The sequence below is a fragment of the Rhodococcus sp. KBW08 genome (genome assembly GCF_003852455.1).
Classification (GTDB): Bacteria; Actinomycetota; Actinomycetes; order Mycobacteriales; family Mycobacteriaceae; genus Rhodococcus_F; species Rhodococcus_F baikonurensis.
On sequence record NZ_QAJJ01000017.1, the window covers coordinates 573,266 to 630,936 of the forward strand.

Here is a 57,671-nt window from a genome sequence, read left to right on the forward strand (position 1 = left end):
TCGCGCGCGAACTGGTCGCGAATGACCGCGTATCCGAAATAAGTTGCAACAGAAAGCATATGTGCCATGATCGGGTCTACGTCTGCCGCGAGGTTGCCGTTTTCGTGATCGCGCGTCAAGGTTTTTCTGGTTTCGTCCAGAAGTGGGAATGCCGTGATGTCGTTGCTACCGTCGAGCAAGAGGAGTGCGATCAGGCGTACTGCGTCGTTCCCTCCCAGCGATGCGTCAAAGACGGCTTGTCGACGTTCACTGAATCCGAGGGCGCGCCCTTCGTGGAAGACGGGTTGATCGGCCCATCCGGTTTCGGCGATCGCCGCGCGGAGAACTTCTTGTCGGGATCCGTAGTACTGGTAGATCAGTCCGCGGTTTACTCCGGCTTCGTCGGCGACTTCCCTCAGATTCAGGCCGGCCAAGACGCCGTCGCGTTCGAGTAGCCGGAGGGCTGTGGCCAGAATGTCCCGCTCGGTGCCTTTGCGGTCGCGCGGCTTTCGCTTGGATGTGTGGGCAGATTCCACTGCGGCGGTCTGTTTGGTCACCGGATGTCCCTTCATGCTGCGAGTCGGTGCTGCACCTTGCGATTGGTACTTGCGATTTGGATCACATCATCTTAGCATTCTGTTACTAGCGTTTTGATAGTAACGGTTCGTGGCGTGAACCACGCTCCAAATCTTCTGTGCGGCAAACAGTTGCGAGCCGCTTCCTACACATGACGGAGATCAGTAGTGGACTTATCCCGATCAACCGGTATCACCGCTCCACCTTCAGGGGGACTTGCGATCAAGACTGCCGCTGTGGTCGGTTTCTTGATCTTCGTCGAGTTCACCAGCGGTTTCGTTCAAGGCTTCTACGTCCCGATGTTCTCGGTCATGGCCGAGCATTGGGGCATCTCCGATGCAGATATCACGTGGTTCAACTCCGTTCAGGATCTGGCGGCATGCATCTGTGTCCCGGTCCTGGCGAAGCTCGGAGACATCTTCGGGCACCGGCGAGTCTTGCGGATCGCAATCGTCAGTGTGTTGGTCGGAACATTGATCACCGCGTTGACTTCGTTCTATCCGGCGGTGCTCGTCGGGCGGTTGCTGGTGGGGCCACTTCTGGTGTGGCTACCTCTTGAAATCGCGCTCGTGCACAATCGGTTGACGCGCGACTCGGCACGCAAGGCAATCGGAATGTTGGTCTCGGCGTTGACTATCGGGATCGTCGCCGGAACTCTCTCGGCCGGAGCGTTTTCGAAACTGACCGACAGTGTCACGCTGATGCTCTTGATTCCATGCCTGATCATCGCGTTGTGTGTCGTGGTGGTCTTCACCGTCGTTCCCGAATCGACGACTCGCACCAATCCACATATCGACGGTGTCGGGTTCGCCGGCCTCGGACTGGTCGTGGCCGGAGTCTTCTTCGGACTCAGTCAAGCTCAACGATCGGGTTTCGGTTCGCCTGCCGCGTGGATTCCTCTCGTCAGCGCCGTCCTCACTGCTCTCGTGTGGGCTCGATGGGAACTGACGACGCGAGCCCCTGCGGTAGACCTGCGGGTGATGAGTTCACGATCACTGTGGCCGGTGTACCTCTTCTCGTTCATCTTCGGAATCTGCGTGGCAGGAACGCAAACCATTCGCACCACCTTCCTCGCTGCCCGCCCGGAAGTCAGCGGCTTCGGATTCTCGATGTCTCCTGCTGCAATCGGACTCGTTGCTGCGTCCTACGCCGTCCTCGCCACGATGACGGCAGCGGGATTCGCGTACTTCGCGAAGTCGATCGGACTCAAAGGCGTCCTGATCTCAGGCGTTAGTCTGATCGCTGTCAGCGACATCATCATGGTGTTCTGGAATCACAGTCTGCCACTGTCGATCACGTCCGTGATGCTCGCCGGCGCCGGCGCCGGGTTCGTGATGAGCGCGTTGCCCACGATCGTCGCAGAGGCCGCTCCTGACGATCAGACCGGGATCGCGACCGGACTGTCGAGCACATTGAAGACGCTCGGTGGTGCGGCAGCTGGTGCCGGATTTGCCATGGTCCTCGCCTCGTTCACCGAGTTCGGAGCGAAACGCGCGAGCCTCGGAGGATACGAAACGGTGTGGATCGTCTGCACCCTGCTGCTGTTCCTGTGTCCGATCCTGTTGTGGTTCCTACCCACTCACAAGTGCTCACGCGACGACGCCGACACCACAGATCCCGCAACAGCCACCGAGTCCGAATCAACGGCCACTTCGTGACTGCACCGATCGAAAAACCCACCGAGGAATCCACCATGAATGAACAGTCCACTACCGAACAGGCCTTGTCCGGAGTACGAGTGCTCGACGTGTCAACCGTCCTGGCCGCACCCGTCGCTGCCACCATCCTCGGTGATTTCGGTGCCGAAGTCGTCAAAGTCGAAGAACCCGGCCGGGGCGACTTCACACGAGGCGGCGCAGCACCCGACACCGGCGGACGGTCCTTGCAATGGTCGCAGGAAGGTCGAAACAAAAGCTCTGTCACCATCAACCTGCGTACCGAGCGAGGCCGCGAAATTCTCCGAGCGATGATTCCGCACTTCGACATCGTCATCACGAACTATCGCCCCGCAACTCTCGATGCCTGGGGGATGGATCCCGACACCCTCCAGAACATCAACCCCCGAGCAGTTTTCGTCTATCTCACCGGTTACGGATTGACCGGCCCGTATCGAGACCGAGGAGCGTTCGATCGAATCGCCAGCGCGTACTCCGGCTTGACCTACGTCAGCGGCTACCCCGATCAAGAACCCGTCCGAGCCGGATACTCGGTCATCGACTTCATGAGCGCCTACATGGCCGCCTTCGCCGCCATGACTGCTCTGTACCACCGCGACACCCGCGGCGGTGATGGCCAAGTCATTGATCTCGCACTCTACGAACCAGCCTTCCGAGCAAGCGAGAATGCCCTGTTGAACTACTCCGCGTTCGGAGTCGTCCGCGAAAGAATGGGCAACCACAACCCTTTCATCGTCCCCGCCAGCGACTTCACCACAGCAGATGCGCGCCGCGTATCGGTGCACGCAGGCACAGACCCACTGTTTCGGCGGTTGTGTGACGTGATGGGAAAATCCGAAATGGGCACCGACCCACGCTATTCGACGACAAGCGCACGCATCGAGAATCAGAGTGAACTGTATCCGGTGGTGAGCGACTGGATCGCCACCCACACCGCGGACCACGTCGTCAAGCTCCTCAGTGACGCCGACGTGCCGGCGGCACCCCTGATGAACGTCGCCGACATCTCCGCCGACCCGCACTATCGAGCACGCGGAACAATTGTCGATGTAGAGGACCCCGATTACGGAGCCATTTCCATGGCTGCACCGCTACCCCACATGAGCAGGACACCGGGAACGATCCGAAGTCTCGGACCTCGACTCGGAGCCGACACCGACTCCGTGCTGCGCGGCCTTCTCGGGCTGACAGATTCCGAACTCGAAAACTTACGCCACAACGACGTGATTTGACCACATGCCCGAACGAAAGTGACTGTCCCATGACCGAACTCGCGTACACCAGTGCAGTGGACCTGGCAGCAATGGTCCACTCGCGCACTATCAGCGCCACAGAGCTGATGACGTATACCCTCGCTCGTATCGACCGCGTGAACCCGGGACTGAACGCCATAGTCTCACTCGATCCGGAGCGCGCACTTCGCGATGCATCCGCTATCGACGACCAGTTCGCACGAGGCGATCACCCCGGCCCGCTGGCCGGGCTGCCCATCGTGGTCAAGGATCTCGAGAACGCGGCCGGATTTCCAACCAGCCGCGGAACAAGCGCGTTCCTCGGCGAGGGCCTGAAGAAAGTCGACAGTATCCACGTCGAACGACTGCGGCGCGCCGGCGCACTCGTCATCGGCAAAGCGAACACGCCCCCGATGGGAGCGGCCGTCCATACCGACAACGGCGCCTTCGGAATCACCCGAAACCCCTGGAACACCCGCAACTCACCGGGAGGGTCCAGCGGCGGATCAGCAGCCGCCGTCGCCGCGGGATTGGCAGCCCTGGCCACAGCCGGAGACGGCGGAGGTTCGACACGTATCCCCGGCGGACTGTGCGGAATCGTAGGCCTCAAGCCGACCCGAGGCCGGATTCCCACAGGACCACACCCCACCCCCGACTGGCCCCGACACAGCGTGTCGACTCCGATGGCTCGAACCGTCACGGACACAGCACTCCAACTCGACCTCACCGCCGGCTTCCACCCGAGCGACCCCTACTCACTTCCGCGGCCCGACCGGTCCTACAGCGATGCCATCGACATTTCCCCACCAACACTGCGCATCCGCGTCAATCGGAGTTGGGGCGTTGCGACCCCGACCCCGGAGGTACTTGGAGGGCTCGACACAGTCGTCGACGTGCTGACCGCACTCGGTCACACCATTATCGACGACGAACGCGTCCTCCCCTTCTCCGATTCATTCCCTGAACACATGCAACTTCGGCAACGCATCCTCGGCTATCACCGATTCACCAAGGTGAAAGACGAATTCAACTCCCGGCCGGAAAATTTCGAAGCCTGGTTCGCCGAGATACTCGAACGCGGAAGGGAAGTGACACTCGATCAACTTCAGTCGTACTGGCGCTACCGCGGAACACTTGACCTGTGGGCATCGACACTCTTTGCCGACTGCGACCTGTACCTGACTCCGACGACTCCCACGACAGCCTGGCCCGCCACGGGCCCAGACATCGCCCGCGCAGTCCGCGATCGCACCATTCCCACTGCATTCACCGCCATCTTCAATGACACAGGAAACCCTGCCATCGCGCTACCCGCAGGGCACGACACAGAAGGGCTCCCGATCAGCGCCCAGTTCGTTGGCCCTCACCTGAGGGAAGACATGCTTCTGCAGGTGGCAGCACAATACGAACGCGCAGCGGGCCACCTCTTCACACATCCCGATCTCGCAAATTTCGGATAGACAAGCAAGAGTGAACCGACTCGGCGCCGAGGACGATTCTCTGATGAGGGAGAGCCGTCCTCGCTGGGGAAAGCGAGGAATTCCGCGATGGCCGAAGGACGGAAATCACATGCCCGGGCGCCGCCGATGTTGTTCTTGTTCAACGTGTTGGGAGATGGTGTGGTGGCGCTCGATCGTCGCTTGTTCGTGTTCGACACGTGGTCGCCGAGGTAGAAGTCGAAGTCGGGGGGCACCCAGTGCGGCACAGCCGAGTCGACGGGCTCGCGCGCCGGCGTGGGTGCCGAGTTCGCGGATGCGAAATACTGCTGCGTTCACCTCGGGTCTTCGATTCGTTCGGCGACGGCGATCCCGGCTGCCTTCACGAGGAGTGCGATGCCATGTGAAGGCAGGGACCAGGACCGGGATGATTGCGAGGGCAGCTGCGATGCCCGGTGAGGGGAATGAACCCGAGATCTCCACCACTGGCGCTGAACTTCCGGCTCCTGCGTTGTGTGGGTCAGCTCGTTACGCCGCGTTAAGAACCTGAAAACTCGGTGAGCAAACCTTCCTTTCCCAGGTAAAGCAGCGGATTATCGAATTGTCCGCGCATCTGGTTACCGCGCGGCATGTCGAGCGCGCCTGAAGGCACAACGGGCCGGGAGGTCACATGCTGCTACATCAATCGATCGGGTTGGAGCGCTTCAACGAACTACCGCGACAGAAGGCGGTTCACGCATTGTTCGAGTGCTGCTGCTCTCTGACGTGGGCCGGGTGGGTCAGCGACGGACGTCCGTTCGCCGATCACGCAGAGATCCTCTCGCGAGCCGAGGACGCGATTCTCAACCTCTCGGACGAGGACGTCGAGCGAGCATTGCAGTGCCATCCACCCGTAGGCGTGCGCAAGAACAGCGTGCCGTCCCACCTCGAGCAATGCTCGATCTGGGTTCCCGACGACGCCGTCATGGCTACCATCTATCGCGCCGGCGAGGAGTACGAGCGGAACTTCGGCTTCCGTTATCTGTGGTGTTCGCACGGCCACGATGCCGACGACCTGCTCGCGAACATCGGCCAGCGTATGTCCAACGAGCGGTCCGTCGAGCGCAAGGTCTGCGTCGACGAGCTCGCCAAGATCACGCGGACGAGGATCGAGCGCATGCTGGGACCCGAGGACGGTTATCCCGAGTACTGAAAAGAAAAGCGGGTGCAGCGCTTTCGCGCTGCACCCACTTTCGTGCTCTGAAGATCAGAGATCGAACTCGGCCGGAGAGATTCCGACTGCAAAACACATGTCGCGTACGACGCCGCGCTCGTGCTCGTCGAAGTTGCCGTCTGCGCCGCCGATGATGATGCCGATCTGGATGACCGCCCGGGCCTGATCCTGCTTCGACTTGAGCTTCGCGATGGTTGCCGTCGCCTCGACCTTGCCGAACTCGTAGTCCGAGGACAGCTTGCTGCAGTACCAGTCGAACTGCTCACGAAGCTCGTCCGGTGGGAAGACCGCGAGCGACTCGTTGCTCATGATCAGCGCGGCGGTCTTCTGACGCTCCGACGGATCGATCGAACCGTCTGCGGCGGCGATCAACGCGCACATTGCCATGCTCGCGTTCTTGAATTCCTTGTTCTGGAACTGGCTGGTCTTTGTCTTGAGCTGGCCGTTCATCTCCTGAGCCTTAGCCTTCAACTGATCCCAGAATGCCATGAGTCTCCTCGAGTATTGCCGCCACACACCGCGCGTGGTCGTACCACCACTCTGCCTGTGCGCTCGGCAATCCGCCATCGGCCGCTAGGTGCGGTCGAACACTGCCAGAATTCGCGACTCGGAGATCGGGTCGAGCACGTCCGGGGTGAAGTGCCATTGCGTGCGGGTCCACGGATCGTGAACCTCCGTCTGCCCTGCTGCCGAAAGATGTTGGCACCCCTCCGACAGCGCGGCGACGGACTCTTCCGCGAAGTTCGACTCGTCCTCTCCGACAATCAGTATCGACAAACCGATTGCCGGTCCACGTTCGGCGAGGAACATGACGGTCTGTGCGTCTTCGGCGGAGTATCCGTGCGGGAAATCGCTGAGGATCAACAGTCGTAGGGAACTCGGGCCATCTGCGACGCCACTCATTCGCGCGAGTTCGCCCATGTCGACGGCTTCGGCGAGTGCCCGCAGACGCGCTGAGATCTCGGTGTGAGCGGTGATGACCGGCCCCGCGAGCATCGGTGCCAGTCGGTCGGTCAGTGGCGTGAGCGAGCCGGTCAGGTCGACGACGTCGAGTAGCGGCATCGGGCCTGCGGCCATGACGCGCACGGTGACGGCACTGATCAGACCGAGCGCTGCTTTGCTCGACGTACTGTCCACCCAGATGGGCCGACGCAGTGGGAGCGGGACGCAGTAGGGAACGGTGAGTGTGCCGCGGTCCGGAGCCGACAGCTCGCCCAGACGCATTCCGTCGCTGACGGCCGTGATCTGGGCCGGATCGGTTGTTCCCGCCCACGACACCGACTTCCACGACGCCATCGACCGTGGGAGCACACCGTCGATCACGCCGAGTTCGTGCGCAAGCTGGGCGCTGTCGCGGGCGTGATTGTCCCGTGCGAGTGAGACGAGATCGTCGTGACGCTTCTGTGCAGCATCACGCGCTGCCACTCCGGCTGCCGAGTTCCGCAACGACGGATCTGCGACGGCTGCTGTCAGATCTTCGTCCAGCCGAGCCAGCGCGTACTCACTGCTGGAGACGAAGGAAGCGGCAGATCGTGAGGCGTCCTCGAAGATCATCCATGCACGTTCGAGACCGCGGCCCACCTCCAACGGCTCCACCGCGGAGTCCGACGCGGGCGCAGCTGTCGGGGCTGGTTGGGCCGGCTCGTCGTCCACCTCGACGCCGTGCACCGAGATCAGTTCCGCCAGACCACCCGCGTAGCCCTGCCCTACGGCCCGGATCTTCCACACACCGGACTTTCGGTACAGCTCCCAGCAGATGACCGCTGTCTCGGTACCTGCGGTGGGGATCGCGAATTCGGCCAGGACCGAACCGGATTGATCGCTCAGGGTGGCGGAGAGCCCGGCCGTGCGAAAGGCGCCCGCCGCCGTCGCGGCCGGATCCACGCTCACGATGCACAACACGGCAGCGGCATCGGGATGAAGTCGATCGAGTTCCACCCGGATGCCGCTCTGATCGAGTTGCACTCCAGCGGTGGACGGTTGGTTGTAGAACACGAAGTCCGCGGACGTCAATGCCCTCAGGTTCGCGTCCGCTACCAGCGCCGACACGTCGAACGGCGTCTGGCTCTCGGCTCGAAACGTCACCACGGGCGCCTGCAGCGGCGCGTTCTGTCCGGGAACAAAAGTCATACCCACAGCAGCGAACTATGCCATGACCGGGCACTCTCGGTCAGCCTTGCAGGTCCGCCACGACTAGATCGGCCACCGCGGTCATCCCGGCATCCGTGAAGTGCAAGCGCTGCGCCGTCGACTCCGAGAACAGGCCTTCGAACCAACGCTGATCTGCACTTGCGCACGCGTCGTGCCCGCCGGCGATGCTCGCCGCCGCAATGTCGACAGTGCGCACACCGTGGGCGTGAGCGACCTCGTCGAACTTCGTGTTGTAGCGCGCGAAGTAGTCCATGAACCAGGCCGCGTCGGCGTCGGAGAACGGGATGTTCGGCCAGCAACCCCGAGAGGAGATCATGCCGCCCTCACCGATCAGGTAGATGCGAGCGTTGGGCGCGCGCTGCGTGACCGCGGTCAGGATGCGATCCAATTCTCCGGCAGCCCGGTCGATTCCGGACTGGGCGACGGAATTCGCGAGCGGGTCGTACCGACATCCACGATCAGTTCCTGGTCCCGGAGCGACGCACAGGGGCCCGAGGAAAATGCTGTTGGAGTCGTTGCCGCCGATCGAGATGGTGATCAGGTCGGTGTCCGGGTGCACGGCGTCGAGTTGGACCGGCCAGTAGTTCGGAATCAACTGTGGGGTGTCGATGATGTTCTCGGCGCGGGCCGCGCTGCAAGAGACGTCGGCGAACTCGGCGACCTCGAGTGCCCGAGAGATCTTGCCCGCGAAGTTCTCGTACGAGCGCGAGCAGGCGTCGGGGTACATCGGTTCCAGCCGTGGGCCGGAGGCACGGGAGTCACCGAGGGCGACGTACTTGATCCCGGTCTCGGAAAATCCTGACGGCGGTGCCGACTGGGGCACCGAAGCCTGCGCGATTCCGGTGCTCACGAGCGCCAGCACAACGCCTGCGACAGCCGCCGCACGACCGAGAAGTTTCCCTCGAATGATCATCTACTGTGCCAAGTCCTCTCGCGCACGGCCGCTCGACTGACGGCTCGACATGCCGCATGAGGTTAACGCACGGAGTGGACAACGATGTCCGGTTCGGCGGACGGCGATCGAAACCACCTACCGCCGAACCGGATTCATCTCGACTGTGCAGTCTCGACTCACACAGTGAGGAAACGGCCCAGCTGCGGCGCAGCTTCTCCCGCATGCTTGGCCTGAATACCTTCACCGATGGCCTGCAGCTTCCATTCACCGTTCACGCGATACACCTTTGCCATCACCATTCCGGTGAAGGCCATGCCGCCCTGGAGCGTGTATCGAGCGAGCTCGGAGTTGGTGGTGCTGTCCACGAGGCGGCAGAAAGCGTTGGAGACCTGCTCGAACGTGTGTCCGCGGTACGAGGTCACGGTGAAGATCACGGTGGTCACGTGAGCCGGGACGCGCTGCAGATCGACGAGCATGACCTCGTCGTCACCATCTCCGTCGCCCGTCAGGTTGTCACCCATGTGACGGACCGAGCCGTCCTTGGACGTCAGCTGACCGTAGTAACAGACGTCGACGAGGTTGCCGTCGGCGTACAGGAGAGCCGAAGCGTCGAGGTCGACGTCGGCGGTACGGCTGCCGAACAGGCCGCTCTTCTTGATCGGGTCCCAGCCGAGCCCCATCTGGATCATGGTGAGCGCGACGCCACCTTCCTTGCGGAGGGTGACCTTCTGGCCCTTGGTCAGGCTGACGGGGCGTCCCTTGACCAGGCTGACCTCGGGCTGCTGCGCCGGCGGCTGGTTCTGCACGGGAGGTGCCGGGGGCGCCTGGTTGTACGTCGGCTGCTGGTTGTACGCAGGCTGTTGGTTGTAGGCAGGCTGCTGCGCCGGCGGGTAGGCCGGCGGCGTCGGGCCCTGGTTGTAGGCGGGCGGTTGGTTGTACGCGGGCGGGGCCGGCGGAACCGGCGGAGCGTTGTACGAAGGCTGCTGCTGCGGCGGCTGGTTGTATGCCGGCGGTGTAGGAGCGACAGACGACGGCGGGGTGATCGGAGCCGGAGCCGCGACCGGAGTGGGCGGCGGCGGCGCGGGAGCATCGTCGACGGACACACCGTGATCGGTGACCAGCGCGGCAAATCCACCGGCGTAACCCTGGCCGACGGCGCGCACCTTCCACGCACCCTGGCGTCGGTACACCTCGAGCGCGATGACGATGGACTCGGAGGTGAGGCCGTCGATCACGTACTCGTACAACACGTTCCCGGCCGCGTCGGAGACCCGAGCGGTCGGTGCAGCAGTGCGCCCGAAGTTCGACGACGCGTCGTCGAGCGTGATGACGGCGCGGACTTGCTCGATGTCTGCCGGGACGCCGGCGAGCGAGACTCGGAGTGAGGCAATGCCACCCGGGTTGGGCACCAATTGCACGCCGGGTCCGGTCGGCTGGTTGAAGAAGACGAAGTCGGCGTCGGAACGAACTTTTCCGTTGCTCGTCACGAGGAGTGCAGACAGGTCAGCGGCTGCAGCCAACTGAACCGACACAACCACATCCGAGACGTCCAGCGGGCCGTTCTGCCCTTTGGCAAGCGATACAGACAACTAAATCCCCTTCATAGAGAGCGTGTATTACCCGAGCGCGGAAGAGAACCACCGCAATATCTCCGCGCTCGCTGCGATACCGGACCTTTCTGTCACAGTAACGGTCGGCCGTTGCCAATTCAGTTCTTCCAGCTCACCGTGCCTCGGCCGGATCGCGAAATCGGAGTATTCGAGCATCTCCGCATCCAACGCACCGTCACCAGCCGAGATCACCACGGCGGACTGATCCAGATCACCCGACTCGACCAATCTGCGGCGCACCTCTGCCAGTGCGCGTGACTTCGAGACCGCGTCGGGCATCGTGTAGATCTTCCGGCCTTGACGAGAGACGTTCCAGCCCCGCGCCACACACCAGTGATTCCATTCGGTCTCGAATTCACTCGGCATCACGGCCAGATCGACGACCAGGTACGGAAACAGATCGTCGGCAACACGAATGGAGCTGACCCAACTCGAGTCGATGCGCGATTCCAGTTCCGTCTGAACCTGCGGCAACTCGGCGCCGGCCTTGCGGGTCGAACGGTCGATCTCGTTTCGCCACTCGCGATCGGCTTCGCCGTCCACCAGGATGTTTCCGCCGTTGCTCGTGATCGCGTAATTCCACGGTCCGCCGGGGAGATCGATCCGCTGAAACTGTGCGATGGTCCGGGTCGTTGTCGGAATCACCGGAACCCGCGAGCTGAGCGCAGTCAGCAGTTCGATCGATTCGACGCTCATGTGTGAGAGCGGACCGCCGTTGTAGTACTCGACGCACAAGGGACTCGGTGCCGAATCCAGATCGGAGCCACTGGGATCGCCGCCGATCGCGGCCTGTGAATAAATCATCGTTCGGTCCAGATCCGTGGCGATCAGGACCTGAGACGCAGCGGTGTCCGCACGGCTCACGTGATGTCCTTGATCAGGCCGACACACGAGTAGGCGAGGTCGGGTACTTCCTCGACCGGAACCCCACGGGCCTGCGCCAACAACCGGATATGTGCATGCTCCGGGGCTTCGAGTTCGCGCACCAGAACCTTCCACGGGAGCCGGCGCAGCAGCACCCTGGTTGTTTCTCCGACACCGGGTTTGACGAAGTTGACCGTCGAGATCCCGTACTCGGCTTGCACCTTCTCCACCGACTCCCAGCCGGCCCAGGTCGGCGTCCGATCGGAATCTAGCACTGCAGCAAGAGAATCCGCTGCGTCGCCGCGAACCGAATCGAACTCGGCCGAGACCACGTCGAGCAACCGATTGGAGACGTCGACGTCGGCGAGGTCGGCGTAGAACTTCGCGCCGTGGAAATCGCCGGGCCCGATGAGGGTGTCGTTGAGGACTGTTCGTGAGACCAAGCCGGACACCGTCGAATTGAGGCACGCCGACGCGATCAGGAAGTCGTCGCGGGTTCCGTACGTTCGCACGCAGTGCCCGGGGTCGGCGAGAACAGCCAGATCGGAGTCGAACTTGGCTCCACCCGCCTCGTGGTACTCCGTCAACGCCGCGTCGAGTTCGCGGGCGATCGCACCCTTACCCGTCCAGCCGTCGACGAAGACGACGTTCTCCGAGTCGTGATGGTGCGCAAGATAATCGAGTGCGACGGAATCGATGCCCTTTCCGCGGACGATGGACACCGCGTAGTGCGGCAGCGTCAACCCGCGGGTCTGCTGGGCCCAGCGCCGCATCAGAATCCCGATCGGTGTTCCGGCCCGGGCGAGTGAGACCAGCGTGATGTCACTTCCGCGCTCGGCCAGCACCAGGTCCATGACGGTCCCGACAGCGCGCGCCAACCGTGGGGCGCTCTCGGCGAGCACCGTCTCGAACAGATCCCGATATGCCTGATCGGGTTGGTACTCGATGGGAAGTGACTCGGCATAGTGCGCCTCACCCGACTGAATACGCTTCTCGCGCACGGATACATCCGCTTCGAGATCCACGTGCGAAAGATCCTTGAGCAGCCACTTCACTTCGCCCGGCGCGTACGAACCGAAATCGGGTCCGACCAATGGTTCGTTCATGACGAGCCTCCTGCTCTGGAATCTCGCAGCGCCGACGGATCGGCCCCGCGAACGGTGGCGACCAGGACGTCGGTGCCGGAGTTCCGCAACACCTCGATCACTCCGTCCATCGCCGTCAACCGATCGGTGTCGGCGGGCTCGTCGACGACCAGCAATGCAAGGGCTTCGACCGCCGCATCAGGCCACTGCGCGTTGTACACGTATCGAGGCTCGTTCTCACCCAGTTCCGGTGCCGGAAAGGTGAACCCACGACGCAGCGGGTATCCCGGCAGGTCGACGACGTAGGCGGGTGAGCGAGTTGTGGTCTGGTACCGAACTGCTCGCCCAGCGCTTTCCAAGCCCGCTGCGATCCGCAATGGCAGGTACATCAACTCTTCGTGACCGATCACGATCACAGCACACGACGGGTCGATCGATGTTCCGAGGATGGACACCGCCGCCTCGACGGCGGACTCGAATGCCTCGGTGTCGCCATCGAGAAAACCGTGCCGGCCACCGTCGGGGACGTGTGCGGGCCATGGCAGATCCACTCGAGCCAAGGAGCCGCGACGATCGCCGATCGGATTGAGATCCGGAGCATCCAGGGCCGTGACGCGCTCGGTCAGCCCGTCGGGCAGGACCGTCGAACCCGAAGCGAGAGAGACGTAGTCGATCCGCACGCCCAGCTCTGCCGCCGCGGCTTCGCTGGCGGCTCGGTGTTCCTCGGTCCTCATGTCCACCAGCGAGGCCACGACGTAACGGCTTCGCGGGCATTGCCCGTGCAGCGCCCGGATGGCGTCGATCGCGGTTGCGCCGGTGGAGATCTCGTCGTCGACGAGGACCAGCGGCAGGTCGTTCTCGAACAGTTCGGCGGACGTCGGCTGCATCAGATGACTCGTGGCGTGCGAGTGTCCCTCCTCGAATCCGGCGAGCGTCGTGGCACCGGGTACGTCGCGACGAGTCGAGTGCAGGTAGCAGTGAGCGTGCAGACGAGCCGCGACGCAGTGGCCCAAACCTGTTGCAGTTTCGGCAAACCCGAGCACGACGACGTCGACGCCGTCACCGAGAGCGGTCCGCACCAAGTCACCGAGGTCGTCGGCAGCGCCGATGACAACGGACGGCTCGGTAGGTACGTGCTTTCCCAGCACCGTGGAGACCAGCAGGTGAGCGCGACGCGGATTCCGCCGAAGTCCCGGGATCACCAGATCGGGCACCGAATGCCCGAGTGACGAATCGCCGTGAACGAGGTCCAAGCCGAATTCTGCGGTAGCCCAGGGGACGTCCCTGGACTGGACAACCTCTGTCATCGATCGACCAACGCCGTCAGCAACTCGACGAACGTGATGCCCTTGTTGGTCACACCGAACACGTGAGCGCGGAGCGCAGTCTGATGAGCCCAATTGCGGTGCGGCTTCATCTCGTTCATCTTGTTCCGGTATCCGGACGCCTGCACTCCCCCAGCGTCGGCACCGAGAATGTCGAGGGCATCGTGGTACTCCTCGTGCGTGACCGCGGAGAGAGCATTGACCGCCGCGACGTGCGACGGGTGGATGACCGTCTTGCCTTGGATTCCGTTGGCTCGGTCCAGCGCGATCTCACGGAGCAGGCCGTCGAGGTCGCGGCTGACGAGGTGCTGACGGAACCGGACGGCGTCGTGTTCCTCGAACGGGGTGGCGCGCAGCATCGGCCGGAACATGCGTTCGTGATCGGCGAAGTACTCCCACACCGGCCCGGTGATGACAAAACCCGAACCGTCGGCGCGGCCGAGGTAGTTGACGATGTCGGCGATGACGTCGACCACCACGCGCACGTCGTAGATGGTCAGATCGCGGTCACGACGGATGCCGAAGGTGCTGCACATGTCGGTGGCGCCGATGCGGACGGCAAGAATGCGCTCGCGGTGTTGCGCGAGAATTCCGCTGATGGTGCGCAATTCGAGATCACGTGTATCGCGGTGAACCAGCGCGGGTGATTCGAGTACCGGCATCGCGTAGAGATGCTTACCCAGCAGCTCGGACGCGTCCGCGACGGCGTCGAGAAACACGGGGCCGGACTCGCTGCCGAACTTGGGGATGACGAACCCGGTGAGCGCGGCGCGCCCCTCGGTCAACGACGCGGCGACCTTGTGGATGTCCGCGACCTCACGGACCCTCACGAACAGCAGCATGCCGACGGCGTCGGTCGACGCGATCTTGTCGAGAGCGTCAACCGCGTTAGCCCGCGCCGATTCGACCTCGTGATCAGCGACGGCGTCTTCGAGATCGAGCACCATCGAGCTGACGCCCTCGGACGCTCGCTTGACCACGATGTCGGCCAACCCGGCGCGGGTGGCCGGAACGTAGAGAGTTGCACCCAGAGCAATCGCGAGCAGATCCCTCTCGTCGGAATCCGCGAACGACCGAGGCGCATGCAGGAACAGTTGCTCCCGCACGTCGTCCTCGAGATGTTGAAAGTGCTGCATTTCTCTTCTCTCTGTAACCGCAATCAAGTCCATGAAACGACCCCCTGTGACAACGCGTCGAGCAACTCCGATCCCCCGATCGGCCCGACCATTCAGTTTTTGCCGGCTCGCGCCCGCATCTTCTCGACAACTTCGGCGATGAACGTCGATACCGAGTCCAGCTGTAATACATACGACCAGTAGTCCGGATGAGTTCCCGACAGTGACGCACTCGCTCGCTCGATCCTTGCTAGTTGAGCATCGAGTACGGAGCCCCACTCCGCCACCAACCCTTGGTTAACAGCGAACATCTGGGCGTCTTTCAGCCGGAAACGAACCTCACGTTCCTTTTCGCTCGGATCTGCCCGAACTGCACGCAGAGTAGCGAGACGGTCCGTCACGGCATCGGCGCACGCTTCGGCGTCGGCGAGGTGAACACGTGCTTCGGCCATCAAAGCCAGTGCGTGTTCGGGGTTTCCCGCAGCCAACGACTGCTTCGCTTCCTTGAGATCGATGTCAGCCTGATCGATGTGCGCTCGGCTGCGACTGCTGTTGTCGACGAGGTCAGCGGAACTTGCTGCGTTGAACTCGCGGAGCAATGCGGAGTACGCCGGATCCAGCCGGTCCACTCGTGTGCGCACTGCCGACAACCTGGTCGAGACCGAGGAGATCGTCATCTCTGCACGGTGCTGGGTCGAGGGGGCGTCTGCCAATGCTTCCTCGAGCGCCGATACCGCTTCGCGGACACTCTCGGCCCGCGTGCGGACTGCGTCGGCGCGACCGGAGGATCGCGCGTTGTCGAGCGCTGCAACCGCGTCGTCGAGGTGTTCGGAGGCCGTCACCACCGACGGGTACTCGCGATAGCGCTGATCAGTGGCAGCAAGTTTCTCCCGGGCGGCGTTCGCCAGGGTTCGTGCCTGTTGGCCGAGAACGGGAATGGCGGACATCGTGACCGTCGCCTGCTCGAGATGCGCTCGATGTCCGTTGTAGAAGGCGTCGACGCCCTGCGCTGCCTCGACAAGTGCAGCTACCGACTTCTCGAACGCCGCCCGAGCACCGTTCGGGTTCTGGTGAAGTACCTGATCGTTGCCGTAGCGCTCGGATGTGTCGAGGTAGTCCGACGCAGCCTGGAAGCACCGATCTCGAACGGGTTCCCACGCGGCGCGCAGCCCGCGCTCGGGGTACAGCTCGGCGGAAGCGTCGACTGCCGCCGACGCGATGGTCTGCCGCTTGTCCATGTCGAGGAACGCCGAAACCATGGCCGTCTGCGCCTCCCGCGCACGACTGACCGACTCCCCCACTCTTGCCCCCCGATTGAAGCGCTCCGACCATCTTCCCACCACGATTGAATCCTACGGGTCCAGCACTTCGCTTCTCGGTTCGTAATTCTGCTGTTACGGCGAACACACCGGAACTGCGGTTAGGGTGGTGGAGGTAAACACACTCCCAAGACGACTTCGCGTCGTAGTGGGCCTTGTCTCTCCTCTTGAAAGGACCCCTGAATGGGCGTCAGCTTGACCAAAGGCGGCAATGTCTCTCTCACGAAGGAGGCCCCGAACCTGACTGCAGTGGTCGTCGGCCTGGGCTGGGACGCGCGTTCCACCACCGGAGCTGCTTTCGACCTCGACGCCAGCGCGATCGGCGCAGGCTCGAACAAGAAGGTCCTCTCCGACCAGCACTTCATCTTCTTCAACAACCTCCGTTCGCCCGACGGCTCGATCGAGCACAAGGGTGACAACACGGACGGCGAAGGCGAAGGCGACGACGAGCAGATCGACGTGAACCTCGCAGCGGTTCCCGCCGAGGTCGAGAGCGTTGTCTTCCCCGTCTCGATCTACGACGCAGAAGCTCGCTCGCAGTCCTTCGGCCAGGTCCGCAACGCGTACATCCGCGTCGTCGACAAGTCGAACGGCAACGAGCTCGCTCGTTACGACCTCTCCGAGGACGCTTCCACCGAGACCGCCATGGTCTTCGGTGAGCTGTACCGCAACGGTGCAGAGTGGAAGTTCCGCGCAATCGGCCAGGGCTACGCGTCCGGCCTCGCGGGCATCGCGCGCGATTACGGCGTCAACGTCTGATCTTCGCTCTCGACGAGCTGACTCGGGGAAGGTTCCGCAGTAGTCTGTGGAACCCTCCCCGTTTTCACGTTCGGATGCGGTGAGAGACCGCTTGCAGTAACCACTCTGCATTGACCAACTAGAAAGGGCCACGCTCCGTGGTACTGCGAATATTCGGTTTATCCATCGCAATTTCGATCCTCGCGATGATCGTTGCGTTCATCTACGGCGGACCCGAGGCACTGTTCCTCGTCATCATCCTGTCGATTCTGGAAATCTCGCTTTCCTTCGACAACGCCGTCATCAACGCCACTGTTCTGCAAAGAATGAGTGAATTCTGGCAGAAGATCTTCCTCACCATCGGCGTCATCATCGCCGTCTTCGGTATGCGTCTGGTGTTCCCGCTCGTGATCGTCTGGGCTGCATCCGGTCTCGGACCCGTAGCTGCACTCGACCTCGCACTGAACCCGCCTGCGGACGACGCCGCGTACTTCACCAACGGCGAGCCGAGCTACGAAACCATCCTCACCGACGCTCACCCGCAGATCGCTGCCTTCGGTGGCATGTTCCTGCTGATGCTCTTCCTCGGATTCATCTTCGAAGAGCGTGAGATCACCTGGCTGTCCTGGCTGGAGAAGCCGCTCGCTCGCATCGGCAAGCTCGATCAGCTCTCCGTCGTCGTGGCCGGCATCGTCCTGGTTCTCAGTGGTTCTTTCCTCGCTGCCGACGACAAGGTTTCCACCGTCATGATCTCCGGTGTTCTGGGCATGATCACCTACATCGCGGTCAACGGACTGGGTGAACTGTTCAACCTGCCGGAAGAAGGCGAAGAGGAAGAAACCGCCAAATCCGGCGGCCCCACGCAGCTCGCGAAGGCAACCGGCAAGGCCGGCTTCTTCCTGTTCCTCTACCTCGAGGTCCTCGACGCGTCCTTCTCGTTCGACGGCGTCATCGGCGCATTCGCCATCACGGCAGACCCGATCATCATCGCTCTGGGCCTCGGCTTCGTCGGCGCGATGTTCGTCCGTTCCATCACGGTCTTCCTGGTCCGCAAGGGCACGCTCTCCGATTACGTCTACCTCGAGCACGGTGCCCACTGGGCCATCGGCGCTCTGGCCGTTATCTTGATGGTGTCCATCGGCGTTCACATCAACGAGATCATCACCGGCCTGGTCGGTGTCTTCTTGATCGGCGCTGCTTTCATCAGCAGCCTCATTCGCAACAAGCGAATCGCGAACGACGATCCGAAGTTGGACGAGAACACTCCGGCAACTGTCTGACGTTCTTTTTTCGAAACGCCCGCGACCAATTGGTCGCGGGCGTTTTGTTTGTTATGACCTAATTGAAACTTTCCGAATACACAGCCGCGCGCCAATTGTTCATCCGCGCGCCAAATTTAGCCTGCGGGTGAACAATTGCCCTGCGGGTACGAAGAACCGATTCGTAAGGGAAACCATGGACGAAATAGTCATAGAGGGCGCAACGGACGGGGACGCCGCGGAAATCCTTGTTCTACAACGCTGTTGCTGGGTCTCGGAAGCAATCTCGAACAACAGCATGGACATACCCCCGCTCCACGAGGACCTACCCACGGTCCGAGCCTGGGTTCAGGAGTCGACGGTCTGGACCGCACGACGCGGCGGCCGGCTCGTCGGGGCCGTCCGCGGCACAGCCGACGGAACCGCATGGCAGATAGGTCGCCTCATGGTGGCGCCGGACTTGGCGGGCAATGGCCTCGGCCGACGCCTCTTGCAGCACGTGGAACAGAATGCACCCGAGCACATCACCAGTTTCGAGTTGTTCACCGGCAGCAAGAGCGCGCGGAACATTCGTCTCTACACCCGAGCCGGCTACGTCCCGTTGCCGCCGGATCCCAGCCACATCCCCGGAGTTGTCTACCTGTCCAAGCCGAACGTAACCGCCTCAGCTTGAACGGCAATACTGATGTGTGTGGTGAACATTCGCGTCGCAGCACAGACAGACTTGCCGTTCTTACGTGAGAACGACTCGCACATCGCAGACGAGGAACTCGTGTCGGTGGTCCAACGCGGCCGGATACTCGTCGCCGAGGACAGCGATAATCCAATCGGATGGCTCCGTTGGGGCCTGTTCTGGGACGAGATTCCGTTCATGAACATGCTGACCGTCCAGTCTCTAAACCGCGGCCAAGGCATCGGGAGCGCGTTGGTCAGATATTGGGAAACACAGATGCGCCGTGCGGGATATTCGACGGTCCTCACCTCCACACTCGCCGACGAATCAGCCCAGAACTTCTATCGCGCAATGGGATACGTCGATGCCGGAGTTTTGCTACTTCCCGGCGAGTCCTCCGAAATCTTTCTACGCCGAGAACTCGACACGGCGCCCGAGATGACCGATCCCCACATTACCCGCGAGTAATATATGGTGGTCGTCACACCGCGATCTCAGGGTGGGGCGTGGCACACCAATGTGGAGGACGAGTATGTCGTCAAGGGTCTTATCTCGCACAGTTGTCGGAGTACTCGCTGTCGCACTGACAGGCGTCGGCGCACCGGTAGCGCTCGCACAGCCGGCTCTTGCCCAGTCCCCTGATGACGGTTTCTACAGCTACGACGGCGCGACGCCCCTCTCGTCGTACGCTCCCGGCGCAGTCCTCGAGACTCGCACCGTGCCGTACACGGTGCTCAACGTCCCGACCCCGATACAGGCAGTGCAGGTTCTCTATCGATCAACCGACGCCCTGGGACAACCGTCCGCCAACGTCACCTCGATCCTGCGCCCCGCCAACGCTCAACCGAACAAAGTTGTTTCGTACCAGTCCTTTTACGATTCCCTGAACCCCGACGACAGTCCGTCTCGCGCGATCGCGGGCAACACCCCGATCGGTGACTGGACGCCCAGCGGACGCAACTTCAACATCGGCGGTACCTTCACGTCCATCGAGGCAGCCTTGTTCGGGCCGCTCTTCGCATTGGGCTACACGATCGTCGTCCCGGACACCGAGGGCCCGGATGCAAACTTCGCTGCCGGACCCGAATACGGGATGATGACGCTCGACGCTCTGCGTGCCGCCCGTGATGTCCCGGAAACCGGAATCACCGACGACGCAGAGATCGCGCTGATGGGTTACTCCGGCGGAGCGATCGCCACCAACTGGGCTTCGATACTCGCTCCCGCATATGCACCGGAGATCAACGACAACTTGATCGGTGCCGCGCAGGGAGGCGTGCTGGTCAATCCAGCCAACAACCTTCGCTACGCGAGCGGAAGCATCGGGTGGGGCGGCGTAGTCGGCATGGCAGTTGTCGGCGTTGCGCGTTCGTACGACATCGATTTCGGGAAGTATCTCAGCGACCGTGGACGCGACGTCATGGCTCGACTCGAAGACGCGTCCATCGGCAATGTGCTGGCGCAATATCCCGGTTTGACCTGGCAGGACTTGGTCAAACCCGAGTACGCGGATCCCAATACGGTTCCCGAGTACGTCGATGTCGTGAACAAGATCAACATGGGCACTGCCGCGACACCGACGATTCCGATGTTCATCGCGCAGGCAGCGAACGGAACCATCGAGGGCACCCAACCCGGCGGCCCCGGTGTCGGAGCAGGTGACGGCGTGATGATCACGGGCGACGTCCGCAGCCTCGCACGCAAGTACTGCGACGCCGGTCTGGCGATTCAGTACGACCAGTACGACACCATCAGCCACTTCCTCGGCGCCATGCTCTGGCTCCCCGGTGCGCTCGCTTGGGTCGACGACCGATTGAACGGCAAGCCTGCGCCGTCGAACTGCGCGGACATCGCACCGGGGAACTCTCTTGCGCCGCAGGAACATGCACGCTAGCTGACCGAGACCTCGAATCTACTTCGACGGCTCCACCTCCCACCGAACGTGAGTTACCAACGGTTCCAGGCTAAGCCGGCTGACGGCGGATTCCAGAAGTCCGTCGTCACGCTCCGCCGCAGCCAGTTCGGCCACCACCCGCACGCGGTCGCTGTCCGGGATGTCGAAGGACTGCACTGACCGCAGTTGGAACTCCGGCCTCGAAATGGACTGCACGGTAAGCCCTCTGATGTGGGCTTCGGCGTCACCGTGGCAGGTCACCTCGAAGGTGTAATCAGCCGGCGGTTCCTCGCGCCCGGTGCGGGCAGGCTGGTGATCCATCATCCGGCCCAACGGCCTCAACAATGTGTTCGCCAACATGATCGCACCGGCTCCGAACACCGCCACCCAGTACATTCCGCCGCCTGCCAGCGCGCCGACGGCGGCCGTGGCCCACAAGGTTGCGGCGGTGTTCAGGCCCGTGACCGAGGCTCCCTGCTTCATGATCACCCCGGCACCGAGGAAGCCGATCCCCGAGACGATCTGCGCTGCGACGCGCGTCGGATCAGCGTCCGGCCCCTCGAACCCGTACGCGCCCATGATCACGAAGAGCGTCGCACCCAAGCTCACCAACGCGTTGGTTCGCAGACCCGCCATCCTTGCGCGCCATTGCCTTTCGATCCCGACGGCAGCGCCGAGGACGAGCCCGAGCGCTATCCGCACAAGGATGACGTGGATTTCCACGGTGAACTCCTAGAGCCAGGTCGCGAATCGACGGATGAACATTCCCTTGGCCACCTGCGTGACGACGCAGTATGCCGCGAGAGTGAGGACCAGCCACGGGAAGTAGTTCCACGGCAGTGAAACCAACCCGAGGGAATGGCCCCAGGACGTGAACGGGAACACCAGCGCGAAGACGCAGGCGGCGCCCGTGCTGAGCAGTACCGGCAGCGAAGCGCGCGACTGGATGAACGGGATCTTGCGGGTGCGGATCATGTGAACGATCAGCGTCTGCGAGATCAACGACTCGATGAACCAGCCCGATTGGAACAACGCCGCATGCTCGGGAGAGTTGGCGGCGAACACGAACCACATCAGCGCGAAGGTCGAGATGTCGAAGATCGAACTGATCGGGCCGATGAACACCATGAACCGGCGAAGGCTCTTGGTCTCCCACTTGCGTGGCTTCGCGAGGAAGTCGTCGTCGACACGGTCCCACGGGATCGTGAGCATCGAGAGATCGTAAATCAGGTTCTGCAACAACAGAACTACGGGAATCATGGGGATGAACGGCAGCAACGCACTGGCGACGAGCACCGAGAAGACGTTCCCGAAGTTCGACGACGCAGTCATCTTGATGTACTTCTGGATGTTTCCGAAGGTGCGACGCCCTTCGATGACTCCTTGTTCGAGTACGCCGAGGTCCTTCTCCAGCAAGATGATGTCCGCGGATTCGCGGGCGATGTCCGCCGCTGTGTCGACGGAGATCCCGACGTCCGCGGCCCGAAGTGCGGGTGCGTCGTTGACACCGTCACCGAGGAAACCAACCGTGTGGCCGACCCGGCGCAGCGATTCGACAATGCGTGCCTTCTGCATCGGATCCGTCTTCGCGAAGACGGTTGTCCGTTGCACCAACTCGTCGAGGGCGTCGTCGCTCAACGCTTCGATCTCGGCTCCGGACACGACAGTTCCAACATCGATACCGACTTTGCCGCAAACGGTTTCGGCGACCAGTTCGTTGTCACCCGTCACCACCTTCACGGCGACGCCGTGACTCGCGAGAGCTTCGATCGCCCCGGCCGCAGATTCCTTCGGCGGGTCGAGGAAGGCCAGCAACCCGACCAGGGTCATGCCCTCTTCATCGGCAGTTGAGTACTCGCGTCGCTGTTCGTCGACAACGACCTTGGTCGCCACCGCAAGCACTCGCTTACCCTGACCGTTCAGTTCCGCGACCAGTCGGTCGACTCGGGCCAGCCATCCCGGCGTCAACTGGTGGGTCACCCCGTCCAGTTCAACCGATTCACAGACCGAAAGAAGCTCTTCCACTGCACCTTTGGTGACGATCAGATCGGCGTCACCGTGATCGACCACCACCGAGAGCCGACGACGCTTGAAGTCGAAGGGAATCTCGTCCACCAACCCGTGCCGACGCGAGATCTCCTCGATCACTTCGGGACCGGCGGCCTCGATCACCGCGTCGTCGAGAAGACTGCGCAATCCGGTCTGATTCACGGAATTGACTGCCGCGAGCCGCAACACGTCCTCGGACTTGCGTCCGGCAGTATCGAGATGTTCACCGAGAACGATGCGGTCCTCGGTGAGAGTTCCGGTCTTGTCCGTGCACAGAACGTCCATGGCGCCGAAGTTCTGAATCGCGTTGATCTGCTTGACGATCACCTTCTTGCGCGACATGTGAAGCGCACCCTTGGCCAGGTTCGCAGTCACGATGAGCGGCAACATTTCCGGAGTCAACCCCACTGCGGTTGCGACGCCGAAGAGTAGTGCTTGGCTCCAGTCCTTGGTCAGTCCGTTGATGACGAACACCGCGGGAACCATGATCAGCATGAACTTGATCAGCAGGTAGCTGACGCTGCGCACCCCGACGTCGAAGCTGGTTTCGGGTCGCTTGGAGGCCAATTGTGCTGTCATGGCACCGAAGTAGGTCCGCTTGCCCGTGTGCACCGCGACGGCGGTGCCGCTGCCCGACACGACGGAAGTACCCATGAACCCGATGTTCTCGGCTTCGAGCAGCCGATCGACGTCGATTCCCGACGACGGTTCCGCCGACTTCTCGGCCGGCATCGATTCACCGCTGAGCATGGACTGATTGACCTGTAGATCCTTGGCCCGAATGATGCGGACATCGGCCGGGATCATGTCCCCGGCGGCAAGCTGGACCACGTCACCTGGCAGTAGTTGCTCGATCGGAATCTCCGCCGTGACCACGGTGTTGTTGATCTTGCGGGTGGCCGCGACGGTCGTCGTGACCATCGCCTTGAGCGCCTCGGCGGCGCGACTCGAACGGTATTCCTGCCAGAACCTCAGTGAGACACTGACAAAGATCATCAACCCGAGAGTGATGATGCCCTCGTAGGAGGGACCGTCCTCGGGGTCCGCCCAGACCACGTCGGTCCCCACCATGATCAGGGCGAGGAACACCAGGATCAGGATGAACGGATTCTTGAAGGCTTGCGCGAACTGCACGATCGCCGGTGCCGGGCGGTCGTGGCGGACATCGTTGCGCCCGTGTTGCCGACGAAGATCGTCGATCTGATCGTCGCGAAGGCCGTTGGCCGTCGTGGTCAGATCTGCGAGAACGGTGCGCGTGTCCGAAGCCGAGTAGTCGACCAATTCCTGTGCGCTTTCCTTGGCCAGGACCGTTGAATGTGCTTGTTGTGCGCTGTTTCTCGTGGGCCGTGGCCGCAATGCGAGAACGGAAAATGACATGACGAATCTCCTCGGCTGCCCGAACACGCCTGACCATGCCAGTACATGAGGGCAGCAGAATGCGCTGAGCGACAATGGAAGTCGTCAGCGGACGCGGCGAGCCGCGCAGATGAAACCGAGGATGCACAGAGTCAGTGACTGAAGAGCAAAAGACCGGGGTGAGCATCGTCGGCAAGAACAGAAGGATGGGTCGAATATCGACTCGGCGGGTCGTCCACGATGGTCACCTCCTGAAAGTTAGGGCGTCCGATGACGCCACAATTGTGTGCGCACAGCACACGTCAGGAGAACCGAATATCGACGTACTCTCGCCTTCGCCGGAAGAAACCGGCATCAAGCTGCGAAAACACCTCCACGTCCGAGTTTTGGCACTGCACGACGTGTCCCGATCGAATCCGGGAAGCCACTTTGGATCACCCCTTAAGCCGGGGAGATCTGTCCTAACCTTGGGCGTCTCTCGACGTCGTGAGATCAGTGGCCTGTGTTCGTGCAGAAGCCTCACCTAACGAGGTACTGCACCCAGAGGGTAGTTCTCAAATCTGTTGCCTGTCAACCGAGCAACTCAGACGGCGGGCAATCCTGCCCGTGCGACGGCACCGGCGAAGAGTGCCGTCACGGCGGCACCCATGACGCTCTGATCAACTTCTTCCGGATCCACCGAGTGTTCGAGAACGAGCCCGGATATCAAGGCCATCAACGAGATTGCGGTGGTCCGCACATCGAAGGAATTGTCCACTCCCCATTCACGGGCACGTTCGCCGATCAACTCCACGAGTTGACTGCGCAAGTGGCGACGCTCACGTAAGTACGCCTGAGCGATCTGCGGATCACGCCCGGCGAGCACTCCGAATTCGAGGACGAGCAGTGACCACCCCGGGTCGTCGACCATCCACGTCGCAATGGCCTCGCCACCTTTGCCCGCCGCATCGGCCGGGTTCATCCCGGCGATCTCGGCGAGCACACGGCCGGCCAGTTCCAGAGACCGTTGCGCGAACAGTTCTGCGAACAGATCCTGTTTCGACTCGAAGTTGGAGTAGACAGCCCCCTTGGTGAAGCCCGCTCGGCGAGCAACTTCAGTGAGACGTGCAGCACTGAATCCGCGCTCCGCAAACTCTTCCGCCGCAGCGTCGAGCAGTCTTTGCCGCACCACGTCGCGTCCGGGGCGGGTTACCGGCGTCCAGTCCGGTTGACGAGATTCAGTCACGATACCTAGAGTATTCAATACCTCGGGTATTGACAAGCTCTTTACTTTCGACAAGAGATCAGGACTCTTTCGTGACCACTACGCATCCGGCACACGCCGCACCAGACAACAGCTCCACCCACGACGAACACCACCACGACAATCTGCTCGTGAAGTACGGCGCACCCAAGGTGATGGCCGCGCTGTTCGTCGGCGTGCTCCTGCTGCAGATGGGCTTCATCCTCAGCTACGTCGCCGCCTTCCATCAGCCCACTCCGCGAGACATCGAAATCGCGGTCATCGCCGATCAGGGCACACCCGACGGTATGGACCAGCAGATCGCCGACAAACTCAACGCCATCGACGGCAGCCCGCTCGACGCTCAGGTGGTCGACAGCACGGCGACCGCTCGACGCATGATCAACGACCGCGAGATCCAGGGCGCGTTTGTCATCAATCCGGCCGGACCGGACACCCTGATCACCGCGAGCGCGGGCGGCAGCTCCATCGCGTCGTCACTCGAAGCGGTGTTCACGAAGGTCGAGGCGACGCAGGACCGACAGTTCGTCGTCCGCGACGAGATCCCCGTCGGAGCGCACGACAACCGCGGCCTCTCCGGCTTCTATCTCTCGGTCGGCTGGGTCGTCGGCGGCTATCTCCTCGCGGCAGCCATCGGACTGTTCATCGGTGCGCCGAAGACCCTCCGCCAGGCCAGTGCACACACGGGCGTGATCGCGATCTACTCGATCATCTCGGGAGCCCTCGGCGCCCTCATCACCTCGCACGTGCTCGGAACTTTCGCCGGCCACTGGTTCCCGCTCTGGATCCTGGGAACAGCCGTGGTGTTCGGCACCGCCATGTTCACGCTCGGATTGCGCGCCGCCATCGGCGTTCTGGCAGTCCCGCTGGCCATCGCCGTCTTCGTGATCCTCGGCAATCCCAGTGCGGGAGGCGCATTCGGCTCCAACGTGATTCCGTCGTTCTATGCCGCCATCGGCCGATGGATCACACCCGGCGCCGGTACCGAAGGCGTGCGAAGCATCGTCTACTTCAACAACGTCGGCGTCGGCCAGCCTGCTCTGACGCTCTTCCTGTACGCGCTGATCGGTGCGGTCATGCTGTTCGGCTTCACGATCCGTCGTAACCGAAAGTCCACCGACACGACGCCGACTCCAGCTGTGGCGAACGCCGACTAGTCCTAGTCTGAACTCATGACGAGCCTCCTCCACCCCAACGCCTCGCACGTCGCCGAAACACTGATCTCGCGGGGTCACCACGGCGTCATCGTCACGCAGCCCGAAGCCACGCACACCGCGGCCGAGGCAGCGGCGGCCGTCGGGGTGGAGGTAGGCGCGATCACCAAGTCGCTCGTGTTCCTTCTCGACGACGACCCGGTCCTGCTGCTGGTGTCGGGCGCACATCAGGTCAACCTGAAGGCAACCGGAGAACGCCTCGAAGGCAAGCTCACGCGGGCGCCGCTGGAAATGGCGAAGTCGGCGACAGGTCAGCCGATCGGTGGGGTCGCGCCACTCGGGCATCCCACCAACCTGCCCACCTACATCGATACCGCCCTCGAGCAGTACCCCGAGTTGTGGGCGGCCGCCGGGCACCCGAACACGGTCTTTCGCACGACGTACTCCGAGCTCCTCCGAATCACCGCCGGCCTCGCCGTCGACATGGACTGACGCGCTTCAGCCAACCCGGTCCGAACCCACTCAGACGTGCGTCCACCTATAGTTGGACGCACCATGTGCACTGCAACCAGGACCCCGGCCGGTAACCACTGGCGTCGACGACACGTAGATCTGTGCCGCACCGACGCATGTCTGTGTATGCCGAGCGCAGTCACCTCGACCACACCGCACACCTCGAGTTCCAGCCGGAGAGTTCCCGTTGTCTGACAAGCCGAATGCCGTTTCCAGCCACACCACCCCCGACGTCCCCGAAGTAGCGGCGACGCCCGAGTTGTCCACCGGCATCTGCGCCGGCGACTACCGCGCAGCGCTTCGCCGCCACCCCGCAGGTGTCACCGTCGTGACCCTCGATTCGGGTACCGGCCCGGTGGGTTTCACCGCCACCTCGTTCTCGTCCGTCTCCCTCGAGCCGCCGCTCGTTTCGTTCAACATCGCGGAGACGTCGTCGAGCATCAATGCACTCAAGGCCGCCGAGTCCTTGGTGATCCATCTTCTCGGCGAGCATCAGCAACATCTGGCCCAGCGCTTTGCGCGGAGTGCAGATCAACGTTTTGCAGACGAGTCGCTGTGGGCGGTACTGGACACCGGGGAGCCGGTTCTGCACGGCACCCCCAGTTGGATGCGCGTCAAGGTCGACCAGCTGATCCCCGTCGGAGATCACACTCTGGTCATCGGACTCGTCACGCGGGTTCACGCCGAAGAGGACGACGAATCGGCTGCCGCACCCCTGCTCTACCACGAGGGCAAGTACTACCGCCCCACTCCGTTAGGTCAGTAGACAACTGTGCGCCTTTATTAACCGCCCGCGGTTAATAAAGGCGCACAGCAAGTTAGAGCGCTACATACTTGGTATCGAGATACTCGTCGATACCCTCGGTTCCGCCTTCACGGCCGAAGCCCGACTCCTTGACGCCACCGAACGGCGCCGCAGCATCGGAGATCGCGCCGCGGTTGACGCCGACCATGCCGGTGTCCAGCTTGGCCGAAACGCGCATCGCACGGTCGATGTCGCGGGTGTAGAAGTACGCCACGAGGCCGTACTCGGTGTTGTTCGCCGCCGCGATCGCTTCGTCTTCGGTGTCGAAACCGACTACTGCCGCAACGGGTCCGAAGATCTCTTCCTTCAGCAGGCGCGCATCGGCGGGCACCTGGTCCAGAACGGTCGGGGTGAAGAAGAAGCCGGGGCCTTCGGGTGCCGATCCACCGGTGCGAACGCGAGCACCCTTGGACACGGCGTCGTCGACGAGTCCGGTGACGGTTGCGAGCTGCTTGGTGTTGATCAGCGGGCCGATGTTGGTGCCCTCGGCGTCACCGGCGCCCACCTTCAAGGCCGCAACCTTGGCGGTGAACTTGTCGGTGAACTCCTCGCGGACGGAGTTGGCGACGTAGATGCGGTTGGCCGCGGTGCAGGCCTCGCCGCCGTTGCGCATCTTCGCCAGCATGGCGCCGTCGACAGCTGCGTCGATGTCGGCGTCGTCGAAGACGATGAACGGCGCATTGCCACCGAGTTCCATCGACGTGCGGAGCAGCTTGTCAGCGGCGTTGCGCACCAACAGCTTTCCGACGCCGGTGGAGCCGGTGAAGGTGACCTTGCGCAGACGCGAATCCTCCATGAGCGGTCCGCTGATGGAGGCCGCATCGGACGTCGGGAGGATCGAGAGCACACCGTCGGGCAGACCGGCGTCGGCGAACACCTGACCGAGGAGCTGCATGGTCAGCGGCGTGTCCTCGGCGGGCTTGACGATGATGGTGCAACCGGCAGCCAGCGCCGGCCCGATCTTGCGCGTGCCCATCGCGAGCGGGAAGTTCCACGGCGTGATCGCGAGAACCGGTCCGACCGCTTCCTTGGTGACCAGGATGCGACCGTTACCGGCAGGAGCCTGCGTGAAACGTCCACCGATGCGAACTGCTTCCTCGCTGAACCAGCGCAGGAATTCGCCACCGTAGTTGACCTCACCACGGCTCTCTGCCAACGACTTACCCATTTCCAGGGTCATCATCAACGCGAAGTCCTCGGCGCGGGCATGCAGCAATTCGAAGGCGGTGCGCAGGATCTCGCCGCGTACACGTGCCGGAGTAGCCGCCCAGTCTTCCTGCGCCGCAGCGGCGAGGTCGAGCGCGCGGATACCGTCGGCAGCGGTGGCGTCGGCTACCTGGGCGAGCTCCTCACCCGTTGCCGGGTTGTAGACCGCAAAGGTCTTCTCGGCCGGGACGAGCTTTCCGCCGAGCCAGAGACCCTTGGGGACCGAGTCGAGAAGATCCGAGACGTTGGACATGTCAGTTCCCCTGTGCTGCAGTGCGGATGGCGGTCTCGAGGACGGTCAACGCGTCGTCGAGCAGCTCTTCGGAGATGACCAGCGGCGGGAGCAGACGGATGACGTTGCCGTAGGTACCGCAGGTGAGGATCACGACGCCGGCAGCGAGGCATTCGGCGGCGATCTTCTTGGTGATGTCTGCGTCCGGCTCCTGCCCACCGGGCTTGACCAGCTCGATGGCGAGCATGGCGCCGCGGCCGCGAACGTCACCGATGACGTCGAGTTCCTTTGCCAGTGCGTTCATTCGGCCGACGACGGTCGACTCGATGGTGCGTGCGCGGCCACAGAGGTCGAGCTCACGCATCTGGTCGATGGACGCCAATGCAGCGGCGCAGGCGACGGGGTTACCGCCGTAGGTGCCACCGAGGCCGCCGGGGTGGACGGCGTCGATGAGCTCGGCGCGGCCCGTGACAGCGGCGAGCGGCATGCCGCCTGCGATGCCCTTGGCGAGCGTGACCAGGTCGGGCACGATGCCCTCGTGATCGCTGGCGAACCAGGCGCCGGTACGAGCGAAGCCTGCCTGAACCTCGTCGGCGATGAAGACGACGCCGTTCTCCTTGGCCCACGCGACGAGCGTCGGGAGGAATCCTTCTGCGGGAACGATGAATCCGCCCTCGCCCTGAATGGGCTCGATGAGGATGGCGGCCGTGTTGGCAGCGCCGACCTGCTTCTCGATCATCGTGATAGCGCGCTGTGCGGCCTGCTCACCGGTGATCTTGGAGCCGTCGACATTGAGGCCCTCGCGGTACGGGTAGGACATCGGGACGCGGTAGACCTCGGGGGCGAACGGACCGAAGCCGCTCTTGTACGGCATGGACTTCGAGGTCAGTGCCATCGTGAGGTTGGTGCGGCCGTGGTACGCGTGGTCGAAGACGACGACTGCGTCGCGACCGGTTGCGTGACGGGCGATCTTGACTGCGTTCTCGACAGCTTCTGCGCCGGAGTTGAACAGCACGGAACGCTTCTCGTGGTCACCGGGGGTGAGTTCGGCGAGACGCTCGGCGACCTCGACGTAGCCCTCGTACGGAGCAACCATGAAACAGGTGTGGGTGAAGTGTGCGACCTGATCCTGAACTGCGGACACGACGGCAGGGTTGGAAGCACCGACGCTGGTCACCGCGATACCGGCACCGAGGTCGATCAGCGAATTGCCGTCGACGTCGACGATGACTCCACCGTCTGCGTCGGCGACGTAGACCGGAAGGGTGGATGCGACGCCGGCGCCGACGACCTTCTTACGGCGTTCGGCGAGCGCAGCCGAGCGCGGGCCCGGGAACTCCGTGACGATGCGACGCTCCTGCGGAAGCCGGTATTCGATTGCACTCATGTGACCACCCTCTCGGTTGTGTATTGCATTCGAGTATGCGACGCGCGAAGCACGGCCAGCACTGCCGAAATGGATACCCGGAGCTTCCGGGCTACTCCATATCGGCAACGACAGCTAGCCTTGATCAGGTGACGGTTCCGATCTCGTGGCTCTTGCGCCAGAAACACCTCTCGCTGGCCCTGCTCACCGACCGAGCAGCTGCCACCCATCCCGTTACGTTTGCGCAGGCCACAGAGCTGACGGACCCCACACCGTGGCTTTCCGGCGGTGAGTTGGTGCTCACCACCGGGCTGGCACTGGTGGGCGCCGACGCCACCGACTACAGCGAGTACATCGACCGTCTGGCCGCCGCAGAAGTATCGGCTCTGGGTTTCGGGACCGGCCTTTCCCACGAGAGTGTGCCCGCAGACCTGATTGCCGCAGCCCGCGGTCGCGGACTCCCCCTGCTGGAAGTGCCGTTCACGACCCCGTTCGCGGCGGTCACGCGCGCGGTGATGACTCGCCTGAGCCAGCAGGAATACGAATCGGTCCTGCGCGCCGCAGAAGTACAGACACGCATCACCCGCGTTGCACTGCGTGGTGGCGTGTCGGCGATCGTGCGTGAACTGGCCACGGCCACAAAAACTTCGGTGGCGTTTGTCGGTGATCGGATCACCGCGGTGCATCCGGCAAACCAGAAGTCGTTGATCACCGAGGTTCGTGCGGTCGCGGCCACCACCCGCGATCCCAACTCTCCGGCGTCGATCTCGCAGAGCACACCCGAGCGGACGCTGACGCTGTCACCGGTCGGAGTGACCGACAGTTGGCACGGCTACCTCGCCATGGCGGGAGCCGGGCCCCTGAGCAACATCGACAGGGTGCTGCTCGGACATGCCGTCTCGTTGCTCACCCTCGAACTCGAGAAGCCGGTTCGCCTGCGGGCCGAGCGAACCCGACTCAATGCCATGGCTTTCGGGCTTCTGCTCGACGGCCGAATCCCCGAGGACGGTGTGCCGTCGTACCTGGACGAAGCGAGCGACACACACGGCAACGTTCGCCTCGTCCACGTTCGCGGATCCGGACTCGGCCCCGTCCTTCGCGAACTCGACAACGCTCTCGCCCGGGCAGGTCGGCCACTGTTCGCACAATCCGAGGACGGCGCGCTGACCGTACTCCTTCGCGGAACCGACACCATCGACACGGCCAAAACGCTACTGGCGCAGCTCTCCCCCACCGAAGCGAAAGCTGTGCGTGCCGGAATCAGCACCCCTCACCGCCTTCTCGACGCACCCCGCGCACTCGTCCAGGCCCGCGCCGCGGCCAACCTCACGACGGCCACGGCGCGCATTCTCGAGTTCGACGCTCTGAGCGGGTCGACAATTCTGGCGTCCGAGCCTGCCCGCGAGGCACTGATCGCAATGGCTGCGGACACCATCCCGATGTTGACCGAACACGACCAGACACACGGGACGGCCCTGGTCGCGTCGTTGCGCGCCTATCTCGAGGCGAACGGCCAATGGGAGTCGGCGGCAGCCGAACTCGGTGTTCACCGGCACACCCTCCGAGGTCGCATCGCGCGCATAGAAGAACTGCTGCAATGCGACCTCGGTCAGGCCAGGGTCAGAGCTGAACTGCTGCTCTCACTACTCGCCTGGGAGGGCCGCTGAGCGCTCCGCAGCGTGCACCGAAGCGAAGCTGGACGCACCGCGAACGAGCAGTTCGAGTTCGGCGTCGACCGTGCACAGTCGTGCCGTGTCCAGCGCTCCGCTGCGACTCACGCTCGACATCAAAGCCGTGAACCGGCGCACCGCCTGCGGATTGGCGGCGGTCCACAACTCGACTACGTCCGGAACACCTTCACCGAGCGCTCCGGACACGAGATCCGCGAAACGCGCCGTCAACCTGGCATGCACGGCGGCGCTTCCCATGACCTCCCAATGCGAGGCACCGACGGCAACGTCGACGCCTCCGAGAACATCACCCAGGTCGAGAGCGTCGGAGAGTTCCCGGTAGATCGCGGCAGCGGCCGCGACCGTCGTATTCTCCTGCAAGGCAATGTCCGCCAGGGCGAGCGCTCCGAAGGACGCCTCGATACGGTCGCCGGCCGACAAACCTTCGGTGAGAGCTCGCACCGGAGCTGCCCATCGATCGATGTCGGCGCGCGGGTTCACGGTGAAGCGTCCGGCAGCGCCCGGGCGGCGCAACACCCAGCTCATCTCGGACTCCAACAACTGCTGCAACCGATCGAGAGCCTTCAACTGCTCGGTGGCACTGCGATCCGAGTTCAGGATTTCGCGTCGAAGGTCCTCGGTACCAAGCACTTCGCTGACCACCGCGTAAGCGAGAGCCGCTTCCGGACTGCGAACTCCGAGATGTTCCTCGAGCCGGAACAGCACGCCGGGGCCGACGCGGTTGACCAGTTCGTCGACCACCGAGGTGATGATGATGTCGCGACCCAACCGGTGTGCACGAACTGCGTCCGGTGCGGCCTCGACGACGGAGAGCGGGAAGTATTCGGCAAGGCGACCGGCGAAAATCTGATTGTCCGGGACGGTCGAGGCCCCCAATTCCGCTGTCAGCACGTTCTTCGACTGCGCCACCAGCACAGCAAGTTCCGGTCGAAGCAGACCCTGACCGGCACGCGCCCTGACCGCCAGCGCCTTGGCGTCGGGCAGAGATTCTTCCAGTCGCTTCATGGCACCCGCCGAGACCAGGTTCTCGATCAACCGCTCGTGCTGATCGAGCAGTGCGGGAGCTCGGTGCTCGGCCAGGCTGATCGCGAGGGTCTGATCTTCACTGGCCTCGAGTACTGATGCGGCCACCTCGTCCTGCGCCGCCGCGAGCAGCTCGTTGCGCGCAGTCGCGTCCAACTCTGCGAGTGCGATCTTGATGTTGACTTCACGGTCCGAGGTAGCAACGCCGGCGGCGTTGTCGATGAAGTCGGCGTTGATTCGGCCACCGCCAGCGGCATATTCGATGCGAGCACGCTGGGTGAAACCGAGGTTGCCGCCCTCACCCACCACCGTCGCACGCAACTCGTCCGCGCTGACGCGAACTGCGTCGTTGGACGGATCGGCCGCGTCGACGTTGCTTTCGGTCGACGCCTTCACGTAGGTACCGACGCCGCCGTTCCACAACAGGTCCACCGGAGCGCACAGGATCGCTCGGATGAGTTCCTGCGGGGTCAGCTTCTCCTCGGTGATTCCGAGGGCCGCACGCGCCTCGAGCGGAAGGCGGATCGACTTCGCGCTGCGCGGCCAGACGCCACCACCCGGCGACATCACGGTGCGGTCGAAGTCGTCCCAGGACGAGCGCGGCACGGTGAAGAGTCGAGCGCGTTCGGCGAACGTCGTCTCGGTGTCGGGGGTCGGGTCGATGAAGATGTGGCGGTGATCGAATGCCGCGACCAGACGGATCTTGCGCGAGAGCAGCATTCCGTTACCGAACACGTCGCCGGACATGTCACCGATGCCCGCGACAGTGAAGGGATCGGTGTCGACGTCGAGGTCGCGCTCGGCGAAGTGGCGTCGTACCGCTACCCAGGCGCCGCGAGCGGTGATGCCCATCGCCTTGTGGTCGTAGCCGGCCGAACCGCCGGAAGCGAAAGCGTCGCCGAGCCAGAAACCACGCTCGACGGCGATGCCGTTCGCGACGTCGGAGAACCGTGCTGTCCCCTTGTCGGCAGCCACGACGAGGTAGGAGTCCTCACCGTCGTACTCGATCACTTCGGCCGGATGTACTGCTGCGCCGTCGACGATGTTGTCCACCACGTCCAGCAGGCCGCGAATGAAGGTGCTGTACGACTCCTGCACCTGCGCCGGAGTCGGTGACGACGTGCCTCGAACCACGAACGCGCCCTTGGCTCCCGAAGGAACGATCGGCGAATTCTTCACGCTCTGGGTCTTCATGAGACTCAGAGCCTCGGTGCGGAAGTCCTCGTATCGATCCGACCAACGCAGGCCACCACGGGCGACGGAGGAACTACGCAGATGCACGCCTTCGACATTGGGTGCGCTGACGTAGATCTCGCGGAAGGGAACGGTCTTCTGCGGAGTGGAGAGCAACTGCGAGTCGATCTTGAACGACGCGTACGGCAGCGGTTCGCCACTCTCACCGCGCAGGTACCAGTTGGTGCGCAGAGTCGCCTGCAGGAACGAACGCACGCCGCGCAGAACACGGTCCTCGTCGAGAGTGTCTGCACCGTCGACTGATTCGTCGATGGCTGCCGTTGCGGTAGCCACAGCTGTCTCACGCACACCCGCCACGGCGGGGTCGAAACGCGCGGTGAAAAGTTCGATCGCCTGCCGTACGAAGAGTGGCTTCGCTGCCAACACTCCGACGATGTAGCTCTCGGACAAACCGATACGAGCCTGAGCGAGGAAACGGCACGCAGCCCGCAGCAACTCTGCATCGCGCCAGGTGATGTCTGCTCGTCCGATCAGACTGGAGAACGCGTCCATCCGGGTCTGTCCGGCGATGACGGCTTCGAAGGCGTCCGCCATCTTCTCCAGCGCACTGCCGTCGAAGGTGCTCGGCTCGAAGGTGAAGTAATGCGCCGAACCCAGAACGGTCGGAAGCGGGCGGTGCGTCGAAACTCGGAGTCCGAGAGACTCGAAGTTCTCGCACAGATCGGAGAGGGAGGGCTCTCCGGACGGCCACAGCACCACGCAAGTCAGATCGTCACTGTTCTGGTTGTCACCCTGACGGAAGACGAGTCGCTGGCCCGCTGCGGCCAATTCGGCGACCAGTTCGAGCGCCGGGTCACCGGATCGATCACCGCCTGCCGATCTCGATTCTGCAGCTGCGGTCTTGGTCGCCGATGATGTGCTCGCCATTGAACACCCTCCTGGAAATTATTGGATCCGAACACTTTCCAGTGTTGCGTGGATCACCGGAAAGAGGTCGTGCCCGATAGGAGTACCAACCCCCATCGGGCACGACATTTCGGCAGTTGCGGTGAGCTCAGTCGCCCAACCTGATCGGAGCGAGCTCCTCGAACACGTCGCCGGGTCCGGGGTTCTCGGTAGGCGCAGCGCCGCCGAGATGGTTGACGACACCCCACACCGCGTTGATCGCGGTCTGGATCGCGCCCTCGGCCCAGCCGGCGGTCCACGACACGTCGTCACCGGCGAGGAAGATTCCCCGATGACGCGGTTCGAGATCATTCTGCACGAAGTGCGAGAACAGGCGTTCCTGGTAGCGGTAGTGGCCCGGAAGATTCGCCTTGAACGCACCCATGAAGTCGCGCTCGGTCTCCCACGACAGCGTCACCGGGCTCGAGATGATGTGGCTGCGGAAGTCCACGCCCGGGTAGATCTCTTCGAGAGAGCGCAGCATGATGTTCATGCGCTCGGTGGCGTCGAGCGCCAGCAGCTTGAGCGAGTCGTCCGACCAGGTGTACGACAAGCAGATCAGGCCGGGCTTGCCCTCACCTTGATCGAGCAGGTATGTGCCGCGACTCATGCGGTCGGTCAATGTCATCGACACCGAATCACGCCCGGTCTCGGGATCCTTGTCCTTCCAGAACGGGCGGTCGACGAGCACGAACACCTTGGTCGAACCCATGTAGTGAGTCCGCTCGATCGCAGTCCAGTGGTCGATCGGGAACAGGTCGTCGTCACACCTGATGTTGTTGAGCAGCATCCAACTCTGCACTGTCACAACGGCACTCGCATAGGTACGAATGAACCCGTCGGAGTCGGTGACCGTGATGTTGCCGGGCTCGGTACGGCGGAGTTCGGTGACGCGGGGACGGGTCTTGCCGTCGTTGAGCGAAGCGACCGTCGTACCGGCAGGCCAATGCGCCATCTGCGCCGGGGCGCGGTTCCACAACCGCATCGGCAACTGCTGCGATCCACCCACGATGCCGCGATGGTCGTCGTCGGCGGCCGTGATGACCACACGAAGGATTTCGAGGATCGAGTTGGGGTAATCGGTATCCCAACCGCCCGTACCGAATCCGACCTGCCCGAACACTTCCCGCATGTGGAAGGACTTGAAGTGCTTCGACGCGGCGAGGAATCCGTAGAACGTCTGGTCGTCGTAGCGCACCACGAGGTCGTTCCAGATCCGCTTGATTTCTGCGGTGTCGCGGTCACGAATCGCCTGCTGCAACGGAATCAGATCTGCATGCTCTTCGAGAGTGCGCTGCCAGGCCTGCGCCACCTCGGTGTAGATCGGCGGCAGATCCTCGAGAGTGTGCGCGTAGTGGCTCTCACCCTTGAGATCGATGACCGTGCTCGGTGTGACCTCGGCAAGGGGATTGGGGAACTCTTCGGTCTGCAGACCCAGTTCGTTCAGGTAATGGAACAACGTCGTCGACGACGGCGGGAAACGCATTGCGCCCATCTCGGCGACAACCCCGGGGTGCCCGTCGAACTCGACCGACCGCATCCGGCCGCCGATCTGATCGGCTTCGTAGACAATCGGTTTGAGACCGATCTTGAGCAACTCGTAGGCCGCGATCATGCCGGAGAGTCCGCCACCGATCACGGCAACCTCGGTACCCAGTGCCAGGTCGGGCACCGAGCCGACTCCCGCCGGACTGGAAACGTAGTCGTCGTACGGGAACGGAAAATCCGGTCCGAACATCGTGAGGGGCGGCTGCTTGCCGGGTTCCGAGGAACTGTCCGGAGCTACTGGGATGGTCATCTACGGTTCTCCTTGGAGACAGTCGTGACAGGAAGGTCTGGATACAGATCGAGGCGTCGATCGTCGAGATGTGTATTGAGAGTGCGCGATTGCGCGACGGTGGCGGCGGCGATGTCCGCGAAGAGCAATTCCTGGTCGCCGCCGGCCCTCGCCAACTCGACACCGTCTGGTGCGATGGCGCACGAGAGACCGCAGTAGGTCAGCTCGGTTTCGGCACCGCAGCGATTGACGTAGGTGACGAACATCTGACTCTCGTAGGCGCGGGCCGGAACCACTTGCTGCGCAATGTGTTCGTAAGGAGTCATCAAGCCTGTCGGCACGATGAGCCATTCGGTACCGGCGTCGGCGTGCGCCCGAACCGCTTCGGGAAACTCCACGTCGTAGCAGATCAACAATCCGCAGCGGATACCCTCGAAATCGAACCCGACCACCAAGGTCTCACCTGGCCGGAAGTGCTCACGGTCGAGCGTGCCGAACAGATGCGTCTTGCGGTAGTGCGCAAGCGAGGTGCCGTCGCGGCCCACCACCTGCACACTGTTGTAGACATCTCCCCCGTCGAGTTCGGGGTAGCCGTAGACGATTGCGATGCCCGCACTGCGAGCAATCTCGGCGACGGAATCGAAGATCGGGCCGTCGGCCGGTTCCGCACGCAGCGACACCAGTTCGCCGATGTCGTAGCCGGTTGCAGACATCTCCGGGGTCAGAAGGATCCTCGCGCCGGACTCAGCAGCCTCACGGGCAGCGGTGTCGATCGCAGCGAGGTTGAACTCCACCGACGCAAAGGTGTCCGGTGTAGTGAGCGGACCTTGGAACAGGCCAACTCGAACTGAATCGACATGCATGGTGCGCTCCTTCAGGAGTTCCGTGACGCCAATTTTCGACGGTGTGTGTGACGGGGACAACTACCAGCGTGACGGGTGCCGCCAATCATGTCAACTCTTGTTTCCTAAGAATCAACATTCACGGATTCGAGCCTCACGAAGGCGACGCGCGTGGCCCTTCCGGCAATGCCGGATTCAAGACCCACAGAACCTTCGCCAGAACCGAGCCTTCGGCCTGAAAACTATGGTTGTGCGTCGGCGTGAATGTGAAGGAATCGCCCGCCGCAAGCACGACGTCCTCGGCGTCGACGGCCTCACCGTTCGGATCTGTCCGACCGCCCTCGAACGAGACCCGCAAGCCGCCCTCGAGCACGTGCACGAAGTTCACGTCGATCGGCAGACTGTAGAACTCCTGACCACTTCCGCCGCCTGGTTCCAGCTCGCCGAGCAGCACCTGAATTCGACGCTCGTTGGTAGGCGTGAGCAGGTATTCCGTCATCTTTTCGCCGCCGAAGCTGATTTGCGGCATGGCATCGGCACGAACCACTTCACCGGCAGATGCGTTCTCGAACAGGGATCCGACAGGGATCTCGAGTACCGCACACACTTTGATCAGGGTTGCCACCGACGCATTGACGTGATCGCGCTCGAGTTTCGAGAGATACCCCTTGGTCACACCGCAGGCCTCGGCCAGGTCGTCGAGCGTCAACCGCTTCGATTGACGTGCCGCCTTGAGCCTCGCTCCGATGCGCGGACCGACCGGCTCGACCGCTTCCTTCGCCTTGGCCACTGAACCCACTCCTTCACGACCGCCGTGTCCCTTTCAGGAAACAGGGGTTGACAACCGAGCCTCTTGAAGAAACCATACTTGCTCAGAGAGCTACATCACTGAAGGGCGCCCGGTGTGCGCCGAATCGAGAGCAGGGACCTCTGCACATGGCTACCAACAACCCCGGATCGTTCGTCGGACCCGTCGACGCCACGCGCGTCCCCCGCTACGCCGAGCCGACCACCTTTGCGCGTCTCCCGCGCCTGGACGAGGTCTCGCGCGCCGACGTGACGATCCTCGGCATTCCCTTCGATTCGGGTGTCAGCTACCGCCCCGGCGCTCGTTTCGGTCCGGGCCACATCCGCGCTGCGTCGAAGCTGCTGCGTCCGTACAACCCGGCGCTCAAGGTCTCCCCCTTTGCCAACCAGCAGGTAGCCGATTTCGGTGACATCGGCGTCAACCCCTTCGACATCCAGGAAGCTCTCACGACGGTTCAGTCCGCCGTCACCGACCTGCGTGCCGACGGTTCATCCGTGCTCACGCTCGGCGGCGACCACACCATCGCACTGCCGATCCTGCGCTCACTGGCCCGCGATCACGGCCCGATCGCCGTCCTGCACTTCGACGCTCACCTCGACACGTGGGACACGTACTTCGGCCAGCCCTTCACCCACGGCACGCCCTTCCGCCGCGCCAGCGAAGAGGGCCTGATCGACATGGAGCGTTCGCAGCACATCGGTATCCGAGGACCGCTCTACAGCGAGAAGGACCTCGAAGACGACCGCGTTCTCGGCTTCCAGGTGATCCGCAGTGACGACTACGAGGTCGACGGCGTCGCCAGCATCGTCGAGCGCATGCGTAAGCGCCTCGACGGTGGCCCGGTATACGTCTCCGTCGACATCGACGTACTCGATCCCGCCCACGCTCCGGGTACCGGAACACCCGAAGCGGGCGGCATGACCTCTCGCGAATTGTTGAACACACTGCGCGGATTGGTCGGACTCAACGTGGTCGGCGCCGACATCGTCGAGGTAGCGCCGGCGTACGACCACGCCGAGATCACCGGTATCGCAGCGGCTCACGTCGCTTACGAGCTGCTGTCGGTACTCGCGCTCAATCGCTGAAGCAGCGCAACGGTATCCGTGGTGTGATGCATCTCGGGGTTCGCGGGAAGATCTCGTTCCCGCGACTCCGAGACCAACACCTTCCACCCATCCGTGAACAACGACTCCACATATTCCGGGGTATGCAGCATTGCCCGATGGTGCTCGGTCGGCGACTCGTGGGGTGAATGACCCACGATCAGCAGATGTCCGCCCGGCGCAACCAGATCTCCGAGAGCACGGAACAATTCCCCGCGCGCGGGTTCGAGCATGTGGAAGAACTGCGCGGACACCAGATCGAACGAGCGCCCCTGCGGATCCCACTTCGTCAGGTCGGCTTCCAGCCATTCGATGTCGACGCCCTCGCCCTCGACGTGAGCCTGGGCGCGACCGAGCGCAACCGACGAGATGTCGGTGCCGGTGACCTTCCACCCGCGACGCGCCAACCACAAAGCGTCGGCACCTTCGCCGCAACCGACGTCGAGTGCAGTGCCCGGTTCGAGGTCGGAGGCTTCCGCAATCAACTGTGGGTTGGGATTTCCGCTCCAGCGCGCTGGGCGTTCCTCGTACAGCGAGTTCCAGAATTGTGCGTCCGCCTTGGCGTACGGGTTCTCGGTCGTGTCGGAGTTCTCGTGGTGATTGTCGTGTTCGTGGCTCATTCATCCAGGATGAACACCTCTCACAATTCACGCAACGATCTTTGCTGAAACAGCAACTTCTCCACCTCGACGCTCTGCTAGCGTCACGCTTCGTGGCCGGTGGATTTCCCGTGTTTCGCCTGTACTGCAACTCGGAGAGCTCACACGTATTGTGTTGCGCGCATTTTCCCGAGTTCAGCGGTTCGAGCCCGGACGAAGAGTTCAGCACCCAGCGGAGTTTCGACCGCACCGTCGAGAAGATGCTGCGCGAGGCATCCTTCGATCCGACGACCTTGACTTTGGTCGGCGAGCAGCAGGGTTATCCCGTCGGAGACCGACTGTTCGATGCGACAGTTCCGCGCACCGGGACCGTCTCGTACGCGTTTCAAGAAGCCGGACCGCCGTGGATCGTTCTCGGCCTTGATGTTTCGGTGGACGAATTCTGGTCCGAGATCGACGACGACGAAGACCTCCACGGTCTCGGCCCCACCTCCCCGTTGAGGTCAGTTCCAGCAACCGTGCTCACGGAGACCGAGTGGCCACGACGAAGTGACCTCGACTCCCCGTGAACTGAACCAAACCTTCAACCTTCGTGAAATCGAACAAAAATCCGCCCAATTTTCGTGAAGATCGACCGAGATGCCCGTCACGTCCTACGCCAAGATTTAGCGGTCACACTCGACTGCGCCCTCACGATTCGTCCCGGGGCCCCGGCTCCTTCACGGAGGCACAATGAAACACCGCTCCTATTCGACGCTTGCCGCGACCGCGGGGCTCGCGCTCGTGTTGTCGGCTTGCAGCTCGGGAGGCACGTCCTCGGGCTCTGGCGGCGGTGAGCCTCTGACAGACGGAACCTTCCGGTACGCGTTGCAAGCCGATCCGGGTGCACTCAACCCGATCATGTCCGGCTCTGCGGCAACCGCGGAAATCTCGAAGCTGGCGTACGACTCCCTCGTCTACCAGGATCCTGAAACCAGTGAATTCAAACCATGGTTGGCCGAGAAGTGGGAAGAAACGCCGACCTCCGCGTCCTTCACCATTCGTGAAGGCGTGACCTGTACCGACGGGTCGACGCTGACCGCACAGACCGTCGCAAACAACATCAACTTCGTAGCCGATCCGGCCAAGGGTTCACAACAACGCGGCACCACAGTACCCATCGGCGCTTCGGCCGCTGCCGATCTCGCCACCCGCACCATCACGGTCACCACTCCGACGCCGACCCCGTTCCTCCTCCTCACCATCAGTCGCCTCCCGATCATGTGCGATGCCGGACTCGAGGATCCGACCGCCTCGAACAACAAATCGCTGGGCTCCGGCATGTTCGAAGTCACCGAGGTCTCGGCCAATGACCACTACACGTTCGAGCGTCGTGACGGTTACAGCTGGGGCCCCGACGACACCACCTCCGACACACCAGGTGTCCCCAAGACAGTCATCGCTGTCATGGCACCCAATGTCAGCACCGCAGCAAACCAGCTTCTCTCGGGCGAACTGAGCGCATCTCCGATCGCCGGTCCGGACAAGGATCGCATCGATGCCGCAAATTTCGCCTCGATCGATCGCCCGATGCCCTCCGGTCAGATGTACTTCAACCAGATCGCGTCCAATCCCACCAGCGATCCCGCCGTTCGCAAAGCACTCATCCAGGCTGTGAATCTCGACGATCTCGCTGAAGTTATCACTGCCGGCCAGGGCACCCGCGCAACAAGCCTTGTCGGCGTCGAACCCCGCGCCTGCGTGTACGACTCCGTCACCGGCAACATTCCGGACTACGACCTCAGCGCAGCGAAGGCAACCTTGGATGCGGCCGGTTGGACCGCCGGCTCGGACGGAAAACGAAGCAAGGACGGAAAGCCGCTGGCCCTCCGCCTCTTCTACGCTGCCGGCGAAGATGCACGCAGCGCGGCAGCCGAACTCACTCAGTCGGCATGGTCCGACCTCGGTGCGACCGTCGAGGTGACGGGAGCAGACCAGAACAAGGTTGTCGACGTCATGCTCAGTGGCAAGGACAACAACCAGTGGGACATCGCGTGGATCCAGATCAACAACTCGATTCCCAGCGGCTTCGTCCCGTTCTTCACCGGACCTGCCCCGGCAGCCGGTAAGAATTTCTCGTCGATCAACAACCCCGCCTACGAAGCAGCAGTGGCCAAGGCCTCCGGTTTGACCGGCGACGCAGCGTGCACAGAGTGGGCGGATGCCGAGTCGCAGATCACCAAAACGGTGTCCGCAGTCCCGTTTGCGAATACGACCATGAGCTTCTACTTCAACAAGGCCGGGCTCGCGTTCGGTAAGTCCTTCATCGGGTCTGCACTGCGTCTCTACCAGTAGTCCGATCGATCGAACGCTGTGCGTCAGCGAGATACGTCAGGTCAGTGCGATCTGACGTATCTCGTTGTTACACCGATTGTCTCGTTGTCGAGCTCGACGTAGTCCAGCTGAGGAATGCTGGGCGCCAGTTCAGTGAAAGCCCACTTCGCAACGTTCTCGAAAGACGGGCGGAAATCGAAAATCTCCGGCCAGGCACCGCCCGCCAACCGCTCTGCACATCGATCGACGGACTCGTCCAGAGCGTCCGTGTCTACGAACCATCCACGTTCTCCGAGTTGGTCGTCCTCGAACGAGAACCCCGCTCGCATCGTCACGCGAAAACCCTCGGCGGGCATCAGCGGCGGCAAGTTCTTCGCGTCCCGCACCGGCGCCGGAAGCCCTTGTCTCACAGCGAATGTACGACGGATCTCGACTCTGAACATGCCCACCACGGTATCAACGTTCATCGAACTCAGCTCTACGAGCGAACCAACCGCGCAATCGCGTCGTTCGCTTCCTTGATCTTGGCGTCCGCCTCGGGGCCGCCGGCAACCGCAGCTTTGACGACGCAGTGGCCGATGTGGTCCTCGAGCAGGCCCATGGCCACTGCCTGGAGAGCCTTGGTCATCGCCGAGACCTGCGTGAGAATGTCGATGCAGTACTTGTCCTCGTCGACCATGCGCTGTAGACCGCGCGCTTGACCCTCGATACGACGCAGACGCGCCAGGTAGTCGCCCTTGGCGGAGATGTAGCCGTGCGAATCACTCGTGCAGCACGCATCGCCGGTCGTATCACTGCCTGGGGCACTACCTGGAGTGCTGCCAACTTCTGTCGCTTCCGACATTCGGTGTCCTCCTGTTCGTCAACGCGTGACGTCGCAACAATTCTCATTCCCGGGGCGATGTGCGGATACTCTTCGGCTTCCGTTGTCCTGCAGAGCAATCACTGCGCACATCGCCACGCACTTCGCTACTGCACGAACAGATGGGTGCATGGCGATTAGCGATACCCGTTTTCCCGCTGCTGCGAAACGCATACGGTCTCAGTGCCCGTGGTGGGCGTGATGCGCGCGTTCGGACTCAGGCGTGGTCGCGTTGTCGGCAGTCAGTGTGAATTCCGCGGTACGCACCACATCGCCATGTTTGAAGTCCAAGAACAATCGGTAATCCTCGGCGCTCGGCATGTTGGCGTAGAAGGTGATTGCCGGTCCGGCCGGTGTGACGCCGTCACCGGGGTAGCCGTCCGGATGGACGTGGAGATACGCGAGGTCGGAGGCACGCAACGCGACCAGATGCCCGTAGGCGGCAAGGTAGGGCTGCAAGTCCGTGACGGGGATTCCGTCTCGACTGACCGAGAGTGTGAGCTTCGATGTCTGGCCCGCATGGGCTTCACCTTCGACAGAGACGGTGTACCCGTCGACCGTCGTGACACTAGCGGCGGCAGGCAACGGCCGAGGTTCGTAGGAGCCGGCGACGCGCGCATCTGCGCTCAGTGTGATTCCGTCACCACCGTCCGGCGTGAAGTCCGCGAAGACTCGATAGTCGCCTGGGTGATCGAAATCTACTGACACATGCCAGTTTCCGTTCTCATCCAATTCAGGATGCACGTGCTGGAATCCGGTCAGGTCCAGGCCGACCACGATCAGATGCAGCTGCTTGTCGTGGGTATCGGTGTACCGAGTCAACGGAGTTCCCGCCGAATCCAGGATCCGAAACTGTATAGGCACATTGCTGCCGACTGATGCCTCCGACGTTGCCAATTCCAATGTGTAGCCGTTATTGCTGGACATCTTGCCCTCCCGAGCCTAGGTCGGCAGCACTTTCGTTGCCGTTTGCGTTGGGTTCTGCGTTCTTCGAAATCGAAGCTGTTGCAATTTGTACCATACCCCCCTAGGGTATGCAACGAACTACTCGAACACCGTGAATTCACTCGAAGGAGATCCGATGCGCACCCACGCCGAGCGTCGGCCGACCGAGTTCGAAAAGCGCCCCTTTCCCGTGCATTTCCTCGCAGCACTGCGCCGATGTCGCAGTGGCTCGCTCATGACGCCCCCTGACCACGCAAGCATCACCTATACCCCGTACAGGTAAGGAATTCAGAATGTCCACACAACCGAAATCCACACGTAAGTGGTGGGCGTTGGCGTTGATCGCCGCCGCTCAGTTCATGGTCATCATGGATACGTCGATCATCGGTGTCGCTCTCCCCCAGATGCAGAGCGACCTCGGCTTTTCCCAGGAAGGCCTGACCTGGGTCTTCAATGCATACGTCATCGCGTTCGGCGGGCTACTCCTCCTCGGCGGCCGCCTGTCCGACCTGTTCGGCGCTCGCAGAGTGTTCTCCGCTGGTTGGCTGATCCTGCTGATCGGTTCCGTTGTCGCCGGTGCCGCCGGTAACGTGGCCGTCGAACTTGCGGGCCGCGCAGTTCAGGGCGCAGGCGCAGCACTCATCGCCCCCTCTGCGCTCACTCTGCTGATGATGCTGTTCGGCAGCACGCAGAAGGAAATGACCAAGGCGCTGTCCATCTACGGCGCTGCCGCCCCGGCAGGCGGTACGGCCGGCGTGTTCCTCGGCGGCGTCATCACCGAATACACCAGCTGGCCTTGGGTGTTCTATCTCAACATTCCCATCGCCGTCGTCGCGCTGATCGCTACCCCCTTCCTGATGCCGAACGCACCGGCACGTACCGGTTCGATCGATTTCCTCGGCGCACTGGCCGTCACCGCAGGCCTCGCTGTCGGAGTCTTCGGCATCGTCAGAGCACCTGACGTCGGGTGGGGATCCGGGCAGACCTGGCTGGCGCTCGCCGTTTCGGCCGCTCTGTTGGGCGCATTCGTACTGATCCAGTCCAAGCGTCGTGAACCTCTCGTGCGTCTGGGAATCTTCAAGGCGCCCAACCTCGGTGCCGCGAACATCGCTCAGCTCGTGCTCGGCGCCGCCTGGATACCGATGTGGTTCTTCCTGAACCTGTACCTGCAGCAAGTGCTCGGATACAGCGCCTTCCCGGCCGGTGCAGCGCTGCTGCCCATGACCATCTTCGTCATGCTCGGCATGATCGTGGTGGCACCACGGGCCATGGCGCGATTCGGCGCGAAAGCAACGATCGTGGCCGGATTGCTGGTACTGGGAATCGGATTGGGGTGGATGTCGTTGATCCGGCCCACCGGCAACTTCTGGGTCGACGTACTGCCGGCGTCGCTGGTGGCTGCTGCAGGTATGACGCTGGCGTTCATTCCCTCACTGGGTACGGCGATTTCGGCCGCACGCCCGGAAGAGGGCGGATTGGCCTCCGGCATCGTCAACGTCAGTTACCAGGTCGGCTCGGCTGTCGGTCTCGCGGTGATGACCGCGATCGCAGCGGTGTTCGGCGCCGATCAACTCGGTGACCTGACGGAGTTGACGAACGGGTTCTCCGCGGTATTCCTCGGTGCAGCCGCCATCGCCGTAGTGGGCGCGGGTATCACCGCGGTAGTCATGCGCTCGCCCAAGGTCGACGAGTCTGAAACCGCTAGATCCAGCGTCAATTCTTGACCAACTCCGGTGGTGGGTTCGGCCGACGATCACCGGCCGAACCCACCACCGTCGGAACCACTTAGGACTTGTCATGCCTCGCCTTGCACCTCTCACACCGGCCACCGCTGTCGGCACATCCAAAGACCTTCTCGCCGAGCTCGTCAACCGTCACGGACAGGTCGGCGACATGGTCGCGGCGATGGCTCACTCGCCCGCAGTGCTGGGCGGCTATCTGGAACTCAGCCGCGCAATGAAGCGCGCGAAACTCAGCCGCAAGATCACCGAGCGAATCTCGATCGCTGTGCAGGTCCAGCAAGGTTGCGCCGTGTGCCTAGAAGCCCACGTTGCCGCCGCGCACGCCAACGGCGTCGAGTTGGACGAGATCGAGCGCGCCCGCGCGGGCACATCGGCCGATCCCGCCATCGCGGCGATGATCGACCTCGGACTTCGCGTCTATCGGGAACCTGCCTCGATTTCGGACGAACACATCGCGGGCCTTCGAGCGTACGGCTACGGTGATCGCGAGATCGCCGACGTAGTCGGAATCGTGGCCCTCAATATCCTGACCGGAGCTTTCAACCTTGTCGCGGGAGTGAAACCAGATGAACCGGACCGCTAGGACCGCACCGGAGCGGAACAGCATGCGTCTGTTCTTGATTCGCGACTATCGCCTGCTCTTCAGCGCCCAGATCATCGCGCTGTTCGGCACCGGGTTGGCGACGGTTGCCCTGGGTCTACTCGCCTACGAACTGGCCGGACCCAGCGCCGGAGCGGTGCTCGCCACCGCGCTGACGATCAAGATGTCGCTGTACGTCGTGATCGCTCCGCTCGCGGCGGCGTACGTAGACCGGTTGCCGAGACGGGCTTTCCTCGTCGCGCTCGACGCCATACGCGCAGCGGTTGTGCTCGCCTTGCCCTTCGTCAGCGAGATCTGGCACATCTACGTGCTGGTAGGCGTTCTGCAAGCTGCGTCGGCAGCGTTCACTCCCACGTTCCAGGCGGTGATTCCCGACATCGTGACCGACGAGGCCGATTTCACCCGTGCGCTGTCGGCGTCGCAGGTCGCCTACACGATGGAGAGCCTGCTCAGCCCCGTTCTCGCCGCGATCGCGCTTTCCTTCATGACATTCAACCTGTTGTTCGTCGCCACCTCCGTGGGCTTTGCCGTCTCGGCACTACTCGTGCTGGCCACTCGAATCCCCAACGCTCGTCCCAGCGCTCACGGAAAGGCGTGGGATCGGATCGCGTCGGGAGTGCGAATCTTCGTGACCACGCCGCGACTGCGCGGCATCATGGCCCTCAATCTCGTGGTGGCAGCGGCCGGCTCGATCGTCGTCGTCAACACCGTCAACTACGTCCGCGACGAGCTCGGTGGAACCCAATCCGACGTGGCGTGGATGCTTGCCGCGTCAGGCACCGGCACGTTGGTAACCGCGCTGCTTCTACCGCGCGTCCTCGACAGAACCGCCGAACGAACAGTGATGACAGCAGGTTCCATTGTGCTGGCCTTCAGTGCCGGCGCCGCAGCCTCCCTCGCCGTGGCAGGAATATTCACGTGGATACTGACTGCCGCAGTGTGGGCACTCGTCGGCGCCGGGATGGCCATGATCGTCACACCGACCGGAAAGGTGCTTCGGCGCTCCGTCGAACCCGCAGGTATACCGGAGGTGTTCGCAGCCCAATTCTCCCTGTCCCACCTCGCCTGGCTCGTCACCTACCCGATCGCCGGGTGGGTTGGTTCGAGCGCGGGATTTGCGGTCACCTGGACCATCCTCGCCGCCCTGGCCACAGTGGGAGCCGTTGCAGGGTTCGCACTTTGGCCCCGGGAGACGGGCAACGAGACGCCGGCATCATCGAGCGCTGTTGCGACTTACGAAACGACGCAAGGAGAATGCATCCTGGCCGCGACCCAGTGCGCCTGCGCTCGCACCGTCTGATTCGGCAGCCTGCCCCCAAGGAATCCGGTTGCGCCGGCAGTGCCGAATCACTCTGCAATAGAACGAAATTCGATGGGTTGCAACCCGAAAAGTGCGTCCACACCATGGAACTCAAGGTAAATGGCAGACTCAGGAACCTCCGGAGAGATTCATGACCAGGATTTCTCCCTCGGGGGTTTCGTTTGGTGCAACCCCGCACGGGCTTCTAACCTCGATCCCATGACGACATCCCCGCCTTCATCCCGCACCGTTGCCGGCCGCCGGCTTTCCGTCGCAGCGTTCGTGGCCCTCGTGATCGTATATCTCGCTGTCATTCAAGGATTAGGGTTCCTGCTGACCCGAGACGAAGAAATCAGCTACGCAGCTCCGACCGACATCGACCAGTTGTGGCGTTCGCTCATCGTGCCGGTCGGAGCGTCGTTCGTCCTCGCATACGGGGCAGTCGCATGCCTGCGATGGTGGCGTCCGGTGTGGATCGACGACCGACCGGTACAACGCTGGTTGATCGTCGTACCGATCATGATGGTCATTTCGATCGCTGTGGTCACCGACTACCCAGGTCTCGCCGACCAGGACCTCACGTTCGTTGCACTCCTTCTTCTTACTTGCCTTCTCGTCGGCCTCACCGAGGAGACGATGTTCCGAGGAATCGGAATCACCTGCTTCCGCAGCAACGGCTTCTCCGAAAAGAAAGTTGCCCTGTGGAGCACCGTCATCTTCGGGTTGGCGCACTCGACCAACCTGTTCTCCGAAGGCCCCAAAGCTTTTCTCCAGGTGTTCAGCACCATCGTGGCCGGCTACTTCTTGTACATCATTCGGCGACGTACCGGGGGCCTGCTGATACCCGCCGTGGTGCACGGCTTGTGGGACTTTTCCTTGATCTCCGGTATGACGACCCCGGATCATTCGTACCCGCTCGCGATTGTCGCCGTACTGACCATGCTGGCCCTGGCGATCGTGCTCTTCGTACGCCGCAAGCACATCGAACCTCACGATACCGAAGCCGCGCGAGGCCGTCACGAAATATCGAACACATAAAATCGTTGCTGCAATGAGAAATTGAAGGGATGGGGGCATCTACGACGACGCCCAAGCGATCGAGCAGATCACGGGTTCTTCGGCTACCGTCAGTCGATCTGACAGCGCGCCACGTGACCTGTCTCCACCATTCGGCACCGTAGGACCGCGGCGCGGAGTAACGGCGCAACTCATTCACTGCACTGACGGAAGAAAGTGGTGGTGCAGGCATCGCCTGCACCACCACTTTTTACTCAGCTCGCGTTGGCATACTTCCTGGGATTTGCGTCGAACCGTGGTCCACAACCCTTGCAGCAGAACCAGTACCGGTTGCCTTCGTAGTCACGAAACAGGCCCTCGGCCTCGGCACGCGTCTTTTCGATCACGCTACCGGGCATGACTCGACATTCGACGAGTTCGCTACTCCCCGAGTTGAGTAGGTCTTCTCCACCGGGTGGCATCGCCGTACCGACAGCGCCTACAGCACCGTTGTCGTCTGTCGTCGGGGTATTGCCACAGCCACAGCTACTCATTGCGATTCCTGTTCTCTAACGGACGGACGTGACCCGGGAAGCGAGCTCACACATTCCGAGCATACCCCCTATAGGTATGTGAGCCAGAAACTATAGGAGAGTCCTGTCGACATTTCACTCCCCTCGATCATGTAAGCCACTGCAGGAGAACGAAGAATCGATCACCCAGCCCTCACTCGCCTCCCACGCCACAAGGATGCGACATTGATACCTATAGGGGGTATAAGTTAGGTCAGTACACAGACCATACCCACGAGGTCTTCGACGAAGAGGCTCAATGAAGAACTGGAAAGCAATCGGTGGCAGCCGATTCGCCATAGTTGGAGCTTTGCTGTTGGTCGGCGCGCTCTGGGGAAGCTCGTTCCCCCTGGTTGCTGTGGCGGCACCAACTCTCGGCGCCGTCGGCACGACGCACGGCCGCTTCATTGTTGCAGCGTTGGTTCTCGCGCTGATAACGGCTTCCAGCAGATCGACCTGGCGTGCGGTCGGTTCCCGGTTTCCCGCATTCCTACTGCTGGCAGCCCTCAACGTCGCCGGCCCCCTCACCCTCGTTGCAACTGCGATCGTCGGCCTCAACTCGTCGACGGCGTCGATCCTGAATGCCACGACGCCGATGTTCACCGTGTTCGTTGCCGCGTTCTGGCTTAGGCAAAAGATCACCTGGCGAAAAGTCTCGGGTGTCGCGATCGGCATTGCCGGCGTCTCGGTGCTCGTCGGCGGGATTCCGTCAGCGCTCGACAGTCGCGCAATGCTGGCCATCGGCGCATCTTTGACTGCGGCACTGCTGTACGCGGTCGGTGGTGTCTACACACGAAAATCGTTCCAGGGCACTCCACCGATGACACTTGCCCTCGGCCAGCAGCTCGCCGCGGTTGTCCTACTGGTACCTGTGTCCGCCATCGCTCCCCCGCCGGGGCCCGTGACCGTCGGTCCACTGATCGCAGTGACCGCCCTGGGACTGGGGGCTACCGCCGGTGGCTACCTGGTGTACTTCTGGATAATTCGCCAGGCGGGTCCTGTCGCGGCTTCAGCCGTCACTCTTCTGGTTCCGATTTCGGCGTCGGCCATCGGAGTGCTGTGGTTGAACGAGCCTGTCACCTTCGCGCTCGTCAGCGGGCTTGTCATCATTCTTGCCGGAGTCGGCCTGCTCCTGGATCTTCCACCGACACGGGGTCCCTTGGGCAGTGCCCCTCCCGAACTGTTGGACAGCGCCGGAGAACGGTCGGTCAGCGGGTGATCGGGGCAGTCCAAAGACCCACCAGTGCGTCGACGAGGTCGGTGGTGAAGTCCTCCCACGACGTGACCTCGTCCGGCCCTGATTCTGCAAGTGCGCGCTCACGTTCGGCGAACATGTGCACGATCGCATTTCGTCCGATGTCTGCGCGGGCACGTCGAACACTCATCGGCATGTCAGTCAGACAGGCCGAAAGTCCACGAAGGGTCTCCTGAAGAGTGGGCGAGGCCAGCACCTCGTCGTAGACGATCTTCCGCAGGACCGGATCGGTGAGAATCTGCGCACTGAACCGCGCGTACCACGTCGGGCCACCCATTTCGGCGTAGTGATCGGTCGACGCCCGAACCAGACACGAAATCCAGTCACGAACATCCTCGGACCCTTCGATCTCACGCAGCAGTTCACCACGCTTCTTCTCCACCTGCCGAGAATGTTTGTTCACGATCGCCCGGACCAGATCGGTCTTGGTCCCGAAGTGATAACCGACGGCGGCGTTGTTGCCCTGGCCCGCCGCCTCACTCACCTGACGGTTCGACACCGCGAAGACTCCGTGTTCGGCGAACAACTGCTCGGCGACGGCGAGGATGCGGTCTCGGGTTGCGGCAGAACGCGCGGAGTTTGCCGCGCCGCCGGCGTCGGCCGTCGCATCCTCAGTCCTCGTAGTCATGTCCACCATCATCCTCGACCGTCCGAAATTGCTCGGTACCGGAGACGTTCGTCACGATCGTCGACACACCCTTCCATTGAGTCAGTCACTTGATTTAACTTTAGTTCAAGCAACTGACTTAAACCATAATTCGTTCTTCCTCCGATGGAGTTACCGCAATGTCGTCAACCACTTCTCCACCACCGACAACGCCGCCACAGACGACGAAGTCACCAGCCACCACGGCAGTGGTGGCTGTACTGGCGTTTTCCGGCATCGTCGTCTCGCTCATGCAGACGCTGGTCATCCCGATCATCCCGCACCTGCCCGAATACCTGAATGCGCCGGCGTCCGATACCGCGTGGGCTGTGACCGCCACGCTGCTCGCCGCCGCCGTCGCCGTCCCGACCATGGGCCGCTTGGGCGACATGTTCGGCAAACGCCGTCTGCTCCTGATCAGCATGGCGCTGTTGGTGACCGGTTCGGTGGTCGGCGCACTCAGCTCGAGTGTGATCCCGCTCGTTGCGGGCCGAATCCTGCAGGGCCTTGCCGCCGGCGTCATCCCGCTGGGTATCAGCGTGATGCGCGACGTGCTTCCGCCGAAGAAGCTTGCCGGCGCCGTTGCCATGATGAGCGCTTCGCTGGGAGTCGGTGGTGCTCTGGGTCTTCCGATAGCGGCTCTGATCGCGGAATACGCAGACTGGCACGTTTTGTTCTGGGCTTCTGCAGTTCTCGGCGCACTCGCGGCCTGTCTCGTTGTCGTCCTGGTCCCCGAATCGACGGTTCGCACGGGTGGCACGTTCGACTTCGGCGGGGCAATCTCGCTTTCGGCAGCCCTCATCGCTCTACTCCTTGCTATTTCCAAGGGTGGCGACTGGGGTTGGACGAGCACGCTCACGCTTTCCCTGTTCAGCGCCTCGATCGTGATATTCGGATTCTGGGCCTGGTGGGAACTACGTACCCCCAAGCCCCTTGTCGATCTACGCGTATCCATCCGCCGGCAGGTGCTCTTCACCAACCTCGCATCCATCGTGTTCGGATTCGCGATGTTCGCCGCCAGCATGGTCTTTCCCCAGGTCGTCCAGTTGCCTGAAGTCACCGGTTACGGCCTCGGCGGTTCGATGCTCACCGCAGGTCTGGTCATGGCTCCCTCCGGCATCATCATGATGCTCATCTCTCCGCTGTCCTCACGCATCACCAATTCGCACGGCCCCAAGGTGACGCTCATGCTCGGCGCCGTTGTGGTCGCAATCGGTTACGGCATCGGTATTTTCGCCATGCACTCGATTTGGGAACTGGTTGTGATCGCCGTGATCATCGGTGCAGGCACCGGTATGGCTTACGGCGCAATGCCCGCTCTCATCATGGGCGCTGTTCCTCCGTCCGAGACCGGAGCAGCCAACAGCTTCAACACCCTGATGCGCTCCCTCGGTACATCATTCGCCAGCGCCATCGCGGGTGTCGTCATCGCCCAGATGACCATGTCCATCGGCGGGGCAACGCTGCCGTCGGAGAACGCTTTCCGCGTCGTCATGGCTCTCGCTGCCGGATCCGCCGTCATCGCGCTCGTCCTGGCCGGCTTCCTCCCTCGGTTCAACAGCTCCAACTCCCGCAAGGAGATTGGTAGCGATCACTCCGATACCTCCCCGACCACGTCGAAGGAATCCGTCCCGACGCACTGAGCCAGCGAGCAAGACGCATTGTCGGCCCCGGCGGAGTTCAACTCCGCCGGGGCCGACGCGTTCGAGGCGTTTTGCGGTTGATACACCTGCGGACGACAGTTTCGTGACATGCTCCGTTGAGATGAGTGCTCGTTCGATACTCGGGGAAAGGATGCCGCGATCGCCGCTCCTCGTGCTGACGTCGCCCTTGCCGTCGCCGCTGCTGCCGTCCTCGGCATAGGCGTCGGTGTTCTACTTGCCGATGTCGTCGCCGGCCTGGCTGCAGGTGCGGGTGCCGCGGTGGTATTTCGGTTTGCACTTCGGATGATCAATACCCGAAAGTGAGCGTTAGCGGGTGGTCTACTTCAAGACCCGGATCGCCGAGCCCGGGAGGATTCCGCTCGAAGGTGGGTAGATCGACGTTGCTCCGTTGAAGAACATGTGAGCAGGTGTCGTCGACACCGGAAGCAGGTCGATGTCGTTGAACAATGCCCGCTCACTTTCCTCCCAGATCTTGCAGGACTCGTCGCCGGGAAGAAGCGAAGCCTCAGTGGACAATTCGATGTACTTCTTGTTGTCGAGGGAAGCGAAGTTCACTCCTTCGGGCTTCGGCGGGCCGGTGAAGTACTTGGCAAAGATACTCGGCGTATCACTCCCCAGCGTCAAACCGATGGAAACGTCCCACGACGACAGGTCGGTGGTGCTGAACGTGTTGGCGATGACGAAACTGTAGTCGCCGCCGGTCAGCTTCACCTTCGCACCCAGTCCTTCCCACTGGGTTGCCACGTATTCCGCGGCGGCAGAGTTCGTATCGCGCGAGTTGTTGAAAATCACGTTGAGTGCAAGCGGTCGCCCGTCCTTCGTCAGGACGCCGTCGGCCCCTGCCTTCCAGCCTGCGTCGGACAACGTCTTCTTTGCCGCGTCGACGTCGAATTCGGGGATCGTTCCTTCGACACTGTTGTAGTCGCAGGCAAGGGGTTCCGAAACCGCAAGGGCGCGTGCGCGGGTTCCTTTTCCGCCGGTGGTGATCTCGGTGTAGTCGTCCAGATCGACTGCTTGAACGAGCGCCTGCCGCACAGCGCGGTCCGACGTGGGTAGAGACGCGAAATGATTGAAGATGAACTCGCCGGACAACGTGGTGTAGGTCTTCGAATCCAGACCTGCGGCCAAGACTCGTTCCTCGTCCGAACCTGTCACTGCCGCGGCATTCACTCCGCCGGTGAGAACAAGATTCGCGGTCGTACTCGGATCGGTGACAATCTTGATCGTCACCGTCTTCGGTACCCCGAGAGTGTCGGAAGTGGTCTCCCCGTTCGGACTCCAGGTGTAGCCGTCGCGGCGTTCCATCGTGATGTGATCGTTGGGAACAACTTCGGTGACCTTGAACAGACCCGTTCCGTTACTACTCGAACGGATACTGGCCGGGTCGTCGAGCGTCGCAGCGCACGGCAGCCGCAACGCGCCGATTCGAGAGAGCAAGAAGGGTGCCGGTTCGGCTGTAGTGACCGTCAGTTCGTCACCGTCCGCGGACGCGACCGTCGACAACGGTACGGTGGATCCGCGTAGCGGTGAAGCGTTTTCAGGGTCCATGACCCAGTTGATGTCATCGGCCGCGGTCTGTGCGGTGAAGGAAGTGCCGTCGGCGCACGTAATACCCTTCTTGAGCACGAACTTGAGTGTGTTCCCTTCTTCACTCCAGCTTTCTGCCAGATACGGACGCACAGTGCGTGTTTGCGCGTCTATGTCGATCAACGAATCGTACGAGTACGCGTTCACGATCTGAGTCGACGTAAGGTTGGTGATCAGAGGGTGCAGATTTCCGGGATCGGCGTTGATGACGGTCGTGAAACTGCCGTCCTGGGCATACTCACCGACCGAACCTTCGGGACTGGATGCGCCGCCACACCCGGCCAGAGTGAATACGCCAACGCTGATAACTGCTGTCGCGGAGACAGAACGGGCTTTCATACGAGCCGCCATCTACTAGAATTTGCCATGGCGACAATCGTGCGGGACTGACGTGGTCTGTATCTCGTTGAAGTGCCCCATACAGTCGGCCGTACTCTGTTCGATTGTCACTATCGACCGGGCAAGCGCAGACGCTAAGTACGACGCTGCCGTTGACGGTGATTCGCGACGTTGATTCGGTTGCCGCACAACGCCGGCATGCAGTAGCGGCGTCGCCCTCCCCGACTGGTATCGACGAACACCCCGTTGCACGTCGGCGACGCGCATGGGCGGAATCGTTCGTACCCCAATGTGCGCAGAGTTCCCAGCAACGAGTATCCGATCGACAACGTGAGTTCACCCGCGAGATCGATTGTGCCGTCCGGTAGTGCATTCCACCGATAGTCGTCCTGGGAATCAGGCACGAGCCGAACGTGATGCGGGACGGTTTGCAGGAGTCGATGAGTGCGATCAACGAGCTCGTCGCAGGTCGGAGCATCGAGAATCGAACGAATCTCCTCTCTGAGCGCCTGCACGTCGGCAAGTTCACCGCGGGTAGGCCGACGCCCGTTGGGGAGCGCATCCGGCGAGAGTCCGTGTTCACCGAGTAGATCGTGAAGCGCCTGAGGGTCAGGCAACGCGTCCCCTGCCTCCACCCACACTCGGGGTGAGGTATTGACCAGGTCGGTCGCGAACGACGCACCGGCGACGTAATCGTCTAAAACTACTTGCATCCCTTACCGCCCTGCTTTACCGTAATTGAATAACCCAACTTTACACCTTACGAAGGCGGCGGGATGGAACACTGCGTAGACCACAGACTGCCGGAGATACTCCTCGACACCCATCACCGATTGCGCCGCGCCGGCACCGTGGCATCGGAGACACCCATCGTCGCCGCCGATCTCTACTGGTCGATCGGCGCACTCGCCCAATGCCTGGCTGCAATGGACGAGGTCATTTCGCAACTTGGCACCAACGCCCGAAAGCAGTTGCGAACCGGAAAGTTCGACGTCGAGAGCGGGCCGTTCGAAGGCGAACCCGACGCCGCCCTACTCACCGCGATTCTCGCCCTCGCCAGAGCGTCGAGCAGTTGCGAACCAGTGCAGACGGCAATCGGCAATGCGCAGATCGCGGTCAGCGATCTCGTCGCCACAAGGCACATCAGAGCCTGACACACGCCGCAAGCGTCCCGACTCAGTAGAGACTGTATGGTTGGTTTTCGGGAAACCTCCAAGTACATCGAACAGCAGGAACCGGGTTATCACTGTGAGTGCAGGGACATCGACCATCTACGAGGACAGGACGGTCCGGATCGACGATCAGGGCGTCACGATCCGCCACTACTACTTTCCGTTTGTCAGCAAGTTCGTTCCGTACTCGCAGATCGAAACCGTCGACCTCGGCGTCATGTCATGGCTGAGTGGACGCCTACGAATCTGGGGAACAACAGATTTCAGCTCGTGGTACAGCCTGGATCTTTCACGCCCATGGAAGGAGACCGCGGTGGTACTCACCCTCGCCGGTCGCGGAGCGCCTTCGTTCAGCCCCAAAGATCCGGATCGTGTCGAGACCGAAATCCGAAGTCGCATCGGATCACACGCCGCGAACTGACTAGCTGAACTCGGATTCGACGGTGACGATCTCACTCCAGTCGGTTCGATCGAACAACCGCGCCAGTGCAGTGAACAGAACTTCCGGGTCGATGGCGCTCTCAGCTGAGTGCACACCGACCCGATCCGAAATCGTTCCGTTAGCCAGCCGCGACACCACCTGAGCAAGGCCGAGCGCCAAGGGGATTCCGGTTGCACCGGCCATGTCCGACAGCAACTCCGATACCGGTGAATCATCAGCGATCCGTGCCACGACGCGCGTCTTTCGTCCATCGAGCACCCCTGTGGCCGAGGCGAAGAACGACGGCAAG

Annotated in this window: 53 protein-coding genes and 1 riboswitch (2 of these 54 running past the window's edge); of the genes, 25 read left to right on the forward strand and 28 right to left on the reverse strand. The window is 62.4% G+C overall.

The window, feature by feature from the left end:
- Positions 1–536, reverse strand: partial view of a TetR/AcrR family transcriptional regulator gene (locus tag DBV08_RS23285; protein WP_166812574.1) — the 5' portion only. It extends 130 nt beyond the left edge of the window; only the first 536 of its 666 coding nucleotides appear in the window; the start codon lies at positions 534–536; the stop codon falls past the left edge of the window.
- Positions 537–791: 255 nt separating this feature from the next.
- Here DBV08_RS23285 and DBV08_RS23290 point away from each other — a divergent pair, with 255 nt between their 5' ends.
- The 5 genes from DBV08_RS23290 to DBV08_RS23305 all read left to right on the forward strand — a co-directional run bounded on the left by DBV08_RS23290 (position 792) and on the right by DBV08_RS23305 (position 6,091).
- Positions 792–2,213 (forward strand): MFS transporter, encoded by a 1,422-nt coding sequence (locus tag DBV08_RS23290; RefSeq protein WP_166812576.1) that lies wholly within the window; start codon positions 792–794, stop codon positions 2,211–2,213.
- A gap of 35 nt (positions 2,214–2,248) precedes the next feature.
- Positions 2,249–3,463 carry a CaiB/BaiF CoA-transferase family protein gene (locus tag DBV08_RS23295; RefSeq protein WP_124568980.1) on the forward strand — a complete coding sequence of 405 codons (1,215 nt, stop codon included), beginning with the start codon at positions 2,249–2,251 and terminating at the stop codon, positions 3,461–3,463.
- Between the two features lie 29 nt (positions 3,464–3,492).
- Positions 3,493–4,923, forward strand: a complete 1,431-nt coding sequence (locus tag DBV08_RS23300; RefSeq protein WP_124568981.1) for an amidase — start codon at positions 3,493–3,495, stop codon at positions 4,921–4,923.
- Positions 4,924–5,010: 87 nt separating this feature from the next.
- The gene (locus DBV08_RS32980) at positions 5,011–5,136 is read left to right on the forward strand and encodes a hypothetical protein (protein ID WP_260395720.1); all 126 of its coding nucleotides are present in this window, start codon (positions 5,011–5,013) and stop codon (positions 5,134–5,136) included.
- Positions 5,137–5,569: 433 nt separating this feature from the next.
- Positions 5,570–6,091 carry a 2-oxo-4-hydroxy-4-carboxy-5-ureidoimidazoline decarboxylase gene (locus DBV08_RS23305; RefSeq protein ID WP_095970800.1) on the forward strand — a complete coding sequence of 174 codons (522 nt, stop codon included), beginning with the start codon at positions 5,570–5,572 and terminating at the stop codon, positions 6,089–6,091.
- A 54-nt stretch (positions 6,092–6,145) separates the two neighbouring features.
- Here DBV08_RS23305 and DBV08_RS23310 read toward each other — a convergent pair whose 3' ends face one another.
- The 9 genes from DBV08_RS23310 to DBV08_RS23350 form a co-directional block, all read right to left on the reverse strand.
- Complete coding sequence (locus tag DBV08_RS23310; protein WP_003941110.1) at positions 6,146–6,601, reverse strand: tellurite resistance TerB family protein; 456 nt, start codon at positions 6,599–6,601, stop codon at positions 6,146–6,148.
- 84 nt (positions 6,602–6,685) lie between these two features.
- On the reverse strand, positions 6,686–8,242 hold the full coding sequence (locus tag DBV08_RS23315; protein WP_124568982.1) for a TerD family protein: 1,557 nt from the start codon (positions 8,240–8,242) through the stop codon (positions 6,686–6,688).
- A 40-nt stretch (positions 8,243–8,282) separates the two neighbouring features.
- On the reverse strand, positions 8,283–9,176 hold the full coding sequence (locus DBV08_RS23320; RefSeq protein ID WP_124568983.1) for an SGNH/GDSL hydrolase family protein: 894 nt from the start codon (positions 9,174–9,176) through the stop codon (positions 8,283–8,285).
- A gap of 158 nt (positions 9,177–9,334) precedes the next feature.
- Positions 9,335–10,747 (reverse strand): TerD family protein, encoded by a 1,413-nt coding sequence (locus tag DBV08_RS23325; protein ID WP_124568984.1) that lies wholly within the window; start codon positions 10,745–10,747, stop codon positions 9,335–9,337.
- A gap of 27 nt (positions 10,748–10,774) precedes the next feature.
- Positions 10,775–11,572 (reverse strand): HAD family hydrolase, encoded by a 798-nt coding sequence (locus DBV08_RS23330; RefSeq protein WP_185564876.1) that lies wholly within the window; start codon positions 11,570–11,572, stop codon positions 10,775–10,777.
- Between the two features lie 56 nt (positions 11,573–11,628).
- Positions 11,629–12,738 carry a cysteine protease StiP family protein gene (locus DBV08_RS23335; RefSeq protein ID WP_124568986.1) on the reverse strand — a complete coding sequence of 370 codons (1,110 nt, stop codon included), beginning with the start codon at positions 12,736–12,738 and terminating at the stop codon, positions 11,629–11,631.
- Positions 12,735–14,024 (reverse strand): phosphoribosyltransferase family protein, encoded by a 1,290-nt coding sequence (locus DBV08_RS23340; protein WP_124568987.1) that lies wholly within the window; start codon positions 14,022–14,024, stop codon positions 12,735–12,737. Before DBV08_RS23340 ends, DBV08_RS23335 begins: the two co-directional genes overlap by 4 nt.
- Positions 14,021–15,178 carry an HpcH/HpaI aldolase/citrate lyase family protein gene (locus tag DBV08_RS23345; RefSeq protein ID WP_021342746.1) on the reverse strand — a complete coding sequence of 386 codons (1,158 nt, stop codon included), beginning with the start codon at positions 15,176–15,178 and terminating at the stop codon, positions 14,021–14,023. Before DBV08_RS23345 ends, DBV08_RS23340 begins: the two co-directional genes overlap by 4 nt.
- Before the next feature lie 92 nt (positions 15,179–15,270).
- Positions 15,271–16,416: a hypothetical protein gene (locus DBV08_RS23350; RefSeq protein ID WP_124568988.1), complete on the reverse strand. Its 1,146-nt coding sequence runs from the start codon at positions 16,414–16,416 to the stop codon at positions 15,271–15,273.
- A gap of 243 nt (positions 16,417–16,659) precedes the next feature.
- On the opposite strand from DBV08_RS23350, the gene DBV08_RS23355 reads away from it, so the two are divergent.
- From DBV08_RS23355 to DBV08_RS23375, 5 genes are all read left to right on the forward strand, one after another.
- Positions 16,660–17,235 (forward strand): TerD family protein, encoded by a 576-nt coding sequence (locus DBV08_RS23355; protein WP_003941199.1) that lies wholly within the window; start codon positions 16,660–16,662, stop codon positions 17,233–17,235.
- Between the two features lie 137 nt (positions 17,236–17,372).
- The gene (locus DBV08_RS23360) at positions 17,373–18,494 is read left to right on the forward strand and encodes a DUF475 domain-containing protein (RefSeq protein WP_124568989.1); all 1,122 of its coding nucleotides are present in this window, start codon (positions 17,373–17,375) and stop codon (positions 18,492–18,494) included.
- Positions 18,495–18,669: 175 nt separating this feature from the next.
- Positions 18,670–19,146: a GNAT family N-acetyltransferase gene (locus DBV08_RS23365; protein WP_124568990.1), complete on the forward strand. Its 477-nt coding sequence runs from the start codon at positions 18,670–18,672 to the stop codon at positions 19,144–19,146.
- Between the two features lie 12 nt (positions 19,147–19,158).
- Positions 19,159–19,614 (forward strand): GNAT family N-acetyltransferase, encoded by a 456-nt coding sequence (locus DBV08_RS23370; RefSeq protein WP_260395722.1) that lies wholly within the window; start codon positions 19,159–19,161, stop codon positions 19,612–19,614.
- Positions 19,615–19,678: 64 nt separating this feature from the next.
- The gene (locus DBV08_RS23375; RefSeq protein ID WP_124568992.1) at positions 19,679–21,040 is read left to right on the forward strand and encodes a lipase family protein; all 1,362 of its coding nucleotides are present in this window, start codon (positions 19,679–19,681) and stop codon (positions 21,038–21,040) included.
- An 18-nt stretch (positions 21,041–21,058) separates the two neighbouring features.
- Here the strand turns inward: DBV08_RS23375 and DBV08_RS23380 are convergent, their stop codons facing one another.
- From DBV08_RS23380 to DBV08_RS23390, 3 genes are all read right to left on the reverse strand, one after another.
- The gene (locus tag DBV08_RS23380) at positions 21,059–21,763 is read right to left on the reverse strand and encodes an MgtC/SapB family protein (RefSeq protein ID WP_095970789.1); all 705 of its coding nucleotides are present in this window, start codon (positions 21,761–21,763) and stop codon (positions 21,059–21,061) included.
- Positions 21,764–21,772: 9 nt separating this feature from the next.
- The gene (mgtA, locus tag DBV08_RS23385) at positions 21,773–24,466 is read right to left on the reverse strand and encodes a magnesium-translocating P-type ATPase (protein WP_095970788.1); all 2,694 of its coding nucleotides are present in this window, start codon (positions 24,464–24,466) and stop codon (positions 21,773–21,775) included.
- Between the two features lie 343 nt (positions 24,467–24,809).
- Positions 24,810–24,983, reverse strand: a riboswitch (M-box (ykoK) riboswitch).
- A 45-nt stretch (positions 24,984–25,028) separates the two neighbouring features.
- Positions 25,029–25,670: a TetR/AcrR family transcriptional regulator gene (locus DBV08_RS23390; RefSeq protein WP_124568993.1), complete on the reverse strand. Its 642-nt coding sequence runs from the start codon at positions 25,668–25,670 to the stop codon at positions 25,029–25,031.
- A gap of 71 nt (positions 25,671–25,741) precedes the next feature.
- Here DBV08_RS23390 and DBV08_RS23395 point away from each other — a divergent pair, with 71 nt between their 5' ends.
- The 3 genes from DBV08_RS23395 (at position 25,742) to dszD (ending at position 28,121) form a co-directional block, all read left to right on the forward strand.
- Positions 25,742–26,845: a hypothetical protein gene (locus DBV08_RS23395; RefSeq protein ID WP_095970787.1), complete on the forward strand. Its 1,104-nt coding sequence runs from the start codon at positions 25,742–25,744 to the stop codon at positions 26,843–26,845.
- 15 nt (positions 26,846–26,860) lie between these two features.
- Entirely contained in the window at positions 26,861–27,334 is a 474-nt protein-coding gene (locus tag DBV08_RS23400; RefSeq protein ID WP_019746727.1) for a YbaK/EbsC family protein, read from the forward strand.
- 208 nt (positions 27,335–27,542) lie between these two features.
- A complete protein-coding gene (gene dszD / locus DBV08_RS23405; RefSeq protein WP_003941189.1) occupies positions 27,543–28,121 on the forward strand; it encodes an NADH:FMN oxidoreductase DszD in 579 nt (192 codons plus the stop codon).
- Positions 28,122–28,173: 52 nt separating this feature from the next.
- Here dszD and DBV08_RS23410 read toward each other — a convergent pair whose 3' ends face one another.
- Positions 28,174–29,619, reverse strand: coding sequence for an NAD-dependent succinate-semialdehyde dehydrogenase (locus DBV08_RS23410; RefSeq protein WP_095970785.1), 1,446 nt, complete (start codon positions 29,617–29,619; stop codon positions 28,174–28,176).
- Between the two features lies 1 nt (position 29,620).
- Complete coding sequence (gene gabT, locus DBV08_RS23415) at positions 29,621–30,985, reverse strand: 4-aminobutyrate--2-oxoglutarate transaminase (RefSeq protein WP_007727077.1); 1,365 nt, start codon at positions 30,983–30,985, stop codon at positions 29,621–29,623.
- Between the two features lie 128 nt (positions 30,986–31,113).
- Between gabT and DBV08_RS23420 the strand changes: the two genes are divergently transcribed.
- Positions 31,114–32,631, forward strand: a complete 1,518-nt coding sequence (locus DBV08_RS23420; protein WP_124568994.1) for a PucR family transcriptional regulator — start codon at positions 31,114–31,116, stop codon at positions 32,629–32,631.
- Here the strand turns inward: DBV08_RS23420 and DBV08_RS23425 are convergent.
- The 4 genes from DBV08_RS23425 to DBV08_RS23440 form a co-directional block, all read right to left on the reverse strand.
- Positions 32,608–35,799 carry an NAD-glutamate dehydrogenase domain-containing protein gene (locus DBV08_RS23425; RefSeq protein ID WP_124568995.1) on the reverse strand — a complete coding sequence of 1,064 codons (3,192 nt, stop codon included), beginning with the start codon at positions 35,797–35,799 and terminating at the stop codon, positions 32,608–32,610. The two genes, DBV08_RS23420 and DBV08_RS23425, sit on opposite strands and share 24 nt — an antisense overlap.
- Positions 35,800–35,926: 127 nt before the next feature.
- Positions 35,927–37,615, reverse strand: a complete 1,689-nt coding sequence (locus DBV08_RS23430; protein ID WP_124568996.1) for an NAD(P)/FAD-dependent oxidoreductase — start codon at positions 37,613–37,615, stop codon at positions 35,927–35,929.
- Complete coding sequence (locus DBV08_RS23435; RefSeq protein WP_124568997.1) at positions 37,612–38,457, reverse strand: carbon-nitrogen hydrolase family protein; 846 nt, start codon at positions 38,455–38,457, stop codon at positions 37,612–37,614. The genes DBV08_RS23430 and DBV08_RS23435 overlap by 4 nt, the downstream gene beginning before the upstream one ends.
- Positions 38,458–38,590: 133 nt before the next feature.
- Positions 38,591–39,226 carry a helix-turn-helix domain-containing protein gene (locus tag DBV08_RS23440; protein WP_020968310.1) on the reverse strand — a complete coding sequence of 212 codons (636 nt, stop codon included), beginning with the start codon at positions 39,224–39,226 and terminating at the stop codon, positions 38,591–38,593.
- A 146-nt stretch (positions 39,227–39,372) separates the two neighbouring features.
- On the opposite strand from DBV08_RS23440, the gene speB reads away from it, so the two are divergent.
- Positions 39,373–40,329, forward strand: coding sequence for an agmatinase (speB, locus tag DBV08_RS23445; protein ID WP_124568998.1), 957 nt, complete (start codon positions 39,373–39,375; stop codon positions 40,327–40,329).
- On the opposite strand, the gene DBV08_RS23450 is transcribed toward speB, so the two are convergent.
- Positions 40,293–40,967 (reverse strand): bifunctional 2-polyprenyl-6-hydroxyphenol methylase/3-demethylubiquinol 3-O-methyltransferase UbiG, encoded by a 675-nt coding sequence (locus tag DBV08_RS23450; protein WP_124568999.1) that lies wholly within the window; start codon positions 40,965–40,967, stop codon positions 40,293–40,295. The two genes, speB and DBV08_RS23450, sit on opposite strands and share 37 nt — an antisense overlap.
- Before the next feature lie 92 nt (positions 40,968–41,059).
- Between DBV08_RS23450 and DBV08_RS23455 the strand changes: the two genes are divergently transcribed.
- Positions 41,060–41,515, forward strand: coding sequence for a hypothetical protein (locus DBV08_RS23455; protein WP_260395723.1), 456 nt, complete (start codon positions 41,060–41,062; stop codon positions 41,513–41,515).
- A gap of 163 nt (positions 41,516–41,678) precedes the next feature.
- On the forward strand, positions 41,679–43,280 hold the full coding sequence (locus DBV08_RS23460; RefSeq protein ID WP_124569001.1) for an ABC transporter substrate-binding protein: 1,602 nt from the start codon (positions 41,679–41,681) through the stop codon (positions 43,278–43,280).
- Positions 43,281–43,321: 41 nt separating this feature from the next.
- On the opposite strand, the gene DBV08_RS23465 is transcribed toward DBV08_RS23460, so the two are convergent.
- The 3 genes from DBV08_RS23465 to DBV08_RS23475 all read right to left on the reverse strand — a co-directional run bounded on the left by DBV08_RS23465 (position 43,322) and on the right by DBV08_RS23475 (position 45,048).
- Positions 43,322–43,702 (reverse strand): 6-carboxytetrahydropterin synthase, encoded by a 381-nt coding sequence (locus DBV08_RS23465; protein WP_260395724.1) that lies wholly within the window; start codon positions 43,700–43,702, stop codon positions 43,322–43,324.
- A gap of 35 nt (positions 43,703–43,737) precedes the next feature.
- Entirely contained in the window at positions 43,738–44,103 is a 366-nt protein-coding gene (locus DBV08_RS23470; protein ID WP_206029789.1) for a metal-sensitive transcriptional regulator, read from the reverse strand.
- Between the two features lie 198 nt (positions 44,104–44,301).
- Positions 44,302–45,048: a hypothetical protein gene (locus DBV08_RS23475; RefSeq protein WP_124569003.1), complete on the reverse strand. Its 747-nt coding sequence runs from the start codon at positions 45,046–45,048 to the stop codon at positions 44,302–44,304.
- 311 nt (positions 45,049–45,359) lie between these two features.
- Between DBV08_RS23475 and DBV08_RS23480 the strand changes: the two genes are divergently transcribed.
- The 4 genes from DBV08_RS23480 to DBV08_RS23495 all read left to right on the forward strand — a co-directional run bounded on the left by DBV08_RS23480 (position 45,360) and on the right by DBV08_RS23495 (position 49,747).
- Entirely contained in the window at positions 45,360–46,790 is a 1,431-nt protein-coding gene (locus DBV08_RS23480) for an MFS transporter (RefSeq protein ID WP_124569004.1), read from the forward strand.
- A 73-nt stretch (positions 46,791–46,863) separates the two neighbouring features.
- Positions 46,864–47,391 (forward strand): carboxymuconolactone decarboxylase family protein, encoded by a 528-nt coding sequence (locus tag DBV08_RS23485; protein WP_124569005.1) that lies wholly within the window; start codon positions 46,864–46,866, stop codon positions 47,389–47,391.
- Positions 47,375–48,709 carry an MFS transporter gene (locus DBV08_RS23490; protein WP_221621615.1) on the forward strand — a complete coding sequence of 445 codons (1,335 nt, stop codon included), beginning with the start codon at positions 47,375–47,377 and terminating at the stop codon, positions 48,707–48,709. Before DBV08_RS23485 ends, DBV08_RS23490 begins: the two co-directional genes overlap by 17 nt.
- Positions 48,710–48,928: 219 nt before the next feature.
- Complete coding sequence (locus DBV08_RS23495; protein ID WP_185564840.1) at positions 48,929–49,747, forward strand: CPBP family intramembrane glutamic endopeptidase; 819 nt, start codon at positions 48,929–48,931, stop codon at positions 49,745–49,747.
- Between the two features lie 233 nt (positions 49,748–49,980).
- Here DBV08_RS23495 and DBV08_RS23500 read toward each other — a convergent pair whose 3' ends face one another.
- A complete protein-coding gene (locus tag DBV08_RS23500) occupies positions 49,981–50,259 on the reverse strand; it encodes a YHS domain-containing protein (RefSeq protein WP_124569008.1) in 279 nt (92 codons plus the stop codon).
- Positions 50,260–50,536: 277 nt separating this feature from the next.
- On the opposite strand from DBV08_RS23500, the gene DBV08_RS23505 reads away from it, so the two are divergent.
- Positions 50,537–51,496: a DMT family transporter gene (locus DBV08_RS23505; protein WP_124569009.1), complete on the forward strand. Its 960-nt coding sequence runs from the start codon at positions 50,537–50,539 to the stop codon at positions 51,494–51,496.
- Here DBV08_RS23505 and DBV08_RS23510 read toward each other — a convergent pair.
- Positions 51,486–52,160: a TetR/AcrR family transcriptional regulator gene (locus DBV08_RS23510; RefSeq protein ID WP_095973444.1), complete on the reverse strand. Its 675-nt coding sequence runs from the start codon at positions 52,158–52,160 to the stop codon at positions 51,486–51,488. The two genes, DBV08_RS23505 and DBV08_RS23510, sit on opposite strands and share 11 nt — an antisense overlap.
- 158 nt (positions 52,161–52,318) lie before the next feature.
- Here DBV08_RS23510 and DBV08_RS23515 point away from each other — a divergent pair, with 158 nt between their 5' ends.
- Positions 52,319–53,821 (forward strand): MFS transporter, encoded by a 1,503-nt coding sequence (locus tag DBV08_RS23515; protein WP_124569010.1) that lies wholly within the window; start codon positions 52,319–52,321, stop codon positions 53,819–53,821.
- A 339-nt stretch (positions 53,822–54,160) separates the two neighbouring features.
- On the opposite strand, the gene DBV08_RS23520 is transcribed toward DBV08_RS23515, so the two are convergent.
- Positions 54,161–55,768 carry an ABC transporter substrate-binding protein gene (locus DBV08_RS23520; protein WP_095973445.1) on the reverse strand — a complete coding sequence of 536 codons (1,608 nt, stop codon included), beginning with the start codon at positions 55,766–55,768 and terminating at the stop codon, positions 54,161–54,163.
- A gap of 134 nt (positions 55,769–55,902) precedes the next feature.
- Positions 55,903–56,481, reverse strand: coding sequence for a CGNR zinc finger domain-containing protein (locus tag DBV08_RS23525; protein WP_124569011.1), 579 nt, complete (start codon positions 56,479–56,481; stop codon positions 55,903–55,905).
- Between the two features lie 63 nt (positions 56,482–56,544).
- On the opposite strand from DBV08_RS23525, the gene DBV08_RS23530 reads away from it, so the two are divergent.
- Together DBV08_RS23530 and DBV08_RS23535 are read left to right on the forward strand one after the other, a co-directional pair.
- Positions 56,545–56,922 carry a hypothetical protein gene (locus DBV08_RS23530; RefSeq protein WP_124569012.1) on the forward strand — a complete coding sequence of 126 codons (378 nt, stop codon included), beginning with the start codon at positions 56,545–56,547 and terminating at the stop codon, positions 56,920–56,922.
- Between the two features lie 94 nt (positions 56,923–57,016).
- Positions 57,017–57,361, forward strand: a complete 345-nt coding sequence (locus DBV08_RS23535; protein ID WP_124569013.1) for a hypothetical protein — start codon at positions 57,017–57,019, stop codon at positions 57,359–57,361.
- On the opposite strand, the gene DBV08_RS23540 is transcribed toward DBV08_RS23535, so the two are convergent.
- Positions 57,362–57,671, reverse strand: partial view of a saccharopine dehydrogenase family protein gene (locus tag DBV08_RS23540; protein WP_124569014.1) — the 3' end only. Its footprint extends 902 nt past the window's final position; 310 of the gene's 1,212 nt are visible here — the last part of the coding sequence; the start codon falls outside the window, past its right edge; it ends in the stop codon at positions 57,362–57,364.

Coding starts and splice junctions, on each gene's coding strand:
- DBV08_RS23295 (WP_124568980.1), top strand. CDS start 2,249: ATGAATGAACAGTCCACTACCGAACAGGCCTTGTCCGGAGTACGAGTG.
- DBV08_RS23300 (WP_124568981.1), top strand. CDS start 3,493: ATGACCGAACTCGCGTACACCAGTGCAGTGGACCTGGCAGCAATGGTC.
- DBV08_RS32980 (WP_260395720.1), top strand. CDS start 5,011: ATGGCCGAAGGACGGAAATCACATGCCCGGGCGCCGCCGATGTTGTTC.
- DBV08_RS23305 (WP_095970800.1), top strand. CDS start 5,570: ATGCTGCTACATCAATCGATCGGGTTGGAGCGCTTCAACGAACTACCG.
- DBV08_RS23310 (WP_003941110.1), bottom strand. CDS start 6,601: ATGGCATTCTGGGATCAGTTGAAGGCTAAGGCTCAGGAGATGAACGGC.
- DBV08_RS23315 (WP_124568982.1), bottom strand. CDS start 8,242: ATGACTTTTGTTCCCGGACAGAACGCGCCGCTGCAGGCGCCCGTGGTG.
- DBV08_RS23320 (WP_124568983.1), bottom strand. CDS start 9,176: ATGATCATTCGAGGGAAACTTCTCGGTCGTGCGGCGGCTGTCGCAGGC.
- DBV08_RS23330 (WP_185564876.1), bottom strand. CDS start 11,572: ATGATTTATTCACAGGCCGCGATCGGCGGCGATCCCAGTGGCTCCGAT.
- DBV08_RS23335 (WP_124568986.1), bottom strand. CDS start 12,738: ATGAACGAACCATTGGTCGGACCCGATTTCGGTTCGTACGCGCCGGGC.
- DBV08_RS23340 (WP_124568987.1), bottom strand. CDS start 14,024: ATGACAGAGGTTGTCCAGTCCAGGGACGTCCCCTGGGCTACCGCAGAA.
- DBV08_RS23345 (WP_021342746.1), bottom strand. CDS start 15,178: ATGCAGCACTTTCAACATCTCGAGGACGACGTGCGGGAGCAACTGTTC.
- DBV08_RS23350 (WP_124568988.1), bottom strand. CDS start 16,416: ATGGTTTCGGCGTTCCTCGACATGGACAAGCGGCAGACCATCGCGTCG.
- DBV08_RS23355 (WP_003941199.1), top strand. CDS start 16,660: ATGGGCGTCAGCTTGACCAAAGGCGGCAATGTCTCTCTCACGAAGGAG.
- DBV08_RS23365 (WP_124568990.1), top strand. CDS start 18,670: ATGGACGAAATAGTCATAGAGGGCGCAACGGACGGGGACGCCGCGGAA.
- DBV08_RS23370 (WP_260395722.1), top strand. CDS start 19,159: ATGTGTGTGGTGAACATTCGCGTCGCAGCACAGACAGACTTGCCGTTC.
- DBV08_RS23375 (WP_124568992.1), top strand. CDS start 19,679: ATGTCGTCAAGGGTCTTATCTCGCACAGTTGTCGGAGTACTCGCTGTC.
- mgtA (WP_095970788.1), bottom strand. CDS start 24,466: ATGTCATTTTCCGTTCTCGCATTGCGGCCACGGCCCACGAGAAACAGC.
- DBV08_RS23400 (WP_019746727.1), top strand. CDS start 26,861: ATGACGAGCCTCCTCCACCCCAACGCCTCGCACGTCGCCGAAACACTG.
- DBV08_RS23410 (WP_095970785.1), bottom strand. CDS start 29,619: ATGTCCAACGTCTCGGATCTTCTCGACTCGGTCCCCAAGGGTCTCTGG.
- gabT (WP_007727077.1), bottom strand. CDS start 30,985: ATGAGTGCAATCGAATACCGGCTTCCGCAGGAGCGTCGCATCGTCACG.
- DBV08_RS23425 (WP_124568995.1), bottom strand. CDS start 35,799: ATGGCGAGCACATCATCGGCGACCAAGACCGCAGCTGCAGAATCGAGA.
- DBV08_RS23430 (WP_124568996.1), bottom strand. CDS start 37,615: ATGACCATCCCAGTAGCTCCGGACAGTTCCTCGGAACCCGGCAAGCAG.
- DBV08_RS23435 (WP_124568997.1), bottom strand. CDS start 38,457: ATGCATGTCGATTCAGTTCGAGTTGGCCTGTTCCAAGGTCCGCTCACT.
- speB (WP_124568998.1), top strand. CDS start 39,373: ATGGCTACCAACAACCCCGGATCGTTCGTCGGACCCGTCGACGCCACG.
- DBV08_RS23450 (WP_124568999.1), bottom strand. CDS start 40,967: ATGAGCCACGAACACGACAATCACCACGAGAACTCCGACACGACCGAG.
- DBV08_RS23460 (WP_124569001.1), top strand. CDS start 41,679: ATGAAACACCGCTCCTATTCGACGCTTGCCGCGACCGCGGGGCTCGCG.
- DBV08_RS23465 (WP_260395724.1), bottom strand. CDS start 43,702: ATGTTCAGAGTCGAGATCCGTCGTACATTCGCTGTGAGACAAGGGCTT.
- DBV08_RS23470 (WP_206029789.1), bottom strand. CDS start 44,103: ATGTCGGAAGCGACAGAAGTTGGCAGCACTCCAGGTAGTGCCCCAGGC.
- DBV08_RS23475 (WP_124569003.1), bottom strand. CDS start 45,048: ATGTCCAGCAATAACGGCTACACATTGGAATTGGCAACGTCGGAGGCA.
- DBV08_RS23480 (WP_124569004.1), top strand. CDS start 45,360: ATGTCCACACAACCGAAATCCACACGTAAGTGGTGGGCGTTGGCGTTG.
- DBV08_RS23485 (WP_124569005.1), top strand. CDS start 46,864: ATGCCTCGCCTTGCACCTCTCACACCGGCCACCGCTGTCGGCACATCC.
- DBV08_RS23490 (WP_221621615.1), top strand. CDS start 47,375: ATGAACCGGACCGCTAGGACCGCACCGGAGCGGAACAGCATGCGTCTG.
- DBV08_RS23495 (WP_185564840.1), top strand. CDS start 48,929: ATGACGACATCCCCGCCTTCATCCCGCACCGTTGCCGGCCGCCGGCTT.
- DBV08_RS23500 (WP_124569008.1), bottom strand. CDS start 50,259: ATGAGTAGCTGTGGCTGTGGCAATACCCCGACGACAGACGACAACGGT.
- DBV08_RS23505 (WP_124569009.1), top strand. CDS start 50,537: ATGAAGAACTGGAAAGCAATCGGTGGCAGCCGATTCGCCATAGTTGGA.
- DBV08_RS23510 (WP_095973444.1), bottom strand. CDS start 52,160: ATGACTACGAGGACTGAGGATGCGACGGCCGACGCCGGCGGCGCGGCA.
- DBV08_RS23515 (WP_124569010.1), top strand. CDS start 52,319: ATGTCGTCAACCACTTCTCCACCACCGACAACGCCGCCACAGACGACG.
- DBV08_RS23520 (WP_095973445.1), bottom strand. CDS start 55,768: ATGAAAGCCCGTTCTGTCTCCGCGACAGCAGTTATCAGCGTTGGCGTA.
- DBV08_RS23525 (WP_124569011.1), bottom strand. CDS start 56,481: ATGCAAGTAGTTTTAGACGATTACGTCGCCGGTGCGTCGTTCGCGACC.
- DBV08_RS23530 (WP_124569012.1), top strand. CDS start 56,545: ATGGAACACTGCGTAGACCACAGACTGCCGGAGATACTCCTCGACACC.